The sequence below is a fragment of the Luteimonas viscosa genome (assembly GCF_008244685.1).
Lineage (GTDB): Bacteria > Pseudomonadota > Gammaproteobacteria > Xanthomonadales > Xanthomonadaceae > Luteimonas > Luteimonas viscosa.
Map to the genome: position 1 here is coordinate 172,140 of NZ_VTFT01000003.1, position 54,286 is coordinate 226,425.

Genomic DNA, 54,286 nt, shown 5'->3' on the forward strand with positions numbered 1-54,286 from the left:
CCTGGAGCAGCAGCTGGGTGCGTTCCGCGCGGCGATGAACGAGATGGAGCAGACCAACGCGCGCCTGCGCGACCAGCTGCGTCGCCTCGACATCGAAACCGAGGCGCAGATCATCGCCCGCTACCAGCGCGAAGGCGATGCCGGCGACGTCACGTTCGACCCGCTGGAACTCGACCGCTTCTCGACCCTGCAGCAGCTTTCGCGCGCGCTGGGCGAGTCCGCGGCCGACATGACCAGCCTGCAGCAGACGCTGGACGACCTGACCCGCCAGTACGAAACCCTGCTGCTGCAGCAGTCGCGCGTCAGCTCCGAACTGCAGGAAGGCCTCATGCGCACGCGCATGGTGCCGTTCGATGCGCTGGTGCCGCGCCTGCGCCGCGTGTTGCGGCAGGCGGCCTCGGACACCGGCAAGCAGGTCCAGCTCAGGCTGGACGGCAGCCAGGGCGAACTCGACCGCAACGTGCTCGAGCGCATGACCGCGCCACTGGAACACATGCTCCGCAACGCGGTCGCCCACGGCATCGAATCGCCGGAAGCGCGCCGCAAGGCGAAGAAGCCGGAAGAGGGCACGGTCCGCATCGCGGTGCGCCGCGAAGGTTCCGAAGTCGTGCTCGAAGTGGGCGACGACGGCTCCGGCCTCGATCGCGGCGCGATCCGGCGTCGCGCCGAGGAGCGTGGGCTGATCCGCGAGGGCGTGACGCTCACGGACGGCGATCTCGATGCGCTGATCTTCGAGCCCGGCTTCTCCACCGCCGACGAGGTCAGCCGCGTGGCCGGCCGCGGCGTCGGCATGGACGTGGTCGCCAGCGAGGTCCGCCAGCTCGGCGGCTCGCTCGACATCGACACGCGTCGCCAGCAGGGCACGACGTTCACCCTGCGCCTGCCGCAGACCCTGGCGGTGACCCAGGCGGTGTTCGTGCGCATCGGCGAAACCCAGTTCGCGGTGCCGATCGCTTCGGTCCGCGGCGTCGGCCGCATCGAGCGCGATCGCCTGTCCGATCGCGAGGCGGCCTACGGTTACGGCGGCGAGGACTACGCGCTGCACGATCTCGGCCTGCTGGTCGGGCAGGGCGCGGCGCGCGCCGAAGGCCACCTGCAGATGCCGCTGCTGCTGATCCGCTCGGGCGAGCTGCGCGCCGCGGTGGCGGTCGACGAGATCATCGGCAGCCGCGAGATCGTGGTGAAGCCGGTCGGGCCGCAGGTGGCGTCGATCCCGGGCATCTTCGGCGCGACCATCATGGGCGACGGCAGCGTCGTGGTGATCCTCGACGTCGCGCCGCTGGCCCGCCGCCACGCGGTGCTGCCGCGCGAAGCCTCGCCCGCCCACGCGGCCGAGCAGCGCCCGGTGCCGCTGGTGATGGTGGTCGACGATTCGGTGACCATGCGCAAGGTCACCGGACGCGTGCTCGAACGCCACAACTTCGAAGTCATCACCGCGAAGGACGGCCTCGACGCACTGGAGCGGATGGACGAACGCGTCCCCGACCTGATGCTGCTCGACATCGAGATGCCGCGGATGGACGGCTACGAACTGGCCAAGCACATGAAGGCCGATCCGCGCCTGCGCGACGTGCTGATCATGATGATCACCTCGCGGACCGGCGAAAAGCACCGTCAGCGCGCGTTCGACCTTGGCGTGGACCGTTATCTCGGCAAGCCCTACCAGGAGCCCGAGCTGATGCGCAACGTCAACGAGCTGCTGAAGGTGCCGCATGGCCGCGACTGACGCCGCGCCACGCGTCGCCCTGCTGGCCCGCGCCGGCGAGGCCTGCGACCGCATCAGCGGCGCGCTGCGCGAGGCCGGCGCGGACGTGGTGCTGGTGGCCGACCCGCTGCTGGCCGATCCCGAGCAGGTCCGGCATGCGACGCCGCAGGCGATCCTGGTGGCGCTGGACCCGGCGATCGAGGACGCGATCGACCTGTATGCGGACGTGTTCGCCGACCCGGGCTACATGGTGATCTTCGAGGAGGCCGAACAGGCGGCGCAGCGCACAGGCTGGGACGCGGCGCGCTGGCTGCGCCATCTGTCGGCGAAGCTGCACCGCCACCACGACGTGCTCCCCGCGGGCGCGGAGTCGGAGGAAGACCTGCACCCGACGCCGGGCCCGTTGTCGCCGACCAGGCCGCCGGTGGATTTCGCGAACGCGATCGTCGCGTTCACCGACGAGGCGCAGCAGCATGCCGACGAGGTGCCGAGCGACAGCGGGCTCGAAGGCCTGTCGGGGCTCGCGGCAGTCTCCGCTTCCGGTGAGGACGCGCACGATCCGGTCGCGGCCGACGTGGCGGGCTCGTGGCGCCTGCCCGGGGAGGAACCCGGCGACGCACCCGTCGCGGCCGCGCCCCAAGGTTCCGATGATGGTGCGGCCCTCCACAGCCCGGACGACGCCGCGGCGAACGGTGACTACGGTCTGGAACCGGGGCTGGCGGTGTCCCCGGACGACGCCGGGGACGGCGGGCTCGACGAGCTGGCCTTCGATCCGGAACGCTTCAGCCGCGCGGGGCAGGCAGCGGATGCGCCGGCGGGCATCGAGGAATTCCTCGCCGCACAGGCGGCCGGAGCGGCCGGCGAATCCGCCGATGATGGCGCGGCAGAGGCCGAGGCGGTGCACGCGGCGGATCCGCCGGTGGCCGAGCCGAAGGCGCAGGGGTGGTACGGCGGCCTGAGCCTGGTGGAAGACGACGACGGCTCTCCCGCCGCGGCGGCCAGCGCCGCACCCGGACCCGCGCCGAAGTTCGACCTGGATGCGCTCGGCGCCGGCCTCTCGCTGGCAGACCCCGACAGCTACGGCCACGGCCGCGTGCGCGGCGCGATCCTCATCGAGGCCGGCCTCGGTGGGCCCGATGCCGTGCGCCAGCTGCTCGCGGCGATCCCGGCCGGGTTCGCCAAGCCGATCCTGATCCGGTTGTCGCTGGAAGGCGGGCGCTACGACCGACTGGTCAAGCAGATGACGCGCGCGACGTCCGCGTCGGTCACCGTGGCCGAAGCGGGTGTGGCCCTGCAGCCCGGCAGCGTGTACTTCGTGCCGCCGGGGCTCGGCCTCAGGCTGGCGGGATCGACCTGGACGTTCGATCCGGCGGTGCCGTTCGAACCGGCTGCCGTGCTGCCCGCCGGCGACAGCGCCGTGCTGTTCCTCAGCGGCGCGGACGCCGCGCTGGTGCCTGCGGTCACCGGCGAGGGCTGGAGCGGCGGCCTCGTGCTCGGACAGACGCCGGACGAAGGTTGCTATGAACCTGCGGCTACCCGGGCGGCGATCGCCACGGGCGTCGCGCACGGCACGCCCGCCGCGCTGGCGGCGATGCTGCTCGACCGCTGGCCCGTCGCCGTCGACCGGCCCGACCCAGATCCGAACGGGATGCTGCAGCCATGAATACGGCCACCACCGACGTCCGCGCGGTGCTGATCCAGACCGAGGCGGCGCGACTGCTGCTGCCCAACGCCACCATCTCCGAGGTGCTCTCGTATGCCGAGCCCGATCCGGTGGAGAACGCGCCCGACTGGCTGCTCGGCACCATCCGCTGGCGGGGCTGGATCCTGCCGCTGGTCGCGTTCGCGCAGTTGAGCGGACAGGGCGTGGAGCAGGGCGGGCTGGGTCACAAGGTGATCGTGCTCAAGGCCCTGGGCGGGCAGGCGACGATGCCGTACTTCGCGCTGCTGACCAAGGGTTTCCCGCGACTGGTGACGGTGTCGCGCGACCGCCTGGCGACGGCCGACGACGGGCAGGCCGTCGGCGCCGGCGTACGTGCGCACGTGGTGTTCAACGACGAGCCCGCGCTGATTCCCGACATCGACGGCATCGAACAGGCGCTGCGGCAGGCCCTGGCGGCCTAGCGCAGGTTCCGCAAGCCAGCGTCCCGCACGCGTTGCCGCAGCCCTGGAGCGATCACGCGGCCTAGCCTCGAAGATCGCCGTACAGCGCCTGCAGGGCCGCGATCGCCGCGAGGCCGGCGGTTTCGGTGCGCAGCACCCGCGGACCAAGGCGCAGGCCCTCGAACCCCGCACCGTACAGTTGCTGACGGTCGCGCGGCGACCAGCCCCCTTCGGGTCCGATCGCGATCACGACCGGGCCGGTCGGGCCTCCCGCAGCGCGTGCCGCCAGCGTCGACAGCCCGAGCGCGCCCCCCGGGTCGAGCACCAGCCTGCATGGCGCGTCGCCGGTCCGCGTCGCGGCGCCGGCGATTTCCAGCGGATCGCATACCTCGGGAAGGCGCGCCCGGCCGCACTGCGCGCAGGCCGAGGCCACGATGCCGCGCCAATGGCCGATCCGCTTCGCCATGCGCGCGCCATCGAGCCGGACCTCGGTGCGTTCCGCCTCCACCGGCACGATCCGTGCCACGCCCAGCTCGGTCGCCTTCTGCAGGATCAGGTCCATCTTCTCGCCGCGCGCGATCCCCTGCAGCAGGGTGATCCGCAGCGGCGATTCGTTGTCGACCACCTGCGCGTCGTGGATGTCCACCAGCGTCTCGCGCTTGCCACAGACGACGATGCGCGCGGCGTAGTCGTGGCCGTCGCCGTTGAACAGCACGCATTCGTCGCCCTCGCGCAGCCGCAGCACCCGTACCAGGTGCGCGGCGGCGTCTTCGGGCAGTGCGAGGCGCGCGCCGACGGCGAGGACTGCATCGACGTAGGTGCGGATCACGCGCATCGAACCGCACTCCACCGCAACCGGTCGGCGGCGGGCAGGCGCCGCGGCCGGACCGGGGCAATGCTCATGCCGTCGCCTCGACGATCGCGTCCGCGGTCACCCCGGCGAGCAGCGCGAGCTGCGGCTCGTCGATGCAGTAGGGCGGCATCCAGTACAGTACGTCGCCCAGCGGGCGCAGCAGGACCCCGCGGGCGAGCGCTGCGCGATACGCGCGCAGCCCGATGCGCGCGGATGGATCGAACGGCCTGCGCCGGTCGCCGTCGCGGGCGAGCTCGAACGCCACGATCATGCCGGTCTGGCGAACGTCGGCGACATGCGCGAGCCGGCCGATGGGCGCGGCCAGCGCCTGCATCGCCGAGGCGGTGGCGCGGTTGCGCGCGAGCACGTCGTCGCTGCCGAAGATGTCCAGCGACGCCAGCGCCGCCGCGCAGGCGAGCGGATTGCCGGTATAGCTGTGCGAGTGCAGGAACGCGCGCTCGCGCGAATCGTCGAGGAAGCCGTCGTAGATCGCCTGCGTGGCGAGCACCGCGGCCAGCGGCAGGAAGCCCCCGGTCAGGCCCTTGGACAGGCACAGCAGGTCGGGCTGGATGCCGGCCTGTTCGCAGGCGAACATCGTCCCGGTGCGGCCGAAGCCGACCGCGATCTCGTCGGCGATGAGGAAGACGCCGTGCACGTCGCACAGTTCCCGTACCCGCCGCAGGTAGGCCGGGTGGTGCATGCGCATGCCACCGGCGCACTGCACCAGCGGCTCCAGCACCAGCGCGCAGATCTCGCCGGCATGTTCGTCGAGCAGGTGCGCCAGCGCGTCCGCCGCGTCCTCGGCGCAGGCGGCCGCGCCCTGGCCGTCGCGGGCGAGGTAGGCATCGGGCGAGGGCGCGAACACCGCCTGCATCAGCAGGGGTGCGTAGATCCGCCGGTACAGCGGGATGTCGCCCACCGAGAGCGCGCCGATGGTCTCGCCGTGGTAGCCGTTCTGCAGCGCCATGAACTTCGTGCGGCGCGGTTCGTCGCCGCGGTTGCGGAACCAGTGGAACGCCATCTTCAGCGCCACCTCGACCCCGGCCGACCCGTTGTCGGCATAGAACACCTTGGCCAGCGGCGCGCGGGCCGCTTCGCGTGGCGCGATCCGCAGCAGCCTTTCGGCAAGCTCCACTGCCGGGGGATGCGAGCAGCCGGCGAGGATCACCTGCTCGAGCGTACGCGCCTGGCGGGCGATGGCCTCGGCGATGCGCGGTTCGGCATGGCCGTGCAGGTTGGTCCACCAGCTGCTGACCGCGTCCAGCGTGCGGCTGCCGTCGTGCCCCACCAGCCAGGCGCCCTCGCCGCGCGCCACCGGCAGCAACGGCAGCACGTCCGGATGCTCGCGCATCTGCGTGCAGGGATGCCAGAGCACGGCGAGATCGCGCGAACGCCAGCGTCCGGCGTCGTCTAGAATGGCGTCATCGTGAGTCGACATGCCCCCATTATCGCCCGTGGCCCGTCCGGGGCGGTGCCATGACGCGCCGCCTGCCGACGATCCACGCCATCACCGAGCACGATGCCGGTCCCTACCGCATGGAGCGGCTGGACCTGGAGTTCAGCAATGGCGAGCGGCGCCAGTTCGAACGCCTGCACGGGCGCGGCCATGGCGCCGTGGCGGTGGTGCCGATGCTCGACGCGGCCACCGTGCTGCTGGTGCGCGAGTACGCCGCCGGCCTGCACCGCTACGAACTCGGCCTGGTGAAGGGGCGCATCGACGCGGGCGAGACGCCGTTGCAGGCGGCCGACCGCGAGCTCAAGGAAGAAGCAGGCTACGGTGCGCGCCGGCTCGAGGTGGTGCGCACGCTGTCGCTTGCGCCGGTGTACATGAGCCACGAGACCACCGTGGTGCTCGCGCGCGAGCTGTATCCCGAGCGCCTGCCCGGAGACGAGCCGGAGGAACTGGAAGTCGTGCCCTGGCCGCTGGCATCGATCGGCGAACTGGCCCTGCGCGAGGATTTCTCGGAAGGCCGTTCGATCGCCGCCCTGTTCGCCGCGCGCGAGTACCTGGACCTGGAGCGGACCACCGGACTGGAGCGGGCCGCCGATGCCTGACTTCGCCACCATCCAGGCCCTGCGCGAGGACGTGCTGGCGATTGCGCAGGATGCCGCCGCCTCGATCCTGGAGGTCTACGAAGGCGACTTCGACGTCACCCGCAAGGAAGACGCGAGCCCGCTGACCGCCGCCGACCTCGCCGCCCACCACTGCATCGTCGCGGGGCTGTCGCGGCTCACGCCGGAGATCCCGGTGCTGTCGGAGGAATCCACACACGCGGTGCCGCCGGACGTTCGCCGGCGCTGGCCAAGCCTGTGGCTGGTCGACCCGCTCGACGGCACCCGCGAGTTCGTCAAGCGCAACGGAGAGTTCACCGTCAACATCGCGCTGATCGACCACGGCGTGTCGGTGTTCGGCGTGATCCAGGCGCCGGTGACCGGCGTACTGTGGCATGGCGCGCCCGGGCACGGTGCGTTCCGTCGCGACGCAGGCGGCGAGCATGCGATCCACGTGCGTCGGCCGGCGGTCGCGCCCCTGCAGGTGGCCGCGAGCCGCTCGCATCGCGATCCGCGTACCGAGGCGCTGATGGCGCGGATGGGTGCGGTCGAGCCCGTCGGCCTGGGCTCGTCGCTCAAGTTCTGCCGCCTGGCCGAGGGTGGCATGGACGTGTATCCGCGCTTCGGCCCGACCAGCGAGTGGGACACCGCGGCCGGGCAGGCGATCCTCGAAGGCGCCGGCGGCACGCTGCTCGATCCGCAGGGACGGCCGTTCCGCTACAACCAGCGCGACACCCTGCTCAACGGCGATTTCATCGCGCTGGGCGATCCCTCGCTGCCCTGGCGCGACTGGCTCTAGCCGCCGCGACCGCATGGACGGGACCGACGACCACGACATCCGGCGCCTGCTCGGGATCATGGCGCGCCTGCGCACGCCGGGCACCGGCTGCCCCTGGGACCTGGAGCAGGATTTTTCGACCATCGCGCCGTACACCATCGAGGAAGCCTACGAGGTGGCCGACGCGATCGACCGCGGCGACCTGCCGGCGCTGAAGGACGAGCTGGGCGACCTGCTGCTGCAGGTGGTGTTCCATGCGCGGATGGCGGAAGAACAGGCCGCCTTCGCGTTCGGCGACGTGGTCGTGGCGATCTGCGACAAGATGGTGCGCCGGCATCCGCACGTGTTCGGCGACGCCCGGGTCGGCGACGCGACCGCGCAGACCGCGAGCTGGGAACGGATCAAGCGCGCCGAACGCGAGGCGGCCGGCGCCGGTGACGACTCGGCGCTGGCCGGCGTGTCGCGCGGGCTGCCGGAGTGGCAGCGCGCGGTGAAACTGCAGGACCGTGCGGCGCGCGTGGGCTTCGACTGGCCGGGCCCCGCGCCGGTGATCGACAAGCTGCACGAGGAGATCGGGGAAGTCCGCGCCGAGTTCGCGGCGGTTGCCGCCGCCCCGGATGATGCCGATGCGCGGGCACGCCTGCAGGAGGAACTGGGCGACCTGCTGTTCGTCGCCGCCAACCTGGCGCGGCATGCGAAGGTCGACGTCGGTACCGCGCTGCGCGGCGCCAATGCCAAGTTCGAGCGGCGCTTCCGGGCGATGGAAGCGATGGCGCAGGACGATGGCGTGCGCCTTCAGGACCTGCCCCTGGCGGAACAGGACCGCTACTGGGAACGGGCCAAGCGCTCGACCTGACGGTGCGCCGCCGGCTTCCCGACCCTGCGGCAGGCACTCCCCCGGCGCAGCGACGCCGCATCCGCCCCGAGCGCGGCGCCGTCCGGCCCGGGCGCCCGGATCGCGGCACGGTTGTGCGCGGCCGCACGCGGCTTCATCATTCCGGCAACCGCGCCGAGGGAGGACGGACATGCGCCGCTTCGCCAGCTTCCGCGAGTTCTATCCGTTCTATCTCGAAGAGCACGGCAACCGTACTTCGCGACGGCTGCATTTCATCGGCAGTTGTGGCGCGCTCGCGTTCCTCGCGCTGGCCATCGTCCAGCGCAACGCGTGGTGGCTGCTGGCGGCGCTGGTGTGCGGCTACGCCTTCGCCTGGGTGGGGCACTTCTTCTTCGAGAAGAACCGCCCGGCGACGTTCAAGCATCCGTTCTACTCGTTCGCCGGCGACTGGGTGATGTTCAAGGACATCCTCAGCGGCAGGATCCGGTTCTGACGCCGACCGCCCCGCGGATCCGGAGCAGCGCGCGCTCGCTGCACGCGCGTAGCGCCACCAGCAATCGGTGCACGCGACATCCACGGCCGAAGAAGGCGGACTTGCGACGTCGTGCGCCGGCTACTCCAGGAAGATCAGCCACGCCGCCACCGCGATCAGCGCGAACCCCGCCCAGTGGTTCCACTTCAACGGCTGCCCCAGGTACCACGCCGAAAAACCGGCGAACACCAGCAGCGTGATCACTTCCTGCATGCCCTTGAGCTGCGGCGCGGAATAGAACGCCGACCCCAGGCGGTTGGCCGGCACCATCAGGCAGTACTCGAAGAAGGCGATACCCCAGCTGACCAGGATGACCGTCACCAGCGGGGTGGCCTTGTACCTGAGGTGCCCGTACCAGGCGAAGGTCATGAAGACGTTGGAGCCGATCAGCAGCAGGATCGGGAGCAGGCGGTCGAAGGCGGGCATGGGGGATTCGCGGATCCGGCAGGGGTGGGCGAGGCGCGACGATGCGGCATCTTCACGGCCCTTGTACAGCCGCACTGGCACGCTTTCACAAAGCTGAAGGCACCCTTAGAGGAACACACATGCGTGCAGGGCAGGAAACGGGCGGTCTGGTCCTGATCGTCGAGGACAACCGCAACATCTCGGAAATGGTGGGCGAGTACCTGGAGGGCCGCGGGTTCGAGGTCGACTACGCGTCGGACGGTCTGGACGGCTACCGGCTGGCGGTGGAGAACAGCTACGACGTGATCGTGCTGGACCTGATGCTGCCGCGGCTGGACGGGGTGGAAGTCTGCAAGCGCCTGCGCTCGGAAGCGCGCAAGTCGACCCCGGTGCTGATGCTGACCGCGCGCGACACGCTGGACGAGAAACTCACCGGGCTGTCGTCCGGTGCCGACGACTACCTGACCAAGCCGTTCGCGATCCAGGAGCTCGAGGCACGCTTGCGGGCCCTGATCCGCCGCGAACGCCGCCAGGTCGGCTCGGAAGTGCTGAAGGTCGCCGACCTCGTGCTCGACCCCGCCAGCATGCGCGCGACCCGCGGCGGTACCGAGCTGCAACTCTCGCCGATCGGGATGAAGCTGCTGACGATCCTGATGCGAGAGTCGCCGCGGGTGGTGAACCGCCAGGAGATCGAACGCGAGATCTGGGGCAACGGCCTGCCCGATTCCGACACCCTGCGCAGCCACCTGTACAACCTGCGCAAGATCATCGACAAACCGTTCGACAAGCCGCTGCTGCATACCGTGCAGAGCGCCGGGTACCGGATCGCCGACATCGACCAGTCGCCTGCCTGATCGCTGCGGAGCGCAACGATGCCGCAGGGTCTGCCCAGCAAGATCCGCTATGCGTTCGTCACCCAGGGGCTGCTGGCGGTCCTGGCGGTGGTGTTCGGCGTCAGCGTGATCACGCTGATCACCCGGGACGCACTGATCGACCAGCGCCTGGACGTGGAGGCGGCCGCGTTCTGGGAACGGCGCGCGGGCCTGCGGCCGCCCGCGCAGCTGCCGGCCACCGACACCATCCGCGGCTACTTCCAGGCCAACGGTGCGGCCGCGACGGGGATCCCGCCGGACCTGCTGGCCATGCGCGAAGGCGTCAACTATCTCTATCGCCAGCAGCGCGCCGTCCTGGTGCAGCGGCAGCCGGCCGGCGTGCTCTACCTCGTGGTCCGGACCGGGAACGTCGACCGGATCATGTGGAGCGCGGCGGGCGGGATGATCCTGCTGGGGCTGCTCGCGGTACTGGTGATCACCGGACTGACCTACCGCAAGTCGCGCAGCATCGTGCTGCCGGTCAACCGGCTGGCCGAGGAGGTCGCGCGCTGGGATCCGCTGCAGGGGGAGATGACGGCGCCGCTGGCGCTGTCGGCGGTCTCGAACGACCAGAGCCGCGAGGTCCGCGCGCTGTCCGCGGCACTGCACGGCCTGGCCGGCCGCGTCGCCGAGTTCGTGCAGCGCGAGCGCGATTTCACCCGCGACGCCAGCCACGAGCTGCGTACCCCGCTCACCGTCATCCGGGTCGCCAGCGACATGCTGCTGTCCGATCCCGCGCTGCCGAACTACGGTCGCCGTTCGCTCGAACGCATCCAGCGCGCCGGGCGCGACATGGAGGCGGTGATCGACGCATTCCTGATCCTCGCCCGCGAGGGTGGTGTGGCGCCGGTGAGCGAGGAGTTCGACGTCCGCGACGCGGTGCTCGACGAGGTCGAGAAGGCGCGTTCCCTGCTGGTCGGGAAGCCGGTGGATCTACGGGTCTCGGGCGATGCGTCGCCGCGCCTGTTCGCGCCGCCGGCGGTGCTTGGGGTGGTGGTCCGCAACCTGCTCCGCAATGCCTGCAACTTCACCGAGCACGGCGCCATCGACGTGCTGATCGGGGCGGATGCCATCGTCATCCGCGACACCGGCATCGGAATGTCGGCCGAGACGCTGCGGCATGCGTTCGAACCGTTCTACAGGGCCGATGCCTTCAATCCGATGGGCAAGGGCTTCGGCCTGACCATCGCCAGCCGCCTCGCCCGCCGCTTCGGCTGGCGACTCGAGCTCGCGAGCGTGCCCGATGCAGGGACCACCGCCACGATCCGCTTCACGCCGGCAACTGCCGCCTGAGCGATCCGCATGGGTCGGTCCATGCGCTGTCAACCGGCGCTGCCGGGCGCGGTGGCGACGATCTCGCTGATCGCGGGCGGCATCGGCATGAACATCATGCTGGTGTCGGTCACCGAACGCGTCCGCGAGATCGGCTGCGCATGGCGGTCGACGCCGGGCCCTGCGACGTGCGCCGCCGGTTCCTGGCCGAGGCGATGCTGCTCTCGCTCGGCGGCGGCGTGATCGGCATCGTGGTCGGCATTGCCGGCGCCCTGCTGGTGGACCAGTCCGACAGCGACCTTGCCGGTGCAGCCCGACGGCAAGGTGATCGCCCTGGCGGCGGGCTTCTCCATCGCCACGGGGCTGTTCTTCGGCTATTACCCGTTGAGGAAGGCCAGCCAGCTCGGCCCGATCGAGGCGCTGCGCCAGCAGTAGAGCCTCGTACGGTGATGGGCGCGACACTCGGTCACGGCGACGGCGCCGATGGGGCGCAGCCGGCGTGGTGCGGCGATCATTCTTCCCGCAGGTACGGCGCCACGATTCCGCGCCACAGTGCGTAACCGTTCGCATTCATGTGCAGGCGGTCCCCGATGAACAGGCTTGCGTCCGGCTGGCCCTTGGCATCGAGCATCGGCGTGAACACGTCGATGAAGTCGACGCCTTCGCGTGTCGCGGCCCAGTCGCGGACGAGTGCGTTGGCCTCGCGCTGGCGCGGCAGTTGCGCCGCCCGCAGCGGACTCGGCTTGATCGCGATGTAGGAGATGCGCAGGTCCGGCAGGTCGCGGCGCAGGCGCTCGACCAACGCCTGGAAGTCGGACAGCACCTGCGCCGGCGTACGCCCGGCATCGATGTCGTTGTCGCCGGCGTAGACCAGGACCTGGCGTGGCCGGTAACGCAGCGCGACCTGCTCGGCATGCCAGAACGAATCGCGCACCTGGGAACCGCCGAAGCCCCGGTTCAGCACGGGAAGACCGGCGAAATCCCGGGCCAGGGCGGGCCACAGGCGCACCGACGAACTACCGGTGAAGACGATCGGGCGCGGTGGCGGCGGAGCTGCCGCATCCTCGTCCGCGAACCGCGCCATGTCGGCCGTCCAGTCGCGCGAAACGGGATCGATCGCCGGCGCGGTGACCGACGCGGACACGGCCTGCGGGCCGCCGTGGCATCCGGGCGACAGCGGCAGCGCGACGAGCATGAAAAGAGCGAGCAACGCGCTGCAGGGCCCTGCAGCGCGCTTCACGGGGCGTTTCGGGAGGCGGGGAAAACGGGTCTGCATCGGGGCTCCGTCCGGAGTTCTTCAGAGGCCTGCGGTGGCGGGAAAGACGCGGGAATCACGCCCGACTATGGCAAAATTGCATGATTGCGGCGATGCCGCGCCCCTGAACGCTGCATGCCGTCGACGCTGTCGCAGTCTCCCCCCGGCGCCGCCGGTGGCCGCCTCGGGGATCCAGGACCGGGCGCGCGGGAACGGGCTCGATGATGGCCGACGAAACCGGCCACCTGCCGCGTCGCCCCGCGCGCATCCTGATGGCGACCATCTGGTCGCTCCAGGGGTTGCGGGCCGCGTGGCTGCATGAATCCTCGTTCCGGCTGGAAGTCTATCTGCTGGTGCTGCTGGGTCCATTGGCGCTGTGGCTGGGCGACGACGGCGTCGAGCGCGCGCTGCTGCTGGGCAGCTGCCTGCTGGTGCTCGCGGTGGAGCTGCTTAATTCCGCGATCGAGGCGGTGATCGAGCGCTACGGCCCCGAGCACCACGAACTGGCCGGTCGCGCCAAGGACATGGGATCGGCGGCGGTGTTCGTGACCATGTTGAACGTGTTGCTGGTGTGGGGGCTGGTGTTGCTCCCGCGCTGGATCTAGAAACCGGAACAGGAAATCGATAGATGCTTGAGATGTTGAGCGATCCGCAGGTGTGGATCCTGTTGCTGACCCTGAGCGCGATCGAGATCGTGCTGGGCATCGACAACCTAGTGTTCATCTCGATCGCGGTCAGCAGGCTGCCGCCGGAGCGCCGCGAGTTCGCGCGCAAGTTCGGCATCGCGGTCGCGTGCATCACCCGCATCGCGTTGCTGCTCACGCTGGCATGGCTGGCCGGCCTCACCGCGGACCTGTTCGTGCTGCTGGGCCAGGGCATTTCGGTGCGCGACCTGGTGCTGATCCTGGGCGGCGTGTTCCTGCTGGTGAAGGGCGCGCTCGAGATCCGCGAGATGATCGGCGGCGGGCACGACGACGGCAGTCCCGCGGCGAAGGCGGCGGTCTCGTTCGGCGGCGTGATCGCGCAGATCGCGGTGATCGACATCGTGTTCTCGCTCGACTCGGTCATCGCCGCGGTCGGCATGGCCGGCGAATACGTGCCGGTGATGGTGACAGCGATCCTGGTCGCGGTCAGCGTGATGCTGCTGGCGGCGCGTCCGCTCGGCCAGTTCATCGACGCCAATCCGACGGTCAAGATGCTGGCGCTGGCCTTCATCGTGCTGATCGGCGCCTACCTGCTTCTGGAAGGCTTCGACGTGCACATTCCCAAGGGCTACATCTACGGCTCGATGGGGTTCTCGGTGCTGGTCGAAGTGCTGAACCTGTGGGCGAAGCGCAACGCGCGCCGGCGGGGCGAGACGTCCTGACCCGCCTGCGGCCCGGATGGGGCCGCGACAGGGGTGGCCGGACCAGCGGCCGCAGGCCAGCGCTGGCCGCTTCGCGCGCGGTGCCGTTGCCCGCGGGCCTGCCGGCCACGCGGCGGGTCGGGCACAATAAGCCCTCGTCCGCCCCGGAACGCCCCGCTTCATGATCCATCTCCACCAGATCGACCCCGTCGCGATCCACTTCCCGGCGTTCGAAATGTTCGGCCGGACCTTCCAGCCGGCGATCCACTGGTACGGAATCATGTACCTGCTGGCGTTCTTCACCGCCTGGTGGCTGGGCAGGCGCCGGGTCGCGGCGGGGCGGTTGCCGGGCGTCGATGCCAATGCGTTCGGCGACCTGGTGTTCTACGGCATGCTCGGTGTCGTCCTCGGCGGGCGACTGGGCTACGTGCTGTTCTACGCCTTCCCCGACCTGCTGCGCGATCCGCTGATGCTGCTGCGCGTATGGGATGGCGGCATGAGCTTCCACGGCGGCCTGATCGGCGTGCTGGTCGCCGCCTGGCTGTGGTCGCGCCGGCACGGGCTGCATTTCTTCGACACGATGGATTTCGTCGCGCCGCTGGTGCCGGCCGGACTCGGTTTCGGGCGCCTGGGCAACTACATCGGCGCCGAGCTGTGGGGCAAGTACACCCAGGCGGGCTGGGGCGTGGTGTTCCCGACCGATCCGCAACTGGCGGGCCGCAGCGCGGAACAGTTGCAGGCGCAGTTCGCTTCGGGCGCGCTCGACGCGTTCGCGCGCCATCCTTCGCAGCTCTACCAGGCCTTCCTCGAGGGCCTGGTGCTGTTCGTCGTGTTGTGGGCGTACTCGTCCAAGCCGCGTCCGCGCTATGCGGTGGGTGGCCTGTTCGCGCTGCTGTACGGCCTGTTCCGCTTCGCGGTGGAGTTCGTGCGCGTGCCGGACGCGGATATCGGCTACCTGGCATTCGGCTGGCTGACGATGGGGCAGGTGCTGTCCCTGCCGCTCGTCGCGCTGGGCCTGTTCTGGCTGTGGAAGTCGCGAAGCGCGCCCACGCTGCAGCCGGGCATCGCCGGAAGCGGGGCATGAAGCAGTACCTGGACCTGTTGCGCCACGTGCTCGAGCACGGCGCGGAGAAGTCGGATCGCACCGGCACCGGCACGCGCAGCGTGTTCGGCTGGCAGATGCGTTTCGACCTGGGCGAGGGCTTCCCGCTGGTCACCACCAAGAAGCTGCATCTGCGCTCGATCATCCACGAACTGCTGTGGTTCCTGAAGGGCGAGACCAACATCGCCTATCTCAAGCAGAACGGGGTCGGCATCTGGGACGAATGGGCCGATGCGGACGGCGAACTCGGCCCGGTCTACGGCCGCCAGTGGCGGCATTGGCCGGATGGCAGGGGCGGGCACATCGACCAGATGCAGTGGCTGGTCGACGAGATCCGGCGCAATCCCGATTCGCGCCGGTTGGTGGTCAGCGCCTGGAACGTCGCCGAGCTGCCGCAGATGGCGCTGATGCCCTGCCACTCGCTGTTCCAGTTCTACGTGGTCGACGGCAGGCTCAGCTGCCAGCTCTACCAGCGCAGCGGCGACATCTTCCTCGGCGTGCCGTTCAACATCGCCAGCTATGCGCTGCTCACGCACATGGTGGCGCAGGCGACCGGGCTCGGGGTCGGCGATTTCGTGCACACGCTCGGCGATGCGCACCTGTACTCCAACCACTACGAGCAGGCGCGCGAACAGCTGGCGCGCGCGCCGCGGCCGTTGCCGCGGCTGCAGCTGAACCCCGAAGTCAGCGACCTGTTCGCCTTCACCTACGACGACATCGGGATCCACGGCTACGACCCGCATCCGGCGATCCGTGCGCCGGTGGCGGTGTGAGCGGTGGGCGCCTTGTCCGGACGCATTGATCCGTGACCACGCGGTCGACCGGAGCCGCAGGGGACAGGCTTCACGATGTGGTTCCCGGGGCCGTTCCCGGCCTGGTCCTGGTCGTCGCGTTCGATCGCAGTCGCGCCATCGGCAGGCACAACGCGTTGCCCTGGCACCTGCCCGACGACCTCAGGCGCTTCAAGGCGCTCACGCTGGGCAAGCCGCTGCTGATGGGCCGCCGCACCGCCGAGTCGTTGGGCCGGGCGCTGCCCGGACGATCGAACCTGGTGATGACCCGGGGCTCGCAGGTGCCGTTCGACGGCATGCGGGCCGTCGCCGGCCTGGACGAGGCGCTGCGGATCGCGGCAGGCGAGGGTGCGCAGGAACTGTGCGTGATCGGCGGTGCGCAGATCTACGCGCTGGCGCTGCCGCGCGCGGTGAAGCTGCACGCAACCCACGTCGACACCGTGGTCGCGGATGCGGACGCATTCTTTCCGTCCTGTGACCCCGGGCATTGGCGAGCGGTGGCGCGCGAGCGCCACGCTGCCGATGCGAAGCATGCCTTCGCATTCGAGTTCGTCGACTACGTGCGCGTGGATGCGGAAGACGCAGCCGCCCGGCCCGGCGGGGCCTGAATCGATTCGCACGCCGCGCCCCCGGATCTGCGCCGGCGGGTTTATCCGGGCGATTTCGACGGCGGTGGCGTGACCTCGCGACCCGGCACCTGCACGATCCGCAGTTCGTCGCTGTCGAGCTGCAGCGCGGTGAGCTTGCCGCCCCAGACCGCGCCGGTGTCGAGCGCGTGCACGCCGTGGCCGATGAACAGGCCCAGCGTCGACCAGTGGCCGCAGACGATCCGGAGGTCGCGCTCGGCCCGGCCAGGGACCTCGTACCAGGGATACAGGCCCGGCTGCTGGGTGCCGGGCACGCCCTTCTCCTCGAACGCGATGCGACCGCGCGGCGAGCAGTAGCGCATGCGCGTGAACACGTTGATGATCGCGCGGTCGCGCTCGGCGCCGGTCAGCCGCGGTGACCACGCCGGGCGATCGCCGTACATGTTCTTCAGCAGCTTGCGCGCGCCGCCTCCGGCGAGCCTGCGTTCCACCTCGCGCGCGTGCTGCTCGGCCAGCTGCGTGGTCCATCTCGGCGCCAGCCCGGCGTGCACCATCATCCAGCCCAGGCCGCGGTCGACATGCAGCAGCGGCTGCGTGCGCAGCCAGTCCAGCAGCACATCGCGGTCGGGCGCGAACAGCACGCCCTGCAGGTCCGCGTTGACCTTGCGTTGCTCTGGCTCGCTGCGCTCGGCGATGGCGAGCAGCGACAGGTCGTGGTTGCCGAGCACGGTCGCCACGTTGTCGCGCAGCGAGTGGACCAGCCGCAGCGTCTGCACCGACTCGCCGCCGCGGTTCACCAGGTCGCCGCAGAACCACAGGCGGTCGCGCGCCGGATCGAAGCGAAGCTTCTCCAGCAGCCGTTGCGTCGGGCCGTAGCAGCCCTGCAGGTCTCCGATCGCCCAGACGGCCATGCGCTTCCCGGGTCCGGCTCAGTGCAGCGTGCGCGGCACGGCGAGGGTGAACGGCGGGATCGGCGCGTCGAAGCGGGTGCCGTCGTCGCCGACCATGTCGTAGCTGCCTTCCATCGTGCCGACCGCCGTGGGCAGCGTGGCGCCGGAGGTGTAGGTGAACTGGTCGCCCGGCTCCAGCCGCGGCTGCTCGCCGACCACGCCGTCCCCGTGCACTTCCTCGACCCCGCCGTTGGCATCGGTGATGATCCAGTGGCGCGACACCAGCTGCGCCGGCAGCCGGCCGAGGTTGCGGATGCGGATGGTGTAGGCGAACACGTAGCGGCCGTCGTCGGGCTCCGATTCCTCGTCGAGGAACTGTGTCGCGATCTGGATTTCGAGGCTGTAGTCGGCGGTTTCGTTCATGTGTCCAGTGTATGCGCTGGCCGTGAACGGTTCGAGTAGAGCGAGCCGGTTGCGGCGGCGGCGCCGGGCCGCTGCGGCTGGTGCGCGCCGGCCGGCGCGCGTATCCAGGTGCGGCGTTCGAGCGCCCGGCCCGGCGCGACGGCGCTATGGTCGAGCCGGCGAAGGCGCGCCTACGGCGTCGAGGCAAGGTTGGCCAGGCGCACGAAATCGGCGACCGCCAGCTGTTCCGCGCGCGTCTGCGGATCGATTCCGGCCGCGCGGATGGTGGCCTCGTCGCAGAGCCTCGACAGCGCGTTGCGCAGCGTCTTGCGGCGCTGGCCGAAGGCGTCGCGGACCACGGCGGCGAAGCGTGCCGGATCGACGATGCCGACGCTCTCCGGCGCGCGCGGCACCAGCCGCACCACCGCCGAATCCACCCTCGGCGGCGGCCGGAAGGCGCCCGGGCCCACCACGAACAGCGCCGTCACTTCGCACCAGGCCTGCAGCATCACGCTCAGTCGGCCGTAGACCTTGCTGCCCGGCGGCGCGGCCATGCGGTCGACCACTTCCTTCTGCAGCATGAAATGCATGTCGCGCACGGCCGCGGCGTGGTCGAGCGCATGGAACAGGATCGGCGAGGACAGGTTGTACGGCAGGTTGCCGACCAGCCGGATCGGGGTGCCGCCGGCCAGGGCGGTGAAGTCGACGTCGAGCACGTTGGCGTGCAGCAGGGTCAGTTCGCCGTGGGCGCGCGCGGCGGCGGCCAGCGGGGCGAGCAGGTCGCGGTCGAACTCGATCGCGGTCAGGGCGCCGTGCCGTTCGAGCAGCGGGAAGGTCATCGCGCCCTGGCCGGGGCCGATCTCGACGATGCGGTCACCCGGTTTCGGATCGACCGCGAGGATGATCTTCGCGACCACGCCGCGTTCGTGCAGGAAATGCTGCCCCAGCGACTTCTTGGCCGGCTCGCTGAAGCCGCTCACAGCAGCCGGGTTCCGGGCGGGACGTCGCGGTCGGGCACGCACAGCGCGACCCGGCCCTGTTCGTCGTGGAAACCGGTGACCAGGCATTGCGACATCAGCGGGCCGATCTGCTTGTCCGGGAAATTGACCACGCCCACCACAAGCCGTCCGACCAGTTCCTCCGGCGTGTACAGCGCGGTGAGCTGGGCGCTCGACCTGCGCACGCCGACCTCCGGGCCGAAATCGATCTCCAGAACGTACGCCGGCTTGCGCGCCTCGGCGAACACGCGCGCGCGCTGCACGCGGCCGACGCGCAGCTCGACCTTCATGAAGTCGTTCCAGTCGATCGTGGACATGCTCGGAATCGATCCGTCGGGAGGGTCAGGGAGCCTAGCGCGTTGTGGTGCCTGGTGCAGCCGCAAGCCCGATCGCGGTGGGGAACACCGATGCCGCGCCTATGCGTCGTGCCTGCGCAGGGCCAGCCGCGTGCAGGTCTCGATCGCCGCGTACAGGCTCGACGGATCCGCGCGCCCGCTGCCGGCCAGGTCCAGGGCGGTGCCGTGGTCCACCGCGACGCGCGGGTAGGGCAGGCCGAGCGTGAGGTTCACCGCGCGCTCGAATCCGCTGTACTTCAGCACCGGCAGGCCCTGGTCGTGGTACATGGCCAGCACCGCATCGAGCCCGCGCAGCCTGCCCGGCAGGAACGCGGTGTCCGCGGGCAACGGTCCTTCGAGATGCATGCCTTCACCGCGCAGCCGCTGCAGCAGCGGTTCGATCACCTCGATCTCCTCGCGGCCCAGGTGGCCGCCCTCGCCCGCGTGCGGATTGAGGCCGAGCACCGCGATCCGCGGCTGCGCGATGCCGAAGTCCGCGCGCAAGGCCGCATGCAGGATCCGCAGCACCCGTTCGAGCGATCCGGGGGTGATGGCATCGGCCACCTCGCGCAGCGGCAGGTGGGTGGTGGCGAGCGCGACGCGGACGATGTCGTTGGCGAGCATCATCACCACGTCGCGGCCGGCCAGGCCGGCCAGCAGTTCGGTGGTGCCGGAGTAGGGGATGCCGCCGAGGTTGATGGTCGCCTTGTGCACCGGACCGGTGACCAGGCCGTCGCATCGGCGATCGATGCAGGCGGTCGCAGCACGCGTGAGCGCTTCGATCACGGCGCCTGCGTTGCGCGGATCGGGCGTGCCCGGGGCGGTGTCGACCGCGTTCGGCACGTCGACCAGGGGCAGTTGCCCGGGCGCCGCGGCCGACGCGTCCGCAGCGAGGATGTCCAGGGGAAGATCGAGGCGCGCGGCGGCCGCAGCCAGCGCCCGGCGGTCGCCGAAAGCGACCAGGTCGGCGTCCCACGCGCGTTGCGCCGCGCGTACGCACAGCTCCGGGCCCACGCCGGCCGGTTCTCCCGGAACCAGCGCCAGGCGCGGGCGGACCATCTCAGCCGCCGTCGCTGCCGGCCTGGGCGGCGTCGCCGCTGCGGATGTCGACGTAGGCTTCGCCGCGCATCTCGCGCAGGTAGCGGTCCCACTCGTCCTCGAGCTTGCGCTGCCCGATCGACTCGCGGACCTGGGCGCGGCGGTTCTCGTCGTCGACACTGGTCTGGCGGGTCGCCACGCGCTGCACGACGTGCCAGCCGGCCTGGGTCTTGAACGGTGCGGAGACCTGGCCGTCCTGCAACGCCGCCACCTGGCCACCGAATTCAGGTCCGAATTCGTCCTGGGTGAACCAGCCGAGGTCGCCGCCGTTGTCCTTGCTGACGGTGTCGTCGGAGCTTTCGCGCGCCACGGTCTCGAAATCCGCGCCACCGGCGATGCGCGCCCGCAGGGTGTCGATCCGCGCCTTGGCCTCGCCATCGCCGCTGGCACCCTCGGCCGGGCGGATCAGGATGTGGCGTGCGCTGTACTGGGTGACCGTGCCGCCGCCGGTGGCCTGCGCGCCCTCGCGCGTCTCCACCAGCTGCAGCAGCTGGAAGCCGCTCGGCCCGCGGATCGGCCCGATCACGTCGCCCGGCGACATCGAGCGGATCGCGTTGGCGAAGGCGACCGGGATCTCGTCGAGGCTGCGCCAGCCAAGGCTGCCGCCTTCGAGCGCGTTGGGGCTGTCGGAATAGCGCACGGCGGCGGCGGCGAAGTCCATCTCGTTGCGGTCGAGCAGGCCCTTGATGCCATCGACCTTCTGCTGGCCGGTGGCGATCTGCTCGGGCGTGGCGCCTTCGGGCAACGCCACCAGGATGTGCGCGAGGTTGTACTGCGTCGCCCCGGCCTGCGAGGTCATGGCGGCCTCGACCTCGGCGTCGCTGACGCTGACACGGCTCTGCGCGAAGCGCTGGCGCATGCGCTGGATCAGGATCTCGTCGCGCAGCGAGCTGCGGAAATCCTCGATCGACATGCCGTCGCGCGCCAGCTGCTGGCGCAACTGGTCGGGCGAGAGGTTGTTCTGCTGGGCGATGTTGTTGATCGCGGTATCGACCTCGGCGTCGCCGATGCGCACGCCGGTTTCCGCCGCACGCGCGGTCTGCAGCTTGACCAGGATCAGGCGCTCGAGCACCTGCCGCTCGAGCACCGGCCGCGGCGGCAGCTGGTTCTGGCGATCGGCGTACTGGTTGACGATGTTCTGGACGGCGCGATCGAGTTCGCTCTGCAGGATCACGTCCTCGTTGACCACCGCGGCGATGCGTTCCAGCGGCTGGGTCTGTTGCGCATGGGCGGAAGCCGCGAACAGCAATGCGGCGCACAGGAATGCGAAGAGGGTCTTCATGGCGAGAGTTCGTCTGCGGGAAGGTCGTCGTCCGCACTGCTGTGCAGTTCCGACGGCGGGACGAGGTAGAGGTCGTCGCGGTGGTATCCGAGGATAGCACGGCGCAAACGGCTCCGGTTGTCGGGTCCGGCCGAGCCCAGGCCCTTGAGTTCGATCTCGAGCTGCAGCGAATCGTTCATCTCGCCGCGGGTGTTGCGCACGTAACGACGCGCGACCAGGCGGGCCGCGACGCAGCAGCTTTCCCACTGCACGCCGGCGATGGCTTCCAGCACCTGCTTGTCCTGCAGCGAGTAGTAGTAGCGGCCGACGACGCTCCAGGTCGGGTTGATCGGGTACAGGAACGACAGGTCGACCTGCTCCAGCAGGTCGGACTGCTCGAGCACGTTGCGACGGTAGCGGTAGCCGAGGTTGACGATGCCGTCGTCGCCCACCAGGTAGCGGGTGCGGAAGCTGGCCAGGTCCTCGCGGCGGGTCGCCGGGTTCCACTGGTAGGACGCGCCCACGGTCCAGCGGTCGTTGATGGCGTAGTTCGTGTCCACCACCCAGGCCGATTCGCCTTTCTGGATCGGTGCCTCGTTGCCGAGCGTCACCCGGGCGTCCTCGAAATAGCGGATCTGGCCGACGCTGGCCGAGAGCTTCTCGCGGCCGTCGGATTCGCGGATCAGGCGCGTGGTCAGGGCCGTGGTGAGCTGGTGGGCGTCGCCCTGGCGGTCGGCGCCGGAATAGCGGTTGTCGCGGAACAGCTGGCCCCAGCTGAAGGTCATCGGCCGGGTGTCGAACAGCGGCATGCCGTCCTGCTCGCGGTAGGGCGAGTTCAGGTAGAACACCCTCGGTTCCAGGGTGTGCAGGTAGTCGTCGCCGCGCCAGCGGGTGTCGCGGTCGAAGAACAGGCCGGCGTCGATGGTCCCGATCGGATGGCTGGCCGAGGGCGCGTCGTCCGGATTGGCCGGGTCGAGGGCCAGGTCCTCGGCAAGCGCGTCGTCGAGCCGGTACTGGACGTGGCGGAACGCGAGCGTGGGCCTGACGTACCAGCTCGCGCCCTCCAGCGGCATGCTGACCCAGGGCTTGAGGAACAGGCGGCTGCCGCCGGGCTTGGCCTCGTCCACGATATGGGAGAAGCGGGTGGCTTCCGCCTCCGCGCCTGCGACCAGCCAGTGGCTGAACGGCTGCTCCCAGTGGAAGTAGGCGCGGGGCAGCCGGTTGTAGGGCAGCCGCTCCTCGGAAATCGTGTAGTCGGTCAGGTGCCGGTATTGCCCCTGGAGGCCCGCGTCCCAGTAGCGGCCGCGGCCATAGATGCCGGCGCTGCTGACCAGGGACGACACGGACAGTCCCTCGACGTTGCTGCTGGCGTCCTCGATCCAGCGCGGATCGCTGAGCCAGTACAGGTTCGCCCGCGCCTGCCAGGTGCGGTCGATGTTGTGGGAGCCGGTATAGCGGAACATGCCGCGGTCGTCCTCGCGCCGGTTCTCGACGATCGGCACCTCGTCGATTTCCTGGTCGCGCTCGCGCCAGGTCAGGTCGTCCGAGGGCAACAGCTGCAGGTCGAACGTGCCGCGGCCGCGCCGGGTGAGGTAACGGAACTCGGTGCCCAGCTGGATGCCGCGCCGGCTCATGTAGCGCGGCTCCACGGTCAGGTCGTAGTTGGGCGCGAGGTTGAAGTAGATCGGCTGGCGCCAGTCGAAGCCGTTGCGGCTCGACATGCTGATGCTGGGATAGAGCAGGCCGGTGCGGCGGCGATCGTCGATCGGGAACACCATGTACGGCACGTACAGCACCGGCACCTTGCCGATGCGCAGGGTGGCGTTGCGGGCGGTGCCGGTGCCCTCGTCGGTGTCGACGTCGATGCGCTGCGCGCGCAGTTCCCACCAGCGCTGGCTGGGCGGGCAGGTGGAATAGGTGGAAGCGAACATGCGGCCGCGCGAGTCCTGCATCTCGATGCGTTCGGCGCCGCCGTTGCCGCGCCGTTCGATGAGCTGGTAGCGGACGTTGTCGATGCGGTGCGAGTCGTTGTTCTGGTCGCCCTCGAGCCGCTCGGCCACCACGCGCATGCCCGAATCCTGGTAGCGCACGTTGCCGGTGGCGGTGTAGGTGCCGGTGTCCTGGGAATACTCGATGTTGTCGGTGCCCAGGAACTGGTCGCCGCGGCGCAGGGTGACGTTGCCGGTGACGTTGTAGATGCCGCCATCCATGCCGACGGTCTCGTCGCCCTCGATGTCGGTGGGCAGGTTCTCGCGATCGGCGATGTCGCCCACCGGCGCTTGCGCATCCGGGAACATCGGCACCGCGTCCTCGACCGGGCACAACGACCAGTCGACGGGCATGTCATCGTCCGCGTGGGCCGCCAGCGACAGGGCGATGCAGAGCGGCAGGGGCAGCAGGCGGAGCGCTGGACGCACGCGACGGGATCCCGGGGGCGGAAAGGCCGCTAGCTTGCCGGAAGCCTTGTGCAGCGGCAATGCGGCCGCCGGAGACGGTTCATGCAGGCGCCGCGGCCCGGCCACTCAGGGCGCGGGAGCGGCCTCGGGACCCGCCAGCAGCGCCGCGACATGGGCGACCGCGCCCTCGCGCAGCGCGTGCAGGTCGTATCCGCCCTCGAGCATGGACACGATGCGGCCCTGCGCATGCCGCGCGGCCAGGCGCGACAGCTCGCCGGTCAACCAGCCGAAGTCGTCCGGGCCCAGGGCCAGTTGCGCCAGGGGATCGCGGCGGTCGCCGTCGAAGCCGGCCGAGATCAGCAGCAGTTGCGGTGCGAAGCCATCCAGTGCCGGCAGCAGGATCTCGCGCCACGCGCGCCGGAAAAGTGCGCTGTCCGCGCCGGCCGGCAACAACGCATTGACGATGTTGCCCACGCCGCGTTCATTGCCGGCGCCGGTCCACGGATACAGTTCCGACTGGTGCGAGCTCAGGTACAGCACGCGCGGCTCGCGGTCGAAGATCGCCTGAGTGCCGTTGCCGTGGTGGACGTCGAAATCGACGATCGCCACCCGCGCCAGGCCGAACCGGTCCAGCGCGTGCGCCGCGGCCACCGCGATGTTGTCGAACAGGCAGAAGCCCATCGCCGCGTCGCGGGTGGCGTGGTGGCCCGGCGGGCGAACCGCGCAGAAGGCGACGTCGGTCTCGCCATGAAGCACGGCCTCGGTCGCCGCGATGCCGGCGCCCACCGCGCGCAGCGCGGCCTCCGGCGAGCCCGGCGAGACCACGGTATCGGGATCGAGCCGCGTCGTTCCCAGCAGCGGCGCGGACAGCACGCTCGCCAGCAGTTCCGGCTCGTGCACGCGCAGCAGCTGGCCACGGGTCGCGCGCGGGGCCTCGATCCACTCCAGGTCGGGGAAGGCCTCGTGCACCGCCTCGAGCAAGGCGCCCAGGCGCTCGGGGCATTCGGGGTGGCCTGCGCCGGTATCGTGCTCCAGGCAGGCGGGGTGGGTGTAGCCGAGCAGGCGCGGCATCGGCCTAGCGCCGCTCGTGCCGCCACAGCACTTCGCCGTGCCCGCTGGCGCGGGCCAGCACCCGCGAGAGCACGAACAGCAGGTCCGAGAGACGGTTGAGGTAGCGGATCGCCTGCGGGCGCACCGCCTCCTGGCGTGAGAGCGTCACCGTTTCGCGCTCGGCGCGGCGGACGATCGTGCGGGCGAGGTGGCAGCGTGCGCCGGCTTCGCCGCCGCCGGGCAGGATGAAATCCTTCAGTGCCGGCAGCGCTTCGTTGTAGCGGTCGAGGCTGGCTTCCAGCCGGTCGATGTCGGCATCGACGATCGCGGCATGGCCGGGGATGCACAGCTCGCCCCCCAGGTCGAACAACTGGTGCTGGATCGCGGTGAGCAGGTCGCGCACGTCATCCGGCAATTCGGCGGCCAGGACCAGCCCGATCGCCGAGTTCGCCTCGTCCACGGTGCCGTAGGCATCGACCCGGGCCGAATCCTTGGCCACGCGGCTGCCGTCGCCCAGCCCGGTGGTGCCGTCGTCGCCGGTACGCGTGTAGATCTTCGACAGGCGGTTGCCCATGGCGTGGCGCGCCGGCTCAGCGGCGCGCGGCGTCCTGCGGGACAACGGCACCCGTGGGCAGCAGGCGCACCAGCGCGACATGCAGCGCGGCCGCGATGCCGACATACATCGCGCTGGCGCGCAGGTAGGCCGGCAGCCAGTCGGTGTAGTTCTTCCACCAGCCGGCGAGGGTCGGCTCGGCCACGGCGCTGGCGGTCCAGTAGAAGCCGCCCTGTGCGAACAGGTGGCAGACCACCACCGCCGCCACGACACTCGCCAGCAGCAGGCCGGCCGTGCGCCACTGCAGGCGACCGCCGGTCGCGCGCTGCAGCCACCAGCCCCCGGTCCACATCGCGAGATGTGCGGGCACCAGCGCCCAGTAACCGGGAGACATGCAGTAGTGACTCCAGAAATCCAGGCCCTGGCCGCTGATGACGATCCAGTCGATCGTCACCGCCAGCGCCATCAGCAGCGGAAACGCCCAACGCGTCCAGCGCGACAGGTAGAACCCGCCGACGAAGAACACCGCCCAGGATGCGTCCGGCACCGCGCCGAAATGGTGCAGGCGCGTGGCCGCCATCGTGGCAGCCAGCAGGGTCAGGATCGCGGCGCGGCTTGCGGCGGTGGTCATGGCGGGGCGGGCTCCGTGGAGCGGTGCGAAGACGCGTCATTCTAACGGACGCCGGCTCGGGGCGTCCCGGCCGGTCGCTATCATGGCGCGATGGAACAGGTCCACGAGGTGCTGATCATCGGGGGCGGGCTGGTCGGCGCCAGCCTCGCGCTCGCGCTCGACCGCGTCGGCGTGGCCGCGGCGCTGGTGGACGCCGCGCCGCCCGCGGCCATGCCGGCCGTGTTCGACCAGCGCAACCTCAGTTTCGCGGAGGCGACGGTGAACGCGCTGACCGCGCTCGGGGTGATGCAGCGGCTGCGCGCGCCGTCCGGGGCGATCCGCCGCATCCACGCCAGCCGCAACGGCGACTTCGGCCGGGTGCTGCTCGATGCCGCGGATTACGGCCGCGACAGCTTCGGGCAGGTGGTGGTGGCGCGCGATTTCGGTGCGGCACTGGACTCGAGGCTGGCCGAACTGCCGGGGCTGGTGCGCCTGCGACCGGCGTGCTTCCTCGGATTCGGCACCCTGGTCGACGGCATCCGCGAGGTCCGCATCGAAGACGGGGATGGCGAACGCATCCTGCGCGCCCGGCTGGTGGTGGCGGCCGACGGCACCGACAGCGCGGTGCGCGACGCGCTGGGGATCGAAGTCGAACGCCACGACTACCGGCAGCGGCTGTTCGTCGCGAAGCTGCGCACGCAGCGCGGTCCGGATGGCATCGCCTACGAACGGCTGGGCGACGACGGCCCCACCGCCCTGCTGCCGCGCGGCGATGGCGCCTGGGGCCTGGTCCACGGCGTGGCCGACGCGGAGGCGGACGCGGTGGCCGGCCTGGCCGATCGCGATTTCCTCGCGCGCGTGCAGCAGGCCTTCGGATGGCGCGCGGGTCGGTTCCTCGACGTCGGGGAGCGCAGCGTGTACCCCGCGCTCCGGGTGGTGGCGCAAAGGACCACGGGACCGCGCGCGGTGCTGGTGGGGAATGCCGCCCAGACCCTGCACCCCGTCGGCGCCCAGGGCTTCAACCTCGGACTGCGCGATGCGCTGACCCTGGCCGAACTGGTCGCGGGTGCTGAGGATCCGGGCACGGACGCACTGCTCGAGACGCATGCCAGGCGCCGGCAAGAGGATCGCACGCGCACGCTGGCCTTTTCGGACGGCATGGCCCGCCTCACCGCGAGCCGCGTGCCGTTGCTGCGTCCGCTGCGCAGCCTCGGATTGCTGGCCGTGGATAGGGTGCCGTCGCTGCAGGCACTGCTTGCCGGGGGCGCCATGGGATATCGCGGCGACGTTCCGGCCCTGTGCCGGCGGGGCGCCCATTGAGCCGGCGCGACCTGCACGACGTCGCGGTGGTCGGCGGCGGCGTGGTCGGCGCGGCCTGCGCGCTGGCGCTGGCCAGGCTGGGGCTCGATGTCTGCCTGGTCGAGGCGGTGCGGCCCGCTGCCTGGTCGCCGGCCGAGCCGGACCTGCGCGTGTACGCGCTCGCGCCGGACAACGTCGCGCTGCTCGACGGGCTGGATGCATGGCAGGCCGTGCGCAGCGCGCGGGCGCAACCGTACCGGCGGATGCGGGTCTGGGACGCGGCGGGGGGCGATCCGATCGTCTTCGATGCCGATGCGCTGGCCAGGCCGGAGCTCGGCTGGATCGTCGAACACGGCCTGCTGGTGGACGTGCTCTGGCAGTCGCTGCAGCGCGGCGGCGTGCGCCTGGTCTGCCCGGCACGGGTGGAGGCGCTGGAGCAGGGTGCGGACGCGGCGACGCTGCGGCTCGACGATGGCACCCGGATCGCCGCGCGGATCGCGATCGCGGCCGACGGCGCGGCCTCTCCCCTGCGGCGGCTGGCGGGAATCGCGGCCGACGCCCACGACTACGCGCAGCAGGGCGTGGTCGCCTACGTCCAGACCGAACGGCCGCATGAGGACACCGCCTGGCAGCGCTTTCTCCCCGGCGGCCCGCTGGCGCTGCTGCCGTGGGTGGATGGGCGCTGTTCGATCGTCTGGACCCTGCCCGCCGACGAGGCCGCGCGCGTGCTCGCGCTCGACGACGAAGGCTTCGCGCGCAGCATCACCACCGCGTTCGATGCCCGCCTCGGCGGGATCCTGCCGACGACGCGGCGCCTCGCCTTCCCCCTGCAGCGCCAGCTCAGCGCGACCCAGCATCTGCAACGGGTGCTGGTGGTCGGCGACGCGGCGCACGCGGTGCATCCGCTGGCCGGGCAGGGCGTGAACCTCGGCCTGCGCGACGTGTCTGCCCTGCGTGACTCGATCGTCGAGGCGCAGCGCCGGCGCCTGCCATGGGAGGCGCCGCACCGGCTTGCGCGCTGGGCGCGCGTCCGGCGCAGCGAGAACGCGGTCGCCGCCTACGCCTTCGAGGGCATCAACCGCCTGTTCTCGAACGACGCGCTGGCCGCCACCCTGGTGCGGGGGCACCTGCTGGGTCTCGCGGGGCGGGTGCCGCCGCTGGCGGACCTGTTCTGGCGTCGCGCCGCGGGCGGCTAGGCTCCGGTCGCGGCCGGTTTGCGGCCGCGCAACCGCTGGAACAGCATCACCGCGCCCACGACGACGGCGCCCGCGGCGATGCCGACCGCGGCATTGATCAGCATCGGCGTCAGCGCGCCCAGGACCACGCCGATGCCGGGTACCTCCCCGGCTTCCATGCCCGCGTTCGCCACCCAGTCGCCGACCACGTGCACGCCATGGGTGAGGATGCCGCCGCCGACCAGGAACATCGCCGCGGTGCCGGCCACCGACAGGCCCTTCATCAGCCACGGCGCCATGCGCAGGATGCCGTTGCCGATCGAGCGGGTGGCGGCGGTGACGCTGCGACTGAGGTAGAGGCCGAAATCGTCGAGCTTGACGATGCCGGCGACCAGTCCGTACACGCCGACCGTCATCAGCACGGCGATGCCGACCAGCACGCCCAGCTGTACCGTGAACGGCTTGCCGGCGACCGTGCCCAGCGAGATCACGATGATCTCGGCGGAGAGGATGAAGTCGGTGCGGATCGCACCCTTGATCTTGCCCTTCTCCTGCGCCAGCAGCTCGGCATCGGATTTCGCCAGCGCCTGCACGTGGGCGGCATGGTGCGCGGCGGCGTCGTCCTTGCCGTGCAGGAACTTGTGCAGCAGCTTCTCCACGCCCTCGTAGCACAGGAACAGGCCGCCGGCCATCAGCAGCGGCGTCACCGCCCAGGGCAGGAACGCGCTGATCGCCAGCGCCGCCGGCACCAGGATCGCCTTGTTGAGGGTCGAACCCTTGGCGACCGCCCAGACCACCGGCAACTCGCGTGCCGCGCGCACGCCGCTGACCTGCTCGGCATTGAGCGCGAGGTCGTCGCCGAGGACGCCGGCGGTCTTCTTGGCGGCGACCTTGGTCATCACCGAGACGTCGTCGAGGATGGTGGCGATGTCGTCGAGCAGGACGAGCAGGCTGGAGGCCATGGGGGTCCGCGGAGCTGTGGGAGGGCAGGAATTGTAGGGGCGGCGGCGCTCGTACAGGCAATGCTGCCGCCGGGTTCCGCCGACGGCGACGCCGTGCGGGCGTCGGCGCGGGTGGGGCAGGTCGCGGGCGACGGCGCCCGCTCCGCACGGACGTCTTGCGCCCCGGCCTGGCGGGGTGATCGTCGTGCGACGGGCTCAGGTCGTGGACAAGCGCCGGGCGTGGACCGTGATTTCCTCGCGGTCGTGGTAGAGCTGGCGCGCGCGCAGCGCGAGCGGCACGCCGGCGGCCTCGGCGAAGGCATCCAGGCTGTGGCGGGTTTCCAGCCAGCGCTTCTTCATCGGCAGCTTGAGGTTGAAGATCGCCTGCCGGCACCAGCCCTCGCGGAACCATTCGCCCATGCGGCGCGCGACCCGGGCCGGCTGCTCGACCATGTCGCAGACCATCCAGTCCAGCGGGCGTGCGGGGTGCCAGTGGAAGCCGTCGGCGCGCAGGTGTTCGACCAGGCCGGTCTCGAGGACGTGCGGTCGCAGCGGGCCGTTGTCGATCGCGATCACGCGCAGGCCGTGGCGCGCCAGCACCCAGGTCCAGCCGCCCGGCGCGGCGCCGAGGTCGGCCGCGGTCATGCCGGGGCGCAGCCATTCGCGTCGCTGCGCCTCGTCGAGCAGGGTCAGCAGCGCTTCCTCCAGCTTCAGCGCCGAACGCGAGGGCGCGTCCGCGTGCAGCCTGAGCCGCGGCACGCCGAGCGGCCAGGGGGCGCTGTTGGCGGGATCGGAGTCTGCGAGCAATGCATGGTCGCCCGCCACGAAGCACACGTGCAGGCGCGGCAGCCGCGGGTCGTCCGACGCGGCGAGCAGGCCACGCTTGCGCAACACCGGGCGCAGCGCGTTGCCGAAGCTGCGCGCCAGTCCCGAGAGCGGCTTGCCGGCGTCGGAGTCGGGATGCTCCACCCAGAGCTCGCCGTAGCGCGTCACCTGGACCCGGTGTGCGGATGGACTCGCAGGCGCGTCGACCGCGACCCGCGACGACTCGATCGCATCGAGCATCGGCGCGATCCGGTCGCGCGGGTCGAGATCGCGCAGCTCCGCGAACAGCCGCAGCGACTGCCTCGCGAATACCAGCGTGCGCCACGGCAGGCGCGTCGCCATGGCGGGGTCGTCACCGAGGAACAGCACATGGCCGTCGCCGCGGGTGGCACGGGCATAACCGGGGATGCCCGCTTCGGCGGCGCGCTCGCCGAGCTCGGCTGCGAGATCGGGCTCGAAGCCGGCGCGGCAGTAGCACAGCAGGCCGTTCATGGCGCGGTTCGCACGCTGCGTCCGTCGCCCGGATCCAGGGGCGAAGGTGGCGCCGCGACTGCGATTGCGACGCCTGCGGAGTCAGTAGCGGCGCGCATCGGACTGCCCGTAGCGGCGCAGTACCTCGCGCGCGGCGTCGCGATGCAGGTCGCGCACCACCTCGATCCCGCGGCGCTCGAGTTCGCCGACCCAGTCGGCGGGCAGCGGGCCCTCGTCGAACTCGGTGAGCGCTTCCACGTCTTCCGAGCGCGCACCGATCAGCAGGCGGTCGATCCCGGCCCAGACGGTGGCGCCATAGCACTGGCAGCAGGGTTGCGACGAGGTCGCCAGCACGTAGCGGCCGACGATGTTGTCGTCGAGGTCGCGGTTCATGCGCGCGCGCTGCAGCCGTTGCTGCGCCAGCATGCAGGCCATCGTCTCCGCATGCGCGACCGAGCAGTGCTGCGGCAGCACGCGGTTGACGCCGACCGAGACGATGCGGTCGTTGGCGGCGTCGAACACCACCGCGCCGAACGGACCGCCGCTGCCGGCCTCGATGTTGAGGCGCGACAGCTCGATCGCCAGCGCGACCTTCGACTCGTCGCCGGGATAGGCGTGCCCGGTGTCGACCTGGGCGTGGACCCATTCGGGCAGCGAGAGGGCGACCTGGACGTGCAGGCTCATCGATCCACCCGGATCGGCCCGTCCACCGCCTGGCAGCGCCCCTGGACGCAGTCGCAGGCCTGGATGTCCTTCCATCCGCACACGGACGACATGCCGCTGCGCTCGCATTGCGCGCGCACCGCGTCGGGATCGATCGGACTGTCCTTGTTGACGCAGGCCGGGAAGTAGCCGCAGCAGTTGCCGACGTTCTTCACCGCGCAGTCGCCGGCGATGCGGCAGGAGGCGTCCGGTACGCCGGGCGTCGCGGGCAGTGCGGGCGATGTCACGGGTGGCGCGGGGTCGCCGGGCGTCCCGGACGGGACGGACGTCGCCCGCGGCGCGCAGGCGCTGGCGCCCAGCACGAGACACAGGGCGAACATGACGCTGCGAAGGCGCATCGCGGGCATCAGGCCTTCGCCGCCCAGGTGTCGCGCAGCGAGACGCTGCGGTTGAACACCGGCGCATCGGCACGATGGTCGCGGCGGTCGGCGACGAAATAACCGAGCCGCTCGAACTGGAACGCGGTTTCCGGCGCCGCGGCCGCGGCCGCGGGTTCGACGTATCCGCGCACGGTGCGCTTCGAGTCCGGGTTGAGGTGGTCGCGGTAGCTGCGGCCCTCGCCTTCGTCGTCGGGATCGGCCTCGGAGAATAGCCGGTCGTACAGGCGCACCTCGGCCTCGACCGCATGCGCCGCGCTCACCCAGTGGATGGTGCCCTTGACCTTGCGGTTGGCGCCGTCCATGCCCGGACGCGAATCGGGATCGAGCCAGCCGCGCAGTTCGACGATGTTGCCCGCTTCGTCCTTCACCACCTCGTCCACGCGCGCAATCCCGGCGCCGCGCAGCCGTACCTCGCCGCCGGGCACCAGCCGCTTCCAGCCCTTGGGCGGAACTTCGGCGAAATCCTCGCGCTCGATCCACAGCTCGCGCGAGAACGGCACCTCGCGCGTGCCGAAGGATTCGTCCTTGGGATGGTTGGAGAACGCCAGCGTCTCGGCGTGGCCCTGCGGCAGGTTCGCGAGCACCAGCTTCAGCGGATCGACCACCGCCATCCGCCGCGGCGCGCGCGCGTCGAGGTCCTCGCGCAGGGCGCCTTCCAGCACCGAGAAGTCGATCGTCGAGTTCTGCTTGCTGATCCCCACCCGGTCCACGAACAGGCGCAGCGCCGACGGCGTGTACCCGCGCCGGCGCAGGCCCTGCAGGGTCGGCATGCGCGGATCGTCCCAGCCCTCGACCAGGCCCTCGCCGACCAGGGCGACCAGCTTGCGCTTGCTCATCACCGTGTAGTTGATGTTCAGTCGCGAGAACTCGATCTGGCGCGGCTTGGCGGCCTCGTTCGGCAGGCCGCGGGCCAGCAGCGGCGCCAGCAGTTCCGGCGAGCCGGCCAGGTCCACCCGGTCCACGCACCAGTCGTACAGCGGCCGGTGGTCCTCGAACTCCAGCGTGCACAGCGAATGGGTGATGCCCTCGATGGCGTCGCCCAGGGAATGGGCGAAGTCGTACATCGGGTAGACGCACCAGCCGGCGCCGGCGATCGGGTGCGGCATGTGCTTGATCCGGTACAGGGCCGGGTCGCGCAGGTTGATGTTGCCGCTGGCCATGTCGATCTTCGCGCGCAGGGTGCGGGCGCCATCGGCGAACTCGCCGGCGCGCATCCGCGCGAACAGGTCCAGGTTCTCTTCCACCGACCTGCCGCGGAAGGGCGAATTGCGCCCAGGTTCGGTCAGGCTGCCCCGGTATTCGCGCACCTGCTCGGCGGTCAGGTCGCAGACGAAGGCGTCGCCCTGGCGGATCAGCTTCTCCGCGGCGAGTACGTAGACCTCGAAATAGTCCGAGGCGTGGCGCAGTTCGGCCCACTCGAAGCCCAGCCAGCGCACGTCGTCCTGGATCGCGCGCACGAACTCCGGATCTTCCCGGGCCGGATTGGTGTCGTCGAAGCGCAGGTTGCAGACCCCGCCGAACTCCCGGGCGATGCCGAAATCCAGGCAGATGGCCTTGGCGTGGCCGATGTGCAGGTAGCCGTTGGGCTCGGGTGGGAAGCGGGTGCGGATGGATGCGTGGCGGCCGGCCGCGAGGTCGTCGCGGACGATCTGGCGGATGAAGTCGTGGCGGGTCGCGGCCTCGGGGGGCGTCAGGGGAGCGCCGGCGGCCGGTTCGGGTGGGGTCATGGCGCACGTGGGGGGCAAAAACGACAGTGTAGCCGAGCACCCGCGGGGGCCTCTCGCAAGTCTGCATGGCTGCTGCGTGACCGATAATGTGATGTGCGGCAGAATTTGTCGGCACGGAACTTGCTCGGGAAGGCACAGGAGGGCCGGATGTCAGAGGGCAGCCACATCGCCGGGTACGCGCCCGCGCCGTCGCCGTGTCGACCGGCGCCGGAGCGGCCTGTCGCGCGCGCGACGAGGGCGCGGGGAGGGTGTCCTGAGCACTAGCCCGCGCCATGCCGAAGGCGGGCGCCACGACGGCCTGATCGCGATCTGCCTGGCGCTCCTGCTCGGGCTGGTTGCGGTGGCGGTGGCTGGCGGACTTCCCGAGACCTCCGGCGTGCAGGTCTCCGTCGTCGCGCTGCCGGACGGGTCGCCGCCTGCGGTCGCCGCGGAAGTCGTGCAGGCCCGCGACGCACACGGCGTGGCCCTGCTGCGGTTCGAACTGCCGCAGGACGGCACCGGCTCGCGCTGGGTGGTCCGGCTGCAGCGCGAGGCGGTGGAGTCGGTATGGCTGCAGCGCGACGAATGGCGCAGCCCCGCGCTCGGGTTCTTCGCGCCCGAAGCCGAGGCGGGCGCGCTGCCCAGCAGCTTCCTGTTCGCGCTGCCGGCGGACTGGGTCGGTCCGGTGGAGGTCGAACTGCACTCGCTGGGCAACGCGCGCCGTGTCCTGCACCCGCAGGTGATGCGCGAGGCGCAGGCCATGCGGCTCGAACAGCACGGGGTCGCGGCCAGCGCGATGATCTACGCAAGCCTGTTCACCATCGGCCTGCTGGCGCTGGCGCTGTTCTCGGCTGCGCGCGACCGGATGTTCCTCGCCCTGTTCGCGTTCGCCGGGATCGCGCTGCTGGCGCTTTCCGCCGTCAACGGGCATCTGTACCAGGTGCCGGGACTGCGGGCGTTCGCCTTCTGGCGGGTCCAGGGCGTGATCGCGCTGGTGATGCTGCTGTGCGCGGCGTGGCTGCAGATGCTGTTGCAGTACGCGGGCATGCACCAGGCGCGTTCGCGCTGGAAGCGGGTGGTCGACGGCGTGTCGCTCGCCCTGGTCGTGCTGGTGGCGCTGTGTCTGCTCAACGTCCCGCAGGTGGCGCGGGTGCTGGTGCAGGTGCAGGTCGTGCCGTTCGGCCTCGCGCTGTTGCTGGGGCTGCTGCTGCTGATCGACGCGGTCCGGCGCCGCACGCTGATGGCCTGGCCGCTGGCGGCGCTGGCGGTGCTGACCGTGACCGGCGTGGTGCTGCTGGAGCTTTCGACCCGCGGCCACCTGGTCGACACCATGGTGGTTCGCTACGGCTATCAGCTGGCGATCGTGGTCGGCGTGGCGATCCTCGCGGTGGGGCTGGTCGGCCGCATCGGCGAGTACCGGCACCAGCGCGACCGCGAGCTGCTGGCGCGCGCGGACACCGAACGGCGCATGCAGCGCGAGGCCGCCCGCTCGGACCTGGTCTCCGAGCTGCAGTCGCGGCTGCGCTCGCTGCCGATGGCCGAACTCCAGGCGACGGCGTTCCGCCTGCTGATCGACCGGCTCATGCCGCTGCTGCCTGCCGAACGCTGCATCGTCGCGACCCAGGGCTACCACGGCCAGGACCAGCTCGTGGTGGAACCGGCCGGCGGCCTGGATGCGCTGCGGACGCAACTGGGCCGGCGCCAGCTCGCATTGAAGCGCCAGGCGGCGAACGGCATCGCGCTGCAGCAGCCGGTGACCGAGGAGGGACAGGCGTCGATCGTGGCGATCGAGGCGGTGGTGCCGCTGCAGATCCGCGGCCCGGCGTGGGGCGCGCTGCTGCTGCACCGCAAGGGCGCCGACGGCTTCACCACCGAGGAACTGTCGCTCGCCAGCGACTTCGCGCGGCAGACCCTGCTCCACGTCGACCAGGCGGCCGCCGCGCTCCAGCTCCGGCGCTCGGCCGAACTCGACGCGCTGACCGGCAGTTTCAACCGCCGCACGATCGACCACTGGCTGTCGCGCAGCTTCATCGAAGGCGCGCGCGAGCGGCAGCCGGTGTCGGTGCTGTTCATCGACCTGGACCACTTCAAGTCGGTCAACGACCGCCACGGCCATGCCTGCGGCGACCACTGCCTGCGCGAGGTCGCCCTGGCGCTGCGCGGCGCGCTGCAGGAGGGCGACCTGTTCGGCCGCTACGGCGGCGAGGAATTCATCGTCATCCTGCCCGGCCGAGGCGGCGCGGCGGCGCGCATGGTCGCGGAACAACTGCGCATGGCGGTGGAGAACCTGCGCCCGGAGTGGAACGGACAACCGCTGCGGCTCACGGTCAGCGTCGGCGTCGCCACCCGGCTGGAGCACGAGGACAGCCCGGAGGCCACGCTCGAACGCGCCGACCGCGCGCTGTACTCGGCCAAGGCCCACGGCCGCAACTGCGTTCAGGTGGCGCCGGCGGTGTTCCGCTGAGGCGGTTTCCCGGCAGGCCCGCGCAGCGCGACGGTTGAAGTGGCGCGAGGCGGCCACAGATCAACGCCAGTCCTTCGGAGCGAACACGATGAGCGGAATCGGTGCCTGGAAACAACGGCTGCCGCAGCCTGGCGAGGCGCTGCCCGGGCGGGCGACGCCGATGCCGGTGGGCGAGCGCCACCACGTGCTGGGCACGCCGCTGCGTGACGAATTCGCCGGGTTGTCGCGCGTGCAGTTCGGCATGGGCTGCTTCTGGGGCGCCGAGCGCAAGTTCTGGTCGCTGCCGGGCGTCGTCACCACCGCGGTCGGCTACGCCGGCGGGGAAACCCCCAACCCGACCTATCGCGAAGTCTGCTCCGGCCAGACCGGCCATGCCGAGGTCGTGCTGGTGGTGTACGACGAGGCGAAGCTGCCGTTCGCGACCCTGCTGCAGACCTTCTGGGAAAACCACGATCCCACCCAGGGCATGCGCCAGGGCAATGACGTCGGCACCCAGTACCGCTCCGCGCTCTACTGCGACACGCAGGCGCAGCACGAGCAGGCGTTGCGCAGCCGCGACGCGTACCAGGCGCGGCTGCGCGACGCCGGACACGGGGCGATCACCACGGAGATCGTGTTTCCTGCGCCGGCGTTCCATTACGCCGAGGACGAGCACCAGCAGTACCTGTCGAAGAATCCCGCCGGCTACTGCGGCCTCGGCGGTACCGGCGTGAGCTGCCCGATCGGCCTGGGGTAGGACGGGCAAGCCCGCGACATCCGCCGCCGCCGCGTTCGCCTGTCAGGCAACGCGGCAGCCGGCGCACCGAAAAAAACCGCCTAGGGCACCACCTGCAGCGCGCAGACGTAGACCAGCTCGCAGGCGCCGTTGCCGCTGTCGTCGCGGGTGAGCGAGCTGCGCCAGCGCCAGCCGTCCGGCGCGTCGACCTGCACCAGCCAGCCGTCGATGCGCACGGTGTCGTCGCGGCGCACGCCGCGCAACGCGCGGGCCACCGCGGGTGTCGACGGGATCATGTGCATGTTGGCGCTGCTGCGGACGATCTCCCGCGGCGGCAGCGGCGGGCTGCCCTGCCAGCGGTACCGGTACCAGCGCGAGGACTGCGAGATGTCGAGCCGCGCCAGCACCTCGTCCTCGCGCATGCGATTCCAGCCCAGCGCGAGGTCGGTGGGCGAGAACGCGGCCTCGCGACCGATCGAATAGTCCTCCCTGCGCAGCACCCGCGCCTCGATCCTGAAACCGGCAAGCGGTGTCAGCGCGCCGGCCTCGAGGCGGAAGGGCCCGACTTCGCGCGGCACGCCGGTCTGCAAGGGGATATCGCTGGAGACCACGCCCGGCGGCAGCGGACAGGACGGGTCGGTACCGGCCGCCTGGGCCGGCGCGTCGGGCGTGCGCGGCGAATAGGGCGAAAACCACCAGCCGAGCGTTCCGAGCAGCAGCCCGGCCAGCGCCAGCTTGCGCAGCGCCATGCGCGATCAGCCCGCGGCGTGGACGCCGGTGACGCGCAGGCGCAGCGGCCTGCCCTGGGGCGTGGCCCAGTCGATCGACTGGCCGACCGACAGGCCGAGCAGCGCGCTGCCCACCGGCGCCAGCACCGAGATCCGGCCGGCGCCGGCGTCGGCTTCCTGCGGGTAGACGAGGGTGAGGGTGTGCTTCTCGCCGCTGGTCTCGTCGACGCATTCGACCCGCGAGTGCATGCCGACCACGCCGGCCGGCATGTCCGCGTCGTCGACGATGTCGGCGCGGACCAGCTCGCCGAGCAGGGCCTCCGCGGTGGCGTCGTGCTGCCATTGCGGCGCCTCGAGCATCGCTTCCAGCCGCGCGGCATCGCGGCGCGAGACGACGATCGACGGCGGCAGGCCGCTGGGGGTCTGGTGGCTCATGGTGTTTCGGCTCCGTATCCGGTGCGGGCGGGTGGCGGCCATCGCCCAAAGAAAAACGGACGGCGCGTCCGGCGCGTCGCCCGCTCGTGGTGAGGCCTACCGTAGCGCCCCGGACGCCGGGCTTCAAGGGCGCCGGCAGCCGCGGTTCAGAGCATGTCGGGCGGGGGCGCGGTTTCCGGCGCAGGCCCGGTCAGCGGATTGTCCAGCAGCCCGGGCGGCAGGGCGCGGAAGATCGCCGCAAGCTGCGTGAGGAACTCCGACATCGCCGAACTGCGGCGCCAGAACATGGCGATCTCGCGGCTGGGCTGCGAGTCGCTGAACGACAGCAGCCGGATGTTCTGCGGGTGCGCGACCGGTGGTTGCACGGCCAGCGTCGGCAACAGGGTGATGCCGACGTTCGCCGCGACCATCTGCCGCAGCGTTTCCAGGCTGGTGGCGCGGAACTCGCTCTTCTCCTGTGCGCCCGCCAGCTGGCAGACGTCGAGGGTCTGCCGGCGCAGGCAGTGGCCGTCCTCCAGCAGCAGCAGGTCTTCCCGCGCGAGGTCGTCGACGCTCAGCGCCTTCTGCTTCGCCAGCCGGTGCTGTTCCGGTACCGCGAGCAGGAACGGTTCCTCGAACAGGTATTCGTGGTGCAGCTGGTCGTCGTGCACCGGCAGCGCCAGGATCGCGGCGTCGAGACGGCCATCGCGCAGCCGCGCCAGCAGTTCGTCGCTCTTTTCCTCCACCAGGAGCATCTGCAGGTCGGGGAAGCGCCGACGGATCGGCGGGACCACGTGCGGCAGCAGGTAGGGCCCGAGCGTGGGGAAGATGCCGAGGCGGACGATCCCGGCCTCGGGCCGCTGGCTGCGGCGCGCCGCCTCCTTCATCTGCTCGACCTCGGACACCACACGCCGCGCCCGCTCGACGATCTCCACGCCGATGGGCGTCAGCATCACCTTGCGCGGCGCGCGCTCGATAAGCGACACGCCCAGTTCGTCCTCGAGCTTGCGCAACTGGGTCGAAAGCGTCGGCTGGCTGACGAAGCTGGCGGCGGCGGCGCGGCCGAAATGACGATGGTCGGCGACCGCGATCAGGTACTTGAGGTCGCGCAGGTTCATGCGTCGATGGTCCGGGGGGCGCAGCCCTTTCGAAACCGGCGCAGATCCCCCGCCTCGCGACCGATGACGGGGGCGGTCCGCACTTACGCGGCCTGGGCTTCGGCGGGCGCGACCGGCGCCGAGGCGCGGATCAGGTGGTCGAACGCGGCCAGCGCGGCCTTCGAGCCTTCGCCCATCGCGATCACGATCTGCTTGTACGGCACCGTGGTGCAGTCGCCGGCCGCGAACACGCCCGGCACGCTGGTCTGGCCACGGTCGTCGACCAGGATCTCGCCGCGCGGCGACAGCGCCACCGTGCCCTGGAGCCATTCGGTATTGGGCAGCAGCCCGATCTGCACGAACACGCCCTCCAGTTCCAGCCGGTGCGCATCGCCGCCGACGCGGTCCCTGTACACCAGGCCGGTGACCCGGTTGCCGTCGCCCAGCACTTCGGTGGTCTGCGCCGAGACGACGATACGGACGTTGTCGAGGCTGCGCAGCTTGCGCTGCAGCACCTCGTCGGCGCGCAGCCGGGCGTCGAACTCGATCAGGGTGACGTGGGAGGCGATGCCGGCGAGGTCGATCGCCGCCTCGACCCCGGAATTGCCGCCGCCCACCACCGCCACGCGCTTGCCCTTGAACAGCGGGCCGTCGCAGTGCGGGCAGTAGGCCACGCCCTTGTTGCGGTAGAGCTCCTCGCCGGGTACGCCCATCTGCCGCCAGCGCGCGCCGGTGGACAGCACCACGGTCTTCGACTTCAGCGATGCGCCGTTGGCCAGTTCCACCTCGACCAGGCCGTCGGCGCCGGCGGGCAGCAGCGCGGTGGCGCGCTGCAGGTCCATCACGTCGACGTCGTACTCGCGCACGTGCTGTTCGAGCTGGGCGGCGAGCTTCGGGCCTTCGGTGTGCTGGACCGAGATGAAGTTCTCGATCGCCATCGTGTCCAGTACCTGGCCGCCGAAGCGTTCGGCCGCGACGCCGGTGCGGATGCCCTTGCGCGCGGCGTAGATCGCCGCGGCCGCGCCGGCGGGGCCGCCGCCGACCACCAGCATGTCGAACGGCGCCTTGCCGGCGATCTTCGCGGCCTCGCGCTTTTCGGCGCCCGTGTCGAGGCGGGCGACGATCTGCTCCAGCGTCATCCGGCCCTGGTCGAACGGCGCGCCGTTGAGGTAGATGGACGGCACCGACATCACCTCGCGCGCTTCGACCTCGTCCTGGAACAGGGCGCCGTCGATGGCGACGTGGCGGATGTTGGGGTTCAGCACCGCGGCGAGGTTCAGTGCCTGGACCACGTCCGGGCAGTTCTGGCAGCTGAGCGAGTAGTAGGTCTCGAACAGGAACTCGCCTTCCAGCGCACGCACCTGCTCGATCGCCTCGGCCGTGGCCTTGGACGGGTGCCCGCCCACCTGCAGCAGCGCCAGCACCAGCGAGGTGAACTCGTGGCCCATCGGCAGGCCGGCGAAGCGCAGGTGGATTTCGTGCCCGGGGGAGGTCAGCGCGAAGGAGGGCTTGCGCTCGGCGTCGTCGCGGCGCACTTCGAGCGTGATCCGGTCGGACTGCGCGCGGATGTCCTCGAGCAGTTCGAGCATCTCCTTCGACTTCTCGCCATCGTCGACCGACGCGACGATCGCCACCGGGCGTTGCAGCCGTTCGAGATAGCCCTTGAGCTGGGCCTTGAGGTCGTTGTCGAGCATGGGGACGACTCCTGGGGGAGACAGGCGGAAGCGGATCGGAGCCGACGCGGGCCGTGGCTGGCGGGGCGCGGGGAGGGGAGGCGCCCGGGAGCTGGCTGGGCCGCGCATCGGCTCCGATCCGCTCCCGCGCCGCAGGCTGCGGCACGGGGGCGGGTTGCGACGGGCGTCGCGGGTCAGATCTTGCCGACCAGGTCCAGCGACGGCTTCAGGGTCTTCTCGCCTTCCTTCCACTTGGCCGGGCAGACCTCGTTCGGATGGGCGGCGACGTACTGCGCCGCCTTGAGCTTGCGCAGGGTTTCGGTGACGTCGCGGGCGATGGCGTTGTCGTGGATCTCGACGGTCTTGACCACGCCTTCCGGGTTGACCACGAAGGTGCCGCGCAGGGCCAGGCCCTCTTCCTCGATGTGCACGCCGAAGGCGCGCGTGAGCTGGTGGGTCGGGTCGCCGACCAGCGGGAAGCGGGCCTTGCCTACCGCCGCCGAGGTTTCGTGCCACACCTTGTGCGAGAAGTGGGTGTCGGTGGTGACGATGTAGACCTCGGCGCCCAGCTTCTGGAACTCGGCGTAATGGTCGGCGGCGTCCTCGACCTCGGTCGGGCAGTTGAAGGTGAAGGCGGCGGGCATGAAGATCAGGACCGACCACTTGCCCTTGAGGCTGGCGTCGGTGAGTTCGATGAACTCGCCGTCCTGGTAGGCGGTGGCCTTGAACGGCGGGATCTGGGTGTTGATCAGGGACATGGACGACCTCTGGTTGATGGAGGAGGGTGGCGGGACTCGATCGGCAGCGCCGGATCGACGAAGAAATGATAGATCGAGTCTATTGATAAGTGAAATTGACTGAAAGTATATTATCAATAGTTATAATCAATCGAAAAACATGGCATCCGGCGGTTCCGCCCGCGTCGATGTGCTTGCAAACGTTTTTGCGCTGCAGCATATTCAACCCATGCGCTGCAGTCTGGCGCGGTGGCCGGGAACGGCGCCGGCTGGGGCAGCGCAGGGTTTCGGACCAGGGTCGACGACTCCGGTCCAGCCGAGTTCCGTATCCGTTTCCTCCCTCCCACACGTGGTACGGAATCTTTGAAGGCGGCTTCGGCCGCCTTCATTTTTTTGCGCGTCGTACCCGCCCATGCGACCGGTACGATGCCTCCGATGAATGACGTCCCCGGTCCTGCGTCCACCGTGCGCGGCCTGCTCCACGCGGTACGCGGGAGGGTCGAGCCGGCCGAGGCGGAAATCCTGCTGGCGCACGCCCTCGCCAAGCCGCGCGGCTGGCTCTACGCCCATGCCGGCGATCCGCCCGATCCGGCGGCCGCGACCCGCTTCCAGGACCTGGTGGCGCGCAGGCAGGCGGGGGAGCCGGTCGCCTACCTGTGCGGCCGCCGTGGCTTCTGGACGCTCGATCTGGCGGTGACGCCGGACACGCTGGTGCCGCGGCCGGAGACCGAACTGCTGGTGGAACTGGCGCTGGCGCGGTTGCCTGAGGATCGCGAGCTGGAACTGGCCGACCTCGGCACCGGCAGCGGTGCGATCGCGCTGGCGCTGGCGAGCGAACGCCCGCACGCCCGGGTCGCCGCCACCGATGCCAGCGCCGCCGCGCTCGACGTCGCCCGCGGCAATGCCCGCGATGCCGGCCTGGCGAACGTCAGCTTCCACTCCGGCGACTGGTTCGGCGCGCTGCCTGACCGGCGCTTCGCGCTCGTCGCCAGCAATCCGCCGTACATCGCGCAGGGCGATCCGCACCTGTCGCAAGGCGACCTGCGCCATGAGCCGGCGATGGCCCTCGCCTCCGGCGTCGACGGGCTCGACGCGATCCGCGTCATCGCCCGCGACGCGCCCGCACACCTGCACCCGGGCGGCTGGCTGCTGCTGGAACACGGCCTGGCGCAGGGCGACGCGGTGCGAGAGTTGCTGGCTGCCGCCGGGTTCCGCGATGTCGCCACGCACCCAGACCTCGAGCAGCGCGATCGCGTGAGCCTTGGCCGCATCCCGTCGTGAGTCGTGAACCGGGGACGTGGCGAGCGCGGCTCGCGGCTCGCGCCCGATGCCGGCCCGCCCCGCGCGGGGCGCACGCCGACGCTGCGGGTGAAGGGAGCGACTAGACTGTGTCCACATTCTCTCGAGGCGAACGCATGCGCACGCTGTATCCCGAGATCGAACCGTTCGACACCGGCACGCTGGCGGTGGACGCGCGCCACACCCTTTACTACGAGCAGTGCGGCAACCCCAGGGGCAAACCCGTGGTACTGCTGCACGGCGGCCCCGGCGGCGGTTGCAACGCGAAGATGCGCCGCTTCCACGATCCGGCGAAGTACCGCATCGTGCTGTTCGACCAGCGCGGCGCCGGGCGGTCCACCCCGCACGCCGACCTGGTCGACAACACCACCTGGGACCTGGTGGCCGACATCGAGAAGCTGCGCGAACTGCTCGGCATCGAGCGCTGGCAGGTGTTCGGTGGCTCCTGGGGCTCGACCCTGGCGCTGGCCTACGCGCAATCGCATCCGCTGCGGGTGACGGAGCTGGTGCTGCGCGGGATCTTCATGCTGCGCCAGTGGGAGCTGCGCTGGTTCTACCAGGAAGGGACCTCGCGGCTGTTCCCCGAGGCCTGGGACCAGTACATCGCCGCGATCCCGGAGGACGAACGGCACGACCTGATCCAGGCCTTCCACCGGCGCCTGACCTCCGACGACGAAGCCACCCGGCTCGCGGCCGCGCGCGCGTGGAGCGTGTGGGAAGGGGCGACCTCGTTCCTGCACGTCGACCCGGATTTCGTCAGCGGCCACGAGGATCCGCGCTTCGCGCTCGCCTTCGCCCGCATCGAGAACCATTACTTCGTCAACAAGGGCTTCTTCGAGGTCGACGACCAGCTGCTGCGCGATGCGTACCGCATCGCCGGCATCCCGGGCGCGATCGTGCACGGCCGCTACGACGTGGTGTGCCCGGTGCAGAACGCCTGGGACCTGCACAAGGTGTGGCCGAAGGCGGAACTGGCGATCACGCCGGCGTCGGGGCATTCGGCGTTCGAACCGGAGAACGTCGACGCCCTGGTGCGTGCCACCGACCGCTTCGCCTGACCGCCTGCAGCGCCGCGACAGCGCCGGGCGCTGCAGCATCCCGCCGGGCCCTCAGCCCGTCAGTGCCACCGGCGCGATCGACGGCGTCGGCGCGGCGATCCTCGGCGAGAGCGTCGGATCGTCGGTTTCGTCGGTCCAGACATCGAATCCCAGCAGCTCGTTGGGCCCGAAGGTATTGCTGATGGCGACGTCCGAGGCGTCGCGACCGCGTGCGATCAGCACCCGGCCGATGCGCGGGGTGTTGTGGCGCGCATCGAAGGTGTACCAGCGCCCGCCGAGGTAGGCCTCGAACCAGGCCGAGAAATCCATCGGCGCGTCCACCGGCGGGATGCCGATGTCGCCCAGGTAACCGGTGCAGTAGCGCGCCGGGATGTTCATGCAGCGGCACAACGTCACCGCCGAATGGGCGAAGTCGCGGCACACGCCACGTCCGTCCTGCAGCGCCTGCGCCGCGGTGCGGGTGGCGTCGGCATGGAGATAGCCGAATTCGATCCGCCGATGGACGTAGTCGCAGATCGCCTGCACCCGCGCCCAGCCGGTCGGCGTGTTGCCGAAGGTGTCCCAGGCCATCTGCGACAGCCGGTCGGTCTCGCAGTAGCGGCTGCCGAGCAGGAACAGCATCGCCTCGTCCGGCAACTGGTCGACCGGGGTCTCGGGTGCGTCCCATGCGACCGGATCGGGCAGCCCGCTGTCGCGCACGATCGCATCCGCGCTCACCTTCAGGGTGCCGGCCGGCGCCACCAGGCGCACGCAGATGTTGCCGAAGCCGTCGCGATACTGCCGCAGCGGCACCTCGGGCGTGGTGCGGAACTCGCTGGCGACGACGATGTCGGTGCGGCGGGATTCGTGGATGTTGAGCGTCAGCACCATCGGCGTGGGCTGGGGAAGGCCATAGGTGATGGCATGGCCGAGGCGGATCAGCATGGCCTGATGGTCCGGACGTGGCGGCTCAGGTTATGCGCAAACGCCTCACGGCTTCGTGATGAAGCCCGGTTCCAGGCGCGCCAGCAACCGCGCCAGCCGTTCCGCCCAGGCGTCCTGCCCGTCCGCGTCCGCGATCAGGTCCTGGCGGATCTCGAGTTCGACGTGCGCCAGGCCGCGGCGCTCGCCATGCACGGGGATCGCGTAGTCGGTGGCATCGCTGACCGAGTAGGGCTCGTTGTCGCCGACCACCAGGTCGCCTTCCGCGCGCAATGCCTGCAGCAGCGCATGCGCCAGGCGGGCGTCGCGCTGGTACAGCACGCCGGCGTGCCAGGGACGCTCGCGGCCGTCCATCGACGGGGTGAAGCTGTGCATCGCGACCAGGATCGCCGGCCGGTCGGCGCCCCCGCGCTGGTCGAGTTCGGCCTCGATGCGGGCGTGGTAGGGGACGAAGATCTCCTCGACGCGCTGCCGGCGCTGCTGTGGGTCGAGGCCCGCATTGCCGGGCACGACGGTGCCGTCGCTGGCCATGGCGATGGATCCGGGCGCGTCCAGCGGACGGTTGCAGTCGATCACCAGGCGCGAATAGGCCTGCAGGATCGCGCAGGCGTCGAGCCGCTCCGCCAGGCGCGCCGTGACCCCGGCGATGCCGATGTCCCAGCCGATGTGTCGGTCGAGTTCGGCCCGCGGCAGGCCGAGATCGCGCAGGCGCGCGGGCACGGCCTGGCCTGCGTGGTCGGCGATCAGCAGCCAGGGCGAGCGGCCAGCCGCTCGCAGCACGGTGACCGGGGGCGGATCGGCGGGCCCGAGCAGCGCAGCGGTGGACGTCACGGACGGATCATCCACGCGGCGAGCCGTCCGGGTCGTGGTCGATCATCCACAGCCCGGCCCAGAGCTTGAGGTCGAGCTCATAGCCTTCGCGGTGCTTCTGCATCAGCCAGGCGGGCGCCTGCGCGCGCGGAACTGCGTGGACGATGATCGACTCGTCGTCCACGCCGCCACCGTCGCCGACCTTCCTCAGGTCGAGCGCGCGTGCGAAGGCGATGCGTTCGTTGCTCATGCCGGAGGAGGTGGGCCCGACCAGCAGCACGTCGACGCGCCCGGCCTCCCAGCCGGTCTCCTCTACCAGTTCGCGCCGCGCCGCCGATTCCAGCGTGTCGTGGCTGTGGTCGTCGCCGACCAGGCCGGCGGGCATCTCGATCGTGCGCGCGCCCAGCGGCACGCGGTACTGGTCGACGAACAGCACCTCGTCGTCGGGCGTGACCGCGATCACCAGCACCGCCAGCCCGTCGCGGCCATGGGTGCGCTCGCACGATTCCCAGTGCCCGCGCCGGACCAGCCGCAGCCATTGGCCCTGGTACAGCAGTTCCGCGTCTTCGTGTGGCTGGTCCATCGCCGGATGGTAACCCCGCTTCGTGGCGCTCATGCCTGGGGCGTGTATTCGAGCCCGGCCGCGGCGTGCAGGCGGCGTCGGGTCAGCGGACCGAAGCGCAGCTGCTCGCAGAGAGCGGCGATCGCGGCGGCATCGGCGCCGCCGCGCACGAACACCGGCGCGGCCACGCCGAGCGGCGCATCGAACGAGATCGTGGCCAGTTGCCGGCACAGCAACGCCTGCTCGCGGTGCAGGCGCAGCCTGGCGGCGGCCTGCGCGGCGCCGCGGAAGCGCAGGAAGGGAACCTCGTCGATCCGCGCCAGCAGCGCATCGAGGCTGCCGAAATGCCCCAGCAGCACCGCCGCGGTCTTGGCGCCGATGCCGGGCACGCCGGGGATGTTGTCGATCGCGTCGCCGCAGAGCGCCAGGTAGTCGGCGATCTGCCGCGCCTCCACGCCGTGTCGCGCCTTGACCCCGGCCGCGCCCCAGCGCTGGCCGCGGGCGAAATCCCATTGTTCGTCGTGCAGGTCGAGCAGTTGCGAGAGGTCCTTGTCGGCCGAGACGATCACGCCGCGATGCCCGTGCGCGCGGGCGTGGTGCAGCGCGCTGCCGATCAGGTCGTCGGCCTCGTACTCCACGTGCGCGAGCACGTTCAGGCCGAGCGCGGCCGCCAGCGCCTTGCAGTGCGCGAACTGGCGCTTGAGTTCCTCGGGCGCGGGCGGACGGTTGGCCTTGTACGCAGGGTAGAGCGTGTTGCGGAAGCAGCTGTCGAGCGCCTCGTCGAAGGCGACCGCGATGTGCCGCGGCCGTTCGCGTTCCAGCAGTTCGAGCAGGAAGCGCGCGAAGCCGTGCACGGCGTTGGTGGGCCGGCCGTCGGCGTCGCGGAACTCGTCGGGCATGGAATGCCAGGCCCGGAACACGTACAGGCTGGCGTCGACCAGGTAGAGCGGCACGGCGGCGGCGGTCGCCGTCCCCTGGACTGCGCTCACAGGACCAGCTCGGACAGCAGCGTGCGCGGATCCGGGCGCTCGCGCTCGGGCGCCTCCAGGCTCGGCGTGCCGATGTGGATGAAGCCGGCCACGCGCTCGTGCGCGGCCAGGCCCAGCAGGCCGCGGGCTTCGTCGTCGTAGGCAGGCCAACCCGTCAGCCAGCAGGCGCCGAACCCGAACGATTGCGCCGCCTGCAGCAGCGCGAAGCAGGCGCAGCCGGCGGTGAGCAGGCGTTCCTGGTCCGGGATCTGGGCGTCGTCCGGATCGAACACCGCGACCACCACCACCACCAGCGGCGCGTGGCTGAAGCGCTGCCGGTCCTTGTCGATGGCCGCCTCGCCGGCCCCCGGGTCGCGCCGCCGGGTGATCGCGGCCAGGGCCTCGCCGAGCGCCGCGCGCGCCGGCCCGGCGATGCGCAGGAACCGGAACGGGACCCGCTTGCCGTGGTCGGGCACCCGCACCGCCGATGCCAGCAGGCGGTGCAGGGTGGCGTCGTCGGGCCCGGGCTCGCCCAACTGGCGCGCGGGCACGGATCGACGAAGGTCCAAGGGAATCGACTGGGTGTCGGAGGTATTTGCGGATGCAGTCACAGACGTATGGCCCGGTTACCCTGAATCATGTGATGGCGATTCAACCTTGCGCATTGTCCCCCAAATGACCCCACGTGCCGTTCCGACAGGTTTGCCGGCGGGCCGGGCAGCCGCCCTGCACGCGCCCGCACGCGTGCTCGAGACCCTGAAGCACGACGCGGTCACCGAACTCGGCGGCGTGCTCTCGGGCTTCTGGAGCGGAATCGAGGAACAGGTGCGGCTGGCCGCGCTGGCCGGGCACGACTACGTCGCCGTGCAGGAGGACCGGGTCGCGGTGATGGCGCTCAGCCATCGCGCGCTGGAGCTGGCCACGCGCTTCCGCGAGTCGATCGAAAAGGAGTTCGCGCGCTGGGAGCATGCGTCCGACTCGCCGCAGCGCGAGCGCTCGCTGACCCTGATGTCGGAGTCGGAGCTGGAGATCCACCTCGCCGGCCAGCAGATCACCGAACTGCTCGACCACCAGTTCCTGCATCCGCTGGCCCAGCTCGACGAGCGCCTGCGTCAGCTGTCGACCGCGCTCGGCGTCGCCCGGCAGCGGCCGAACCCGCTGCGGCCGGAGGTGCCGGTGACCGCGTTCGTCGCGCTGTTCGATGCCGACGACCTCACACCCGGGCTGCGCTCGATGGTGTTCCAGCAGTTCGACAAGCGCCTGCCCAAGGTGCTGGGCGAACTCTACGAGAAGGCGAACAAGACCCTGGATGCGGCGGCGTTCAGCGCGAACGCGCCCGGACGCGTATCCGCCGGCGGCGGGTCGCGGGCTGGGCGGGCGCCGGCGGCCCACGAGACCCAGTCCGATGGCGAATGGGTGCCCGATGGCGGCATGGTCCCGCACCTGGAGGGCGCGTCCACGAGCGCGTCTCCCGCGCACGGCGGTGGCCATCCTGCGGGCGGCGCCGCGGAGCAGGCGGCTGCGGCAGGCGGGGAAGCGGCCGCGACCGGCCGGGTCCGCGAACAGGTGCTGGCCGAGGCGCTCGCGTCCGGAAAGCCGCTGCGCTACCGCGACCTGGTCCGCGACCAGCTGCGCGCCTGGCGCGAGCGCGCACCGGGCGGCGTCGAGCGTGATGACGGGCCGGCATCCGCATCGGCGCAGGCCATGGCGGCGAACGAGGGCATCCCCGCGGGCGGCCACGTGCTCGACACGACCGAACTGCTCAACCTGGCATCGCTGCTGCAGGGCGACGACCCGGAGCCGTTCGAGAAGGTCCTGGCCGGCGAGGACGGGCGGCCGCTTGCCGACGTGCTGCGCCATGCCCTGCTCAGCGGCGTGCGCCAGATCGGGTTCGATCCGGCCCATACCCACTTCAGCGGCGACGAGGAGGATGCGATCGACCTGGTCGGCATCCTGTTCCAGTCGCTGTTCGACGCCAACGACCTGGTCGGCGATGCGCGCCAGCTCTACGGCAAGCTGGTCGTGCCCTACCTCAAGGTCGCGCTGACCGACGATTCGCTGTTCAACCGCCGCAGCCATCCCGCGCGCCGGTTGCTGGACGCGGTCACCGAGGCCTGCGACGGCAACGAGGGCAAGACCCCGCAGGACCAGGAGACGCTCAACCAGGCCGGGCACGCGGTCGATCGCGTGGTCGGCGAGTTCCAGGACGACCAGGCGATCTTCGAGCTGGCCGCAGCCGAGTTGCGCGACCACCTCGACCAGCAGCGCCGCCGCGCGGAGCTGACCGAGAAGCGTGCCGCCGAGGCGATCCACGGGCGCGAGCGGCTGCAGCAGGCCCGCCGCAGCGCCGCCGACCTGGTCGCGTCGCGGCTTTCGGGCCGCGCGATGACCGCCGCGGTCGCGCATTTCCTCGACCGCCACTGGCGCCACCATCTCACCCAGACCTGGCTGCGCGACGGTCCCGATTCTCCGCGCCACCTCGCCGCCGTCAACGTCGGCGATGCGATGGTGCAGGTCGATGCCGATGCCGCCGAGGTCCGCGGCGCGGTGGTCGCCAAGCAGTTGCTGGCACTGCAGGTGCCGCTCGGCGAGTGCTACGCCAGTTGCGGCATGGAGGCCACCGCCGCCCGCGACGCGATGGCGAGAATCATTTCGGCGCTGGCGCTGCCGGATACGGCGCGTACCGTGCACCAGCCGCAGCTCGACGAGGCCACCGACCCGGCCGACCCGGCGGACGACGGCGTGCTGCGCGTGGCCGGCGGCAGCGCGCAACTGGCGTTCGATCCGGCGATCGCGGCGCGCATGCGGCGCCTGCGCGTCGGCCAGGGGCTGCGCCTGGTGGACCAGGACGGCCACGAAAGCGCCGGCCGCATCGCCTGGATCAGCCCGCTGACCGGCCGCTTCCTGATCGTCAACCGCCGTGGCGTGCGCAAGACCGTGGTCTCGCCCGAGGAACTGGCGGTGATGGTGGCCGAGGGCCGCGCCCAGGTGCGCTCGGTCGACGCCCCCTTCGACGAGGCGATGAAGCAGCTCTGGCAGCGGCTCAACGCCAATGCCGCGGCGTTCGACCCCACCGCCCCCACCCGCGCCGCTTCCTGAACCGTTCGGCGGGACCATGGCCCGCGGTGCGGGTCTTCGATCTTCGTGAACGAGGCGTGCGCACTCCGTGACCGTCGCGCCACTATCCTATCGGGATTGCGGGTTCGCGGGATCGAGGGTGAACGAACGTCAGGTTGCGGCAGGCACGCGGGCGCCAGCGGAGGTGCTGGCCGGGCTGCGCGCGGGATTCGGCGATCGCGTGGTGCCGTGGATGCGCGATGCGCTGCTCGCCACCCTTCAGGATCTCGATGCCAGGGCCGAAGCCGCCCCGCCTTCCCCGGCGCTGGTGGAGGACCGGGCCGACGTTTCGCTGCTGCTGCGGGAGGCGCTTGTCTACGAAGCGCGCTGGCAGGCGCAGATCGATGCGCTGCTGCAGGGGTGGCCGCGGATGCAGGCGATCGGCGGCGGCGAGCTCACGCTGATGGGCGAGAACGACCTGCGCGCGCAACTGGTCGGGGCGCCCGTGATCGACGCGCTCGAGCATCGCTTCGAGAACATCGTCGACCTGGTCGACCGCCGCCTGTACACGCTCGCCGCGCGGATGGGCAGCCATTCGCATCCGCGCAATCCGTTCGCCCCTCGCGCGCTTGCCGAAACCTTCCTGCGTGCGTTCACCGCGCTCGATGCGAGCGTGCGCGTGCATGCGCTGGTGCTGCGGCACTTCTCGAAGCTGGCTTCCGACCGACTGGCGGCGGTCTACCAGTGGTGCAACGGATACCTGGCCGACGCGGGTTGCGAACTGTCGTCCGGCCACGAGGGCGCGTTCCTCACCGGCCTGTCCGTCGCCGCGGGCCAGGCGGTGGCCACCCCCGACGGGGGCGCGGGGGCGCAGCGCGACCGCCTGCGCAGCCGCCTCGCGGAACGGCGCAAGGAGGCCGGGGAAGACGCTCCCCGGCGGATCCGCGAGGAGGAACTGCTCTCGCTGCTGTCCCTGCTCCGGTCCGAGCGCGAACCGGCGCCGGACCCGTCGGCCGACACCCAGTCGACGTCCGCACGCCTGCGCGCGGGACTGGACCGTACCGGCGTCGGCATCGGCATCGGGCTGGGCAGTGCGGCGCGCACGCCATGGCAGGATGCGACGATCGAGGTCGTCGGCCGGCTGGTGGACACCCTGGCGGAGCATGCCGCGCTGTCGGCGGAGCAGACGCGCGCGCTGCGGCGACTGTCGCTGCCGCTGCTGCGCTTCGCGCTGGAGGACGACGCCCTGTTCGAGCATGCCGAACGTCCTGTCCTGCGCGTGCTGTCGGCGATCGTGCGCCTGTGGGATGGCAATGCGCGACGCAGCGCGGTCGAACGCGACCTGCACCGGATCGCCGACGAGGCCGCCGCCGCGCTGATGCTCGACCAGGGTGCCAACGTGGCGCAGGCCGGGGCGCTGGCGGCGCGGATCGAAGCGGAGGTCGAACCGGTCCGGCGACGGGCCGAAGCGGCATCGACGCGGCTGTGGCAGTCCATGCAGGGACGCGAGCGCCTGGAGGCCGCGCGCGCCGAGGCGGACCGCGAACTCGCCCAGGTGTACGCCTCGGCCCCGCTTCCGGCGACGCTGGCGGAATTCCTGGCACGCCACTGGCGGCAATGGCTGGTGCAACTGTGGCTGAGGGACGGGAGCGATTCCGTCCGCTACCGCGAAGCGGCGGCACTGGGCAGGGCGCTGGTCGCCCTGGACGAAGAGTCCGACGGGCGTGCCCTAGCGGGCCGTCTGCTGCAGCTAGAACCGGCGCTGCGCGAATGCCTGGCCATCAGCGGCCTGCACGACGATGCCGCGACCCTCGAACTGTCGAAGCTGGTCGCCGAGTACGCCGATCCCGACGTCCCGGTCGCCAACTCCACGTACACGCCGCTGGCCAGCGGAAGCGACCCGGTCGTGTACGGGGCGCCGGTGGACGGCTTCGCGATCGGCGACCGCTTCGCGCGCGTGCTCGACGATGGTGCGCAGCAGGCGCTGACCCTGGCCTGGCTGAGTCCGCTGAGCGGCACTGCGCTGCTGGTCGACGTCCAGGGCGCGCGGCAGGCGGTGGTGGATGCGGCGTCGCTGCGCACGCGGGTCGAGCAGGGGGAGTGGCGGCGCTTGCCGGCCGGCGATCCGGTGGAACACGCGCTCGCGCTCATCGCCACCGCCGTGGCCATGGGCGACGCCGTCGCCTGAGCCGCATCGCGCCTGCCGCGCCGATTCGCTAGGATGGCGCGGACTGTCGCGGGGAGCGGATGCATGGCGGTGACCATCGGGGTGGCGCGCGAACACGCACCGGGCGAGCGTCGCGTCGCGCTGACGCCGGAAACGGCGAAGAAGCTGGTGGCCGCGGGCGCGCGCGTATGCGTGCAGCGCGGGCTGGGCGGGTTGGCGCGCTTTCCCGACCAGGCCTACGCCGACGCCGGCGCCGAACTCGTCGACGGCGACGTGCTGGCCGGTGCCGACCTGGTGCTGTGCGTGCAGTCGCCGCCCGCCGCGGCGATCGCCGGGATGAAACCGGGCGCGGTGCTGGTCGGTGCGCTGCAGCCGCAGGCCGACGAGGCGCGGGCGGAGGCGATCCGTTCGGGTGGCATCGTCGCGTTCCCGCTCGAGCGCCTGCCGCGCACCACCCGCGCCCAGGCGATGGACATCCTGAGCTCGCAGGCGGGCATGGCCGGCTACAAGGCGGTGCTGATCGCAGCGCAGCTCGCGCCGCGTTTCTTCCCGATGCTCACCACGGCCGCGGGCACGATCCGGCCGTCGAAGGTGCTGATCGTGGGCGCGGGCGTCGCCGGCCTGCAGGCCGTGGCCACGGCGCGCCGCCTGGGCGCGCAGGTGGAATGCTTCGACGTGCGCCCGGAAACGCGCGAGCAGATCGAATCGCTCGGTGGCAGGTTCCTCGACCTCGGGGTCAGCGCCGCGGGCGAGGGCGGTTACGCACGCCAGCTCACCGACGAGGAGCGCGCGCTGCAGCAGCGCAGGCTCGCCGAGCACCTCAAGGGCATCGATGTCATCGTCTGCACCGCCGCGGTGCCGGGCCGGCCGGCGCCGAAGATCATCAGCGCGGCGATGGTGGAGGGCATGAAGCCCGGCAGCGTGGTGGTCGACCTCGCCGCGGAGACCGGCGGCAACTGCGAGCTCACCGAGCGCGGGCAGACCATCGAGACCGGCAACGGCGTGACCGTCGCCGGACCGCTCGATCTCGCCAGCATGGGGGCGCTGCACGCCAGCGAGATGTTCGCGCGCAATCTCTACAACTTCGTATCGCTGTTGCTGCGCGAAGGCACGCTCGCGTTCGACTGGAACGACGAACTGCTGGCGAAGACGGTGTGGCCGGAGCGCGAACCGGCGACCTGACCCGCAGCGCCTGCGGCGATCGCCGGGACCGGCCCCGGCATCGCCTCAGGGCGAGCGCGGCTGTGGCGGATCCCCGGGCGGATGCGCCTCCACCCAGGCCTTGCGCTGTTCCGGTGTCATCGCCTTCCAGCGCGCGATCATCGCCTTGCGCTCGGCCTCGGGCAGCCCGCGGGTGTGCTCGAACAGCGCGCGCGCCTGTTCGCGCTTCTCCGGTGGCATGTCGCGCCAGCGCTTCATGCCGTGGCGAGCGTGCCTGCGCTGTTCGGGGGTCATGGCCTGCCAGCGCTGCGCATGCTCGAGCATGTGCTGGCGCTTGCCGGGCGGACTGTCGTTCCAGCGCTCGCGCACGGGGGCGAGCAGCAGTTCGCGCTGCGCGGGCGTGAGCTGTTCCCAGGACGGGAGCGGCGCGGCGGGCGCGGAAGACTGTGCGAACGCGGCCAGCGGGGCCGTGGCGAGGACGAGGACCAGCAGCAGGGTGCGGGACGACATGGCTTACTCCATCGCGAGCAGGTCGGCGTCGCCGGAGGCGAGCCAGACGTAGAAATCGGGATTCTGGTCGAGCTCGTCGAGCGCGCCCTCGATGCCGGTTGCATCGGCGGCGACCGCGACCGGCGATTCCACGGCGGCGGGTGGCGCGTCGCCGGAGAGATGCAGGCCGATGCCGAGGGCGCCTGCCACCACCATCAGAGACGCGAATGCCGCGGCGGGCAGCCGCCAGCGCGATCCGCGCGCGGGCGCGTCGGCCAGCGCCGCGTGGCGGCGGCGATGCAGCTGGGCCATGGTCGCGCCGGACACCTGCGACACCGCCTCGGCATAGCGGGCGCGAAGCGCCTG

Annotated in this window: 54 protein-coding genes and 2 pseudogenes (2 of these 56 only partly in view); 24 read left to right on the plus strand and 32 right to left on the minus strand. The window is 71.1% G+C overall.

Translation table 11 applies throughout. The features are described 5' to 3' along the window. The 3 genes and pseudogenes from FZO89_RS19100 to FZO89_RS17810 all read left to right on the plus strand — a co-directional run. Positions 1-1,726 (plus strand): annotated as a pseudogene (locus tag FZO89_RS19100) (response regulator) (its annotated part extends 557 nt beyond the left edge of the window); the annotation flags it as partial. Continuing rightward, positions 1,713-3,368: a chemotaxis protein CheB gene (locus tag FZO89_RS17805; protein ID WP_149104805.1), complete on the plus strand. Its 1,656-nt coding sequence runs from the start codon at positions 1,713-1,715 to the stop codon at positions 3,366-3,368. The pseudogene FZO89_RS19100 and the gene FZO89_RS17805, both read left to right, overlap by 14 nt. Then, on the plus strand, positions 3,365-3,829 hold the full coding sequence (locus tag FZO89_RS17810; protein WP_149104806.1) for a chemotaxis protein CheW: 465 nt from the start codon (positions 3,365-3,367) through the stop codon (positions 3,827-3,829). The genes FZO89_RS17805 and FZO89_RS17810 overlap by 4 nt, the downstream gene beginning before the upstream one ends. 61 nt (positions 3,830-3,890) lie before the next feature. Here the strand turns inward: FZO89_RS17810 and FZO89_RS17815 are convergent, their stop codons facing one another. Both FZO89_RS17815 and bioA read right to left on the minus strand, forming a co-directional pair. Next, entirely contained in the window at positions 3,891-4,643 is a 753-nt protein-coding gene (locus tag FZO89_RS17815) for a 16S rRNA (uracil(1498)-N(3))-methyltransferase (protein WP_149104807.1), read from the minus strand. A gap of 64 nt (positions 4,644-4,707) precedes the next feature. After that, complete coding sequence (gene bioA / locus FZO89_RS17820) at positions 4,708-6,099, minus strand: adenosylmethionine--8-amino-7-oxononanoate transaminase (RefSeq protein WP_149104808.1); 1,392 nt, start codon at positions 6,097-6,099, stop codon at positions 4,708-4,710. 38 nt (positions 6,100-6,137) lie between these two features. On the opposite strand from bioA, the gene nudE reads away from it, so the two are divergent. From nudE to FZO89_RS17840, 4 genes are all read left to right on the plus strand, one after another. Continuing rightward, positions 6,138-6,716: an ADP compounds hydrolase NudE gene (gene nudE, locus FZO89_RS17825; RefSeq protein ID WP_149104809.1), complete on the plus strand. Its 579-nt coding sequence runs from the start codon at positions 6,138-6,140 to the stop codon at positions 6,714-6,716. Beyond that, positions 6,709-7,512: a 3'(2'),5'-bisphosphate nucleotidase CysQ gene (gene cysQ / locus FZO89_RS17830; protein ID WP_149104810.1), complete on the plus strand. Its 804-nt coding sequence runs from the start codon at positions 6,709-6,711 to the stop codon at positions 7,510-7,512. The genes nudE and cysQ overlap by 8 nt, the downstream gene beginning before the upstream one ends. 13 nt (positions 7,513-7,525) lie before the next feature. Then, positions 7,526-8,347: a nucleoside triphosphate pyrophosphohydrolase gene (gene mazG / locus FZO89_RS17835; RefSeq protein WP_149104811.1), complete on the plus strand. Its 822-nt coding sequence runs from the start codon at positions 7,526-7,528 to the stop codon at positions 8,345-8,347. Positions 8,348-8,516: 169 nt separating this feature from the next. Further along, complete coding sequence (locus FZO89_RS17840) at positions 8,517-8,819, plus strand: Mpo1-like protein (RefSeq protein ID WP_149104812.1); 303 nt, start codon at positions 8,517-8,519, stop codon at positions 8,817-8,819. Positions 8,820-8,939: 120 nt separating this feature from the next. On the opposite strand, the gene FZO89_RS17845 is transcribed toward FZO89_RS17840, so the two are convergent. Next, positions 8,940-9,284, minus strand: a complete 345-nt coding sequence (locus FZO89_RS17845; protein ID WP_187471248.1) for a DMT family protein — start codon at positions 9,282-9,284, stop codon at positions 8,940-8,942. A 119-nt stretch (positions 9,285-9,403) separates the two neighbouring features. Between FZO89_RS17845 and FZO89_RS17850 the strand changes: the two genes are divergently transcribed. Beyond that, positions 9,404-10,117 carry a response regulator transcription factor gene (locus FZO89_RS17850; RefSeq protein ID WP_149104813.1) on the plus strand — a complete coding sequence of 238 codons (714 nt, stop codon included), beginning with the start codon at positions 9,404-9,406 and terminating at the stop codon, positions 10,115-10,117. An 18-nt stretch (positions 10,118-10,135) separates the two neighbouring features. Then, on the plus strand, positions 10,136-11,428 hold the full coding sequence (locus tag FZO89_RS17855; protein WP_149104814.1) for a sensor histidine kinase: 1,293 nt from the start codon (positions 10,136-10,138) through the stop codon (positions 11,426-11,428). Positions 11,429-11,457: 29 nt separating this feature from the next. On the opposite strand, the gene FZO89_RS18940 is transcribed toward FZO89_RS17855, so the two are convergent. Continuing rightward, positions 11,458-11,730 carry a hypothetical protein gene (locus FZO89_RS18940; protein WP_262378782.1) on the minus strand — a complete coding sequence of 91 codons (273 nt, stop codon included), beginning with the start codon at positions 11,728-11,730 and terminating at the stop codon, positions 11,458-11,460. On the opposite strand from FZO89_RS18940, the gene FZO89_RS18945 reads away from it, so the two are divergent. Further along, a complete protein-coding gene (locus FZO89_RS18945) occupies positions 11,708-11,842 on the plus strand; it encodes an ABC transporter permease (protein ID WP_262378783.1) in 135 nt (44 codons plus the stop codon). The two genes, FZO89_RS18940 and FZO89_RS18945, sit on opposite strands and share 23 nt — an antisense overlap. Positions 11,843-11,918: 76 nt before the next feature. Here FZO89_RS18945 and FZO89_RS17865 read toward each other — a convergent pair whose 3' ends face one another. Next, positions 11,919-12,683: an SGNH/GDSL hydrolase family protein gene (locus FZO89_RS17865; RefSeq protein ID WP_149104815.1), complete on the minus strand. Its 765-nt coding sequence runs from the start codon at positions 12,681-12,683 to the stop codon at positions 11,919-11,921. Positions 12,684-12,886: 203 nt separating this feature from the next. Here FZO89_RS17865 and FZO89_RS17870 point away from each other — a divergent pair, with 203 nt between their 5' ends. The 5 genes from FZO89_RS17870 (at position 12,887) to FZO89_RS17890 (ending at position 16,508) form a co-directional block, all read left to right on the plus strand. Next, positions 12,887-13,267 carry a diacylglycerol kinase gene (locus FZO89_RS17870; protein WP_149104895.1) on the plus strand — a complete coding sequence of 127 codons (381 nt, stop codon included), beginning with the start codon at positions 12,887-12,889 and terminating at the stop codon, positions 13,265-13,267. Between the two features lie 23 nt (positions 13,268-13,290). Further along, on the plus strand, positions 13,291-14,028 hold the full coding sequence (locus FZO89_RS17875) for a TerC family protein (RefSeq protein ID WP_149104816.1): 738 nt from the start codon (positions 13,291-13,293) through the stop codon (positions 14,026-14,028). A gap of 160 nt (positions 14,029-14,188) precedes the next feature. Further along, the gene (lgt, locus tag FZO89_RS17880; RefSeq protein ID WP_149104817.1) at positions 14,189-15,091 is read left to right on the plus strand and encodes a prolipoprotein diacylglyceryl transferase; all 903 of its coding nucleotides are present in this window, start codon (positions 14,189-14,191) and stop codon (positions 15,089-15,091) included. Further along, on the plus strand, positions 15,088-15,882 hold the full coding sequence (locus FZO89_RS17885) for a thymidylate synthase (protein ID WP_149104818.1): 795 nt from the start codon (positions 15,088-15,090) through the stop codon (positions 15,880-15,882). The genes lgt and FZO89_RS17885 overlap by 4 nt, the downstream gene beginning before the upstream one ends. Before the next feature lie 77 nt (positions 15,883-15,959). Next, positions 15,960-16,508: a dihydrofolate reductase gene (locus tag FZO89_RS17890; protein WP_262378785.1), complete on the plus strand. Its 549-nt coding sequence runs from the start codon at positions 15,960-15,962 to the stop codon at positions 16,506-16,508. A gap of 62 nt (positions 16,509-16,570) precedes the next feature. Here the strand turns inward: FZO89_RS17890 and FZO89_RS17895 are convergent. The 10 genes and pseudogenes from FZO89_RS17895 to FZO89_RS17940 all read right to left on the minus strand — a co-directional run. Continuing rightward, positions 16,571-17,398, minus strand: a pseudogene (locus FZO89_RS17895) (symmetrical bis(5'-nucleosyl)-tetraphosphatase); the annotation flags it as partial. Between the two features lie 18 nt (positions 17,399-17,416). Then, positions 17,417-17,800 carry a Co2+/Mg2+ efflux protein ApaG gene (gene apaG, locus FZO89_RS17900; RefSeq protein ID WP_149104820.1) on the minus strand — a complete coding sequence of 128 codons (384 nt, stop codon included), beginning with the start codon at positions 17,798-17,800 and terminating at the stop codon, positions 17,417-17,419. A gap of 170 nt (positions 17,801-17,970) precedes the next feature. Next, positions 17,971-18,759: a 16S rRNA (adenine(1518)-N(6)/adenine(1519)-N(6))-dimethyltransferase RsmA gene (gene rsmA, locus FZO89_RS17905; protein ID WP_262378786.1), complete on the minus strand. Its 789-nt coding sequence runs from the start codon at positions 18,757-18,759 to the stop codon at positions 17,971-17,973. Continuing rightward, positions 18,756-19,094, minus strand: coding sequence for a tRNA-binding protein (locus FZO89_RS17910; protein WP_149104822.1), 339 nt, complete (start codon positions 19,092-19,094; stop codon positions 18,756-18,758). The genes rsmA and FZO89_RS17910 overlap by 4 nt, the downstream gene beginning before the upstream one ends. A 99-nt stretch (positions 19,095-19,193) precedes the next feature. Further along, on the minus strand, positions 19,194-20,171 hold the full coding sequence (pdxA, locus tag FZO89_RS17915) for a 4-hydroxythreonine-4-phosphate dehydrogenase PdxA (protein ID WP_149104823.1): 978 nt from the start codon (positions 20,169-20,171) through the stop codon (positions 19,194-19,196). 1 nt (position 20,172) lies between these two features. Further along, positions 20,173-21,492: a peptidylprolyl isomerase gene (locus FZO89_RS17920; RefSeq protein ID WP_149104824.1), complete on the minus strand. Its 1,320-nt coding sequence runs from the start codon at positions 21,490-21,492 to the stop codon at positions 20,173-20,175. Beyond that, positions 21,489-23,888 carry an LPS assembly protein LptD gene (gene lptD / locus FZO89_RS17925; RefSeq protein WP_149104825.1) on the minus strand — a complete coding sequence of 800 codons (2,400 nt, stop codon included), beginning with the start codon at positions 23,886-23,888 and terminating at the stop codon, positions 21,489-21,491. Before lptD ends, FZO89_RS17920 begins: the two co-directional genes overlap by 4 nt. 105 nt (positions 23,889-23,993) lie before the next feature. Beyond that, positions 23,994-24,929, minus strand: coding sequence for a histone deacetylase family protein (locus FZO89_RS17930; protein ID WP_149104897.1), 936 nt, complete (start codon positions 24,927-24,929; stop codon positions 23,994-23,996). A 13-nt stretch (positions 24,930-24,942) separates the two neighbouring features. Next, positions 24,943-25,491 carry a cob(I)yrinic acid a,c-diamide adenosyltransferase gene (locus FZO89_RS17935; RefSeq protein ID WP_149104826.1) on the minus strand — a complete coding sequence of 183 codons (549 nt, stop codon included), beginning with the start codon at positions 25,489-25,491 and terminating at the stop codon, positions 24,943-24,945. A 16-nt stretch (positions 25,492-25,507) separates the two neighbouring features. Then, positions 25,508-26,101 carry a hypothetical protein gene (locus tag FZO89_RS17940; RefSeq protein WP_149104827.1) on the minus strand — a complete coding sequence of 198 codons (594 nt, stop codon included), beginning with the start codon at positions 26,099-26,101 and terminating at the stop codon, positions 25,508-25,510. Positions 26,102-26,191: 90 nt separating this feature from the next. Between FZO89_RS17940 and ubiH the strand changes: the two genes are divergently transcribed. Both ubiH and FZO89_RS17950 read left to right on the plus strand, forming a co-directional pair. Then, positions 26,192-27,400: a 2-octaprenyl-6-methoxyphenyl hydroxylase gene (gene ubiH / locus FZO89_RS17945; protein WP_149104828.1), complete on the plus strand. Its 1,209-nt coding sequence runs from the start codon at positions 26,192-26,194 to the stop codon at positions 27,398-27,400. Further along, positions 27,397-28,575, plus strand: coding sequence for an FAD-dependent oxidoreductase (locus tag FZO89_RS17950; RefSeq protein WP_149104829.1), 1,179 nt, complete (start codon positions 27,397-27,399; stop codon positions 28,573-28,575). Before ubiH ends, FZO89_RS17950 begins: the two co-directional genes overlap by 4 nt. On the opposite strand, the gene FZO89_RS17955 is transcribed toward FZO89_RS17950, so the two are convergent. The 5 genes from FZO89_RS17955 to FZO89_RS17975 form a co-directional block, all read right to left on the minus strand. Continuing rightward, positions 28,572-29,516: a DUF808 domain-containing protein gene (locus FZO89_RS17955; protein ID WP_149104830.1), complete on the minus strand. Its 945-nt coding sequence runs from the start codon at positions 29,514-29,516 to the stop codon at positions 28,572-28,574. The genes FZO89_RS17950 and FZO89_RS17955 overlap by 4 nt on opposite strands. Before the next feature lie 195 nt (positions 29,517-29,711). After that, positions 29,712-30,812 (minus strand): 23S rRNA (cytidine(2498)-2'-O)-methyltransferase RlmM, encoded by a 1,101-nt coding sequence (rlmM, locus tag FZO89_RS17960; RefSeq protein WP_149104831.1) that lies wholly within the window; start codon positions 30,810-30,812, stop codon positions 29,712-29,714. 81 nt (positions 30,813-30,893) lie between these two features. Further along, entirely contained in the window at positions 30,894-31,475 is a 582-nt protein-coding gene (locus tag FZO89_RS17965; protein ID WP_149104832.1) for a nucleoside deaminase, read from the minus strand. Beyond that, a complete protein-coding gene (locus tag FZO89_RS17970) occupies positions 31,472-31,861 on the minus strand; it encodes a hypothetical protein (protein WP_262378787.1) in 390 nt (129 codons plus the stop codon). Before FZO89_RS17970 ends, FZO89_RS17965 begins: the two co-directional genes overlap by 4 nt. After that, on the minus strand, positions 31,861-33,621 hold the full coding sequence (locus tag FZO89_RS17975; RefSeq protein WP_149104834.1) for a glutamine--tRNA ligase/YqeY domain fusion protein: 1,761 nt from the start codon (positions 33,619-33,621) through the stop codon (positions 31,861-31,863). Before FZO89_RS17975 ends, FZO89_RS17970 begins: the two co-directional genes overlap by 1 nt. A 376-nt stretch (positions 33,622-33,997) precedes the next feature. Here FZO89_RS17975 and FZO89_RS17980 point away from each other — a divergent pair, with 376 nt between their 5' ends. Together FZO89_RS17980 and msrA are read left to right on the plus strand one after the other, a co-directional pair. Further along, a complete protein-coding gene (locus FZO89_RS17980; protein WP_187471249.1) occupies positions 33,998-36,064 on the plus strand; it encodes a GGDEF domain-containing protein in 2,067 nt (688 codons plus the stop codon). An 88-nt stretch (positions 36,065-36,152) separates the two neighbouring features. Next, entirely contained in the window at positions 36,153-36,800 is a 648-nt protein-coding gene (gene msrA, locus FZO89_RS17985) for a peptide-methionine (S)-S-oxide reductase MsrA (protein ID WP_149104836.1), read from the plus strand. Between the two features lie 80 nt (positions 36,801-36,880). Here the strand turns inward: msrA and FZO89_RS17990 are convergent, their stop codons facing one another. From FZO89_RS17990 to ahpC, 5 genes are all read right to left on the minus strand, one after another. Beyond that, positions 36,881-37,528: a hypothetical protein gene (locus tag FZO89_RS17990; RefSeq protein ID WP_149104837.1), complete on the minus strand. Its 648-nt coding sequence runs from the start codon at positions 37,526-37,528 to the stop codon at positions 36,881-36,883. 6 nt (positions 37,529-37,534) lie between these two features. After that, entirely contained in the window at positions 37,535-37,942 is a 408-nt protein-coding gene (rnk, locus tag FZO89_RS17995; RefSeq protein WP_149104838.1) for a nucleoside diphosphate kinase regulator, read from the minus strand. Between the two features lie 146 nt (positions 37,943-38,088). Next, the gene (locus tag FZO89_RS18000; RefSeq protein WP_149104839.1) at positions 38,089-39,039 is read right to left on the minus strand and encodes a LysR substrate-binding domain-containing protein; all 951 of its coding nucleotides are present in this window, start codon (positions 39,037-39,039) and stop codon (positions 38,089-38,091) included. Positions 39,040-39,122: 83 nt separating this feature from the next. Further along, on the minus strand, positions 39,123-40,712 hold the full coding sequence (gene ahpF / locus FZO89_RS18005) for an alkyl hydroperoxide reductase subunit F (RefSeq protein WP_149104840.1): 1,590 nt from the start codon (positions 40,710-40,712) through the stop codon (positions 39,123-39,125). 173 nt (positions 40,713-40,885) lie between these two features. Next, a complete protein-coding gene (gene ahpC / locus FZO89_RS18010) occupies positions 40,886-41,449 on the minus strand; it encodes an alkyl hydroperoxide reductase subunit C (RefSeq protein WP_149104841.1) in 564 nt (187 codons plus the stop codon). Positions 41,450-41,863: 414 nt separating this feature from the next. Here ahpC and prmC point away from each other — a divergent pair, with 414 nt between their 5' ends. Beyond that, positions 41,864-42,709, plus strand: coding sequence for a peptide chain release factor N(5)-glutamine methyltransferase (gene prmC, locus FZO89_RS18015; protein ID WP_149104842.1), 846 nt, complete (start codon positions 41,864-41,866; stop codon positions 42,707-42,709). Positions 42,710-42,843: 134 nt separating this feature from the next. Continuing rightward, entirely contained in the window at positions 42,844-43,785 is a 942-nt protein-coding gene (pip, locus tag FZO89_RS18020; RefSeq protein WP_149104843.1) for a prolyl aminopeptidase, read from the plus strand. A 51-nt stretch (positions 43,786-43,836) separates the two neighbouring features. Here pip and FZO89_RS18025 read toward each other — a convergent pair whose 3' ends face one another. Genes FZO89_RS18025 through FZO89_RS18950 form a run of 5 tightly spaced genes read right to left on the minus strand, consistent with a single transcriptional unit; the run spans position 43,837 to position 47,621 of the window. Beyond that, positions 43,837-44,709 (minus strand): transglutaminase-like domain-containing protein, encoded by an 873-nt coding sequence (locus tag FZO89_RS18025; protein WP_149104844.1) that lies wholly within the window; start codon positions 44,707-44,709, stop codon positions 43,837-43,839. A 45-nt stretch (positions 44,710-44,754) separates the two neighbouring features. Next, a complete protein-coding gene (locus tag FZO89_RS18030; RefSeq protein ID WP_262378788.1) occupies positions 44,755-45,537 on the minus strand; it encodes an N-formylglutamate amidohydrolase in 783 nt (260 codons plus the stop codon). Positions 45,538-45,544: 7 nt separating this feature from the next. Continuing rightward, a complete protein-coding gene (locus FZO89_RS18035; protein ID WP_149104898.1) occupies positions 45,545-46,099 on the minus strand; it encodes an NUDIX hydrolase in 555 nt (184 codons plus the stop codon). Positions 46,100-46,128: 29 nt separating this feature from the next. Next, complete coding sequence (locus FZO89_RS18040; protein ID WP_262378789.1) at positions 46,129-47,067, minus strand: 5'-3' exonuclease; 939 nt, start codon at positions 47,065-47,067, stop codon at positions 46,129-46,131. Then, positions 47,064-47,621, minus strand: a complete 558-nt coding sequence (locus tag FZO89_RS18950; protein ID WP_316247560.1) for a nitroreductase family protein — start codon at positions 47,619-47,621, stop codon at positions 47,064-47,066. The genes FZO89_RS18040 and FZO89_RS18950 overlap by 4 nt, the downstream gene beginning before the upstream one ends. 169 nt (positions 47,622-47,790) lie before the next feature. Between FZO89_RS18950 and FZO89_RS18050 the strand changes: the two genes are divergently transcribed. The 3 genes from FZO89_RS18050 (at position 47,791) to FZO89_RS18060 (ending at position 53,452) form a co-directional block, all read left to right on the plus strand. Next, on the plus strand, positions 47,791-50,145 hold the full coding sequence (locus FZO89_RS18050) for a DUF1631 family protein (RefSeq protein WP_187471250.1): 2,355 nt from the start codon (positions 47,791-47,793) through the stop codon (positions 50,143-50,145). A gap of 118 nt (positions 50,146-50,263) precedes the next feature. Continuing rightward, positions 50,264-52,291 (plus strand): DUF1631 family protein, encoded by a 2,028-nt coding sequence (locus FZO89_RS18055; protein ID WP_187471251.1) that lies wholly within the window; start codon positions 50,264-50,266, stop codon positions 52,289-52,291. A 63-nt stretch (positions 52,292-52,354) separates the two neighbouring features. Then, on the plus strand, positions 52,355-53,452 hold the full coding sequence (locus FZO89_RS18060) for an NAD(P) transhydrogenase subunit alpha (protein ID WP_149104850.1): 1,098 nt from the start codon (positions 52,355-52,357) through the stop codon (positions 53,450-53,452). Between the two features lie 45 nt (positions 53,453-53,497). Here FZO89_RS18060 and FZO89_RS18065 read toward each other — a convergent pair whose 3' ends face one another. Further along, positions 53,498-53,941, minus strand: a complete 444-nt coding sequence (locus FZO89_RS18065; protein WP_149104851.1) for a DUF3106 domain-containing protein — start codon at positions 53,939-53,941, stop codon at positions 53,498-53,500. A gap of 3 nt (positions 53,942-53,944) precedes the next feature. Then, positions 53,945-54,286, minus strand: partial view of a hypothetical protein gene (locus tag FZO89_RS18070; RefSeq protein ID WP_149104852.1) — the 3' portion only. It continues 36 nt past the right edge of the window; the window shows 342 of its 378 coding nt (coding positions 37-378); its start codon lies beyond the right edge, outside the window; its stop codon occupies positions 53,945-53,947.

What these genes read in the sequence shown, in the direction of transcription:
- rnk (WP_149104838.1), bottom strand. Translation starts at nt 37,942, where the DNA reads ATGAGCCACCAGACCCCCAGCGGCCTGCCGCCGTCGATCGTCGTCTCG.
- ahpC (WP_149104841.1), bottom strand. Translation starts at nt 41,449, where the DNA reads ATGTCCCTGATCAACACCCAGATCCCGCCGTTCAAGGCCACCGCCTAC.
- ahpF (WP_149104840.1), bottom strand. Translation starts at nt 40,712, where the DNA reads ATGCTCGACAACGACCTCAAGGCCCAGCTCAAGGGCTATCTCGAACGG.
- prmC (WP_149104842.1), top strand. Translation starts at nt 41,864, where the DNA reads ATGAATGACGTCCCCGGTCCTGCGTCCACCGTGCGCGGCCTGCTCCAC.
- FZO89_RS17805 (WP_149104805.1), top strand. Translation starts at nt 1,713, where the DNA reads ATGGCCGCGACTGACGCCGCGCCACGCGTCGCCCTGCTGGCCCGCGCC.
- FZO89_RS17815 (WP_149104807.1), bottom strand. Translation starts at nt 4,643, where the DNA reads ATGCGCGTGATCCGCACCTACGTCGATGCAGTCCTCGCCGTCGGCGCG.
- FZO89_RS17870 (WP_149104895.1), top strand. Translation starts at nt 12,887, where the DNA reads ATGGCCGACGAAACCGGCCACCTGCCGCGTCGCCCCGCGCGCATCCTG.
- FZO89_RS18065 (WP_149104851.1), bottom strand. Translation starts at nt 53,941, where the DNA reads ATGTCGTCCCGCACCCTGCTGCTGGTCCTCGTCCTCGCCACGGCCCCG.
- FZO89_RS18000 (WP_149104839.1), bottom strand. Translation starts at nt 39,039, where the DNA reads ATGAACCTGCGCGACCTCAAGTACCTGATCGCGGTCGCCGACCATCGT.
- FZO89_RS17855 (WP_149104814.1), top strand. Translation starts at nt 10,136, where the DNA reads ATGCCGCAGGGTCTGCCCAGCAAGATCCGCTATGCGTTCGTCACCCAG.
- bioA (WP_149104808.1), bottom strand. Translation starts at nt 6,099, where the DNA reads ATGTCGACTCACGATGACGCCATTCTAGACGACGCCGGACGCTGGCGT.
- FZO89_RS17920 (WP_149104824.1), bottom strand. Translation starts at nt 21,492, where the DNA reads ATGAAGACCCTCTTCGCATTCCTGTGCGCCGCATTGCTGTTCGCGGCT.
- FZO89_RS17885 (WP_149104818.1), top strand. Translation starts at nt 15,088, where the DNA reads ATGAAGCAGTACCTGGACCTGTTGCGCCACGTGCTCGAGCACGGCGCG.
- lgt (WP_149104817.1), top strand. Translation starts at nt 14,189, where the DNA reads ATGATCCATCTCCACCAGATCGACCCCGTCGCGATCCACTTCCCGGCG.
- FZO89_RS17935 (WP_149104826.1), bottom strand. Translation starts at nt 25,491, where the DNA reads ATGGGCAACCGCCTGTCGAAGATCTACACGCGTACCGGCGACGACGGC.
- cysQ (WP_149104810.1), top strand. Translation starts at nt 6,709, where the DNA reads ATGCCTGACTTCGCCACCATCCAGGCCCTGCGCGAGGACGTGCTGGCG.
- apaG (WP_149104820.1), bottom strand. Translation starts at nt 17,800, where the DNA reads ATGAACGAAACCGCCGACTACAGCCTCGAAATCCAGATCGCGACACAG.
- mazG (WP_149104811.1), top strand. Translation starts at nt 7,526, where the DNA reads ATGGACGGGACCGACGACCACGACATCCGGCGCCTGCTCGGGATCATG.
- FZO89_RS17810 (WP_149104806.1), top strand. Translation starts at nt 3,365, where the DNA reads ATGAATACGGCCACCACCGACGTCCGCGCGGTGCTGATCCAGACCGAG.
- rlmM (WP_149104831.1), bottom strand. Translation starts at nt 30,812, where the DNA reads ATGAACGGCCTGCTGTGCTACTGCCGCGCCGGCTTCGAGCCCGATCTC.
- FZO89_RS17940 (WP_149104827.1), bottom strand. Translation starts at nt 26,101, where the DNA reads ATGACCACCGCCGCAAGCCGCGCCGCGATCCTGACCCTGCTGGCTGCC.
- FZO89_RS18035 (WP_149104898.1), bottom strand. Translation starts at nt 46,099, where the DNA reads ATGGACCAGCCACACGAAGACGCGGAACTGCTGTACCAGGGCCAATGG.
- FZO89_RS17955 (WP_149104830.1), bottom strand. Translation starts at nt 29,516, where the DNA reads ATGGCCTCCAGCCTGCTCGTCCTGCTCGACGACATCGCCACCATCCTC.
- pip (WP_149104843.1), top strand. Translation starts at nt 42,844, where the DNA reads ATGCGCACGCTGTATCCCGAGATCGAACCGTTCGACACCGGCACGCTG.
- msrA (WP_149104836.1), top strand. Translation starts at nt 36,153, where the DNA reads ATGAGCGGAATCGGTGCCTGGAAACAACGGCTGCCGCAGCCTGGCGAG.
- FZO89_RS17990 (WP_149104837.1), bottom strand. Translation starts at nt 37,528, where the DNA reads ATGGCGCTGCGCAAGCTGGCGCTGGCCGGGCTGCTGCTCGGAACGCTC.
- ubiH (WP_149104828.1), top strand. Translation starts at nt 26,192, where the DNA reads ATGGAACAGGTCCACGAGGTGCTGATCATCGGGGGCGGGCTGGTCGGC.
- FZO89_RS17865 (WP_149104815.1), bottom strand. Translation starts at nt 12,683, where the DNA reads ATGCAGACCCGTTTTCCCCGCCTCCCGAAACGCCCCGTGAAGCGCGCT.
- FZO89_RS17840 (WP_149104812.1), top strand. Translation starts at nt 8,517, where the DNA reads ATGCGCCGCTTCGCCAGCTTCCGCGAGTTCTATCCGTTCTATCTCGAA.
- FZO89_RS17975 (WP_149104834.1), bottom strand. Translation starts at nt 33,621, where the DNA reads ATGACCCCACCCGAACCGGCCGCCGGCGCTCCCCTGACGCCCCCCGAG.
- FZO89_RS17845 (WP_187471248.1), bottom strand. Translation starts at nt 9,284, where the DNA reads ATGCCCGCCTTCGACCGCCTGCTCCCGATCCTGCTGCTGATCGGCTCC.
- FZO89_RS18060 (WP_149104850.1), top strand. Translation starts at nt 52,355, where the DNA reads ATGGCGGTGACCATCGGGGTGGCGCGCGAACACGCACCGGGCGAGCGT.
- nudE (WP_149104809.1), top strand. Translation starts at nt 6,138, where the DNA reads ATGACGCGCCGCCTGCCGACGATCCACGCCATCACCGAGCACGATGCC.
- FZO89_RS17970 (WP_262378787.1), bottom strand. Translation starts at nt 31,861, where the DNA reads ATGCCCGCGATGCGCCTTCGCAGCGTCATGTTCGCCCTGTGTCTCGTG.
- FZO89_RS18025 (WP_149104844.1), bottom strand. Translation starts at nt 44,709, where the DNA reads ATGCTGATCCGCCTCGGCCATGCCATCACCTATGGCCTTCCCCAGCCC.
- pdxA (WP_149104823.1), bottom strand. Translation starts at nt 20,171, where the DNA reads ATGGTCCGCCCGCGCCTGGCGCTGGTTCCGGGAGAACCGGCCGGCGTG.
- FZO89_RS17850 (WP_149104813.1), top strand. Translation starts at nt 9,404, where the DNA reads ATGCGTGCAGGGCAGGAAACGGGCGGTCTGGTCCTGATCGTCGAGGAC.
- FZO89_RS17875 (WP_149104816.1), top strand. Translation starts at nt 13,291, where the DNA reads ATGCTTGAGATGTTGAGCGATCCGCAGGTGTGGATCCTGTTGCTGACC.
- FZO89_RS17965 (WP_149104832.1), bottom strand. Translation starts at nt 31,475, where the DNA reads ATGAGCCTGCACGTCCAGGTCGCCCTCTCGCTGCCCGAATGGGTCCAC.
- FZO89_RS17910 (WP_149104822.1), bottom strand. Translation starts at nt 19,094, where the DNA reads ATGTCCACGATCGACTGGAACGACTTCATGAAGGTCGAGCTGCGCGTC.